Origin of the sequence: Pseudomonas sp. TWI923 (assembly GCF_039673365.1) — a bacterium.
In the GTDB taxonomy this organism is placed as follows: domain Bacteria; phylum Pseudomonadota; class Gammaproteobacteria; order Pseudomonadales; family Pseudomonadaceae; genus Aquipseudomonas; species Aquipseudomonas sichuanensis.
On record NZ_JBDJLM010000024.1, the window covers coordinates 1 to 57,671 of the forward strand.

At 67.6% G+C, this 57,671-nt stretch carries 27 protein-coding genes (1 of these 27 running past the window's edge); 20 read left to right on the forward strand and 7 right to left on the reverse strand.

The genetic code is table 11. The features are described from left to right. The 5 genes from ABE459_RS12025 to ABE459_RS12045 form a co-directional block, all read right to left on the reverse strand. A partial coding sequence (locus ABE459_RS12025) for an amino acid adenylation domain-containing protein (protein WP_346648035.1) occupies positions 1-10,797 on the reverse strand: 10,797 nt, incomplete at its 3' end. A 13-nt stretch (positions 10,798-10,810) separates the two neighbouring features. Continuing rightward, a complete protein-coding gene (locus ABE459_RS12030; protein ID WP_323831141.1) occupies positions 10,811-18,646 on the reverse strand; it encodes a non-ribosomal peptide synthetase in 7,836 nt (2,611 codons plus the stop codon). Further along, complete coding sequence (locus ABE459_RS12035; protein WP_323831142.1) at positions 18,643-21,687, reverse strand: amino acid adenylation domain-containing protein; 3,045 nt, start codon at positions 21,685-21,687, stop codon at positions 18,643-18,645. The genes ABE459_RS12030 and ABE459_RS12035 overlap by 4 nt, the downstream gene beginning before the upstream one ends. Further along, positions 21,684-22,760, reverse strand: coding sequence for a TauD/TfdA family dioxygenase (locus ABE459_RS12040; RefSeq protein ID WP_323831143.1), 1,077 nt, complete (start codon positions 22,758-22,760; stop codon positions 21,684-21,686). Before ABE459_RS12040 ends, ABE459_RS12035 begins: the two co-directional genes overlap by 4 nt. 55 nt (positions 22,761-22,815) lie before the next feature. Then, positions 22,816-32,088, reverse strand: a complete 9,273-nt coding sequence (locus ABE459_RS12045; RefSeq protein ID WP_346648036.1) for an amino acid adenylation domain-containing protein — start codon at positions 32,086-32,088, stop codon at positions 22,816-22,818. A gap of 226 nt (positions 32,089-32,314) precedes the next feature. On the opposite strand from ABE459_RS12045, the gene ABE459_RS12050 reads away from it, so the two are divergent. From ABE459_RS12050 to ABE459_RS12135, 18 genes are all read left to right on the forward strand, one after another. Beyond that, a complete protein-coding gene (locus ABE459_RS12050) occupies positions 32,315-33,520 on the forward strand; it encodes a PepSY domain-containing protein (RefSeq protein ID WP_258706283.1) in 1,206 nt (401 codons plus the stop codon). After that, entirely contained in the window at positions 33,517-34,056 is a 540-nt protein-coding gene (locus ABE459_RS12055; protein WP_323831145.1) for a thiamine pyrophosphate-binding protein, read from the forward strand. Before ABE459_RS12050 ends, ABE459_RS12055 begins: the two co-directional genes overlap by 4 nt. Then, entirely contained in the window at positions 34,053-34,373 is a 321-nt protein-coding gene (locus ABE459_RS12060) for a hypothetical protein (protein WP_125858309.1), read from the forward strand. The genes ABE459_RS12055 and ABE459_RS12060 overlap by 4 nt, the downstream gene beginning before the upstream one ends. Beyond that, positions 34,370-34,939 carry a DUF6162 family protein gene (locus tag ABE459_RS12065; protein ID WP_323831146.1) on the forward strand — a complete coding sequence of 190 codons (570 nt, stop codon included), beginning with the start codon at positions 34,370-34,372 and terminating at the stop codon, positions 34,937-34,939. Before ABE459_RS12060 ends, ABE459_RS12065 begins: the two co-directional genes overlap by 4 nt. A gap of 10 nt (positions 34,940-34,949) precedes the next feature. Beyond that, entirely contained in the window at positions 34,950-35,861 is a 912-nt protein-coding gene (locus tag ABE459_RS12070; protein WP_258706280.1) for a metal ABC transporter substrate-binding protein, read from the forward strand. Next, on the forward strand, positions 35,858-36,604 hold the full coding sequence (locus ABE459_RS12075; RefSeq protein WP_323831147.1) for a metal ABC transporter ATP-binding protein: 747 nt from the start codon (positions 35,858-35,860) through the stop codon (positions 36,602-36,604). The genes ABE459_RS12070 and ABE459_RS12075 overlap by 4 nt, the downstream gene beginning before the upstream one ends. Continuing rightward, on the forward strand, positions 36,601-37,500 hold the full coding sequence (locus tag ABE459_RS12080; protein WP_110995159.1) for a metal ABC transporter permease: 900 nt from the start codon (positions 36,601-36,603) through the stop codon (positions 37,498-37,500). Before ABE459_RS12075 ends, ABE459_RS12080 begins: the two co-directional genes overlap by 4 nt. Beyond that, on the forward strand, positions 37,497-38,366 hold the full coding sequence (locus ABE459_RS12085) for a zinc ABC transporter substrate-binding protein (RefSeq protein ID WP_323831148.1): 870 nt from the start codon (positions 37,497-37,499) through the stop codon (positions 38,364-38,366). Before ABE459_RS12080 ends, ABE459_RS12085 begins: the two co-directional genes overlap by 4 nt. Positions 38,367-38,591: 225 nt before the next feature. After that, entirely contained in the window at positions 38,592-38,999 is a 408-nt protein-coding gene (locus tag ABE459_RS12090) for a DUF2946 domain-containing protein (RefSeq protein ID WP_110995161.1), read from the forward strand. Positions 39,000-39,071: 72 nt separating this feature from the next. Then, positions 39,072-41,225, forward strand: coding sequence for a TonB-dependent receptor (locus ABE459_RS12095; protein ID WP_323831149.1), 2,154 nt, complete (start codon positions 39,072-39,074; stop codon positions 41,223-41,225). Between the two features lie 496 nt (positions 41,226-41,721). Then, entirely contained in the window at positions 41,722-42,504 is a 783-nt protein-coding gene (locus tag ABE459_RS12100; protein ID WP_346648037.1) for a hypothetical protein, read from the forward strand. Positions 42,505-42,664: 160 nt separating this feature from the next. After that, positions 42,665-44,005 (forward strand): MFS transporter, encoded by a 1,341-nt coding sequence (locus tag ABE459_RS12105; RefSeq protein ID WP_346648038.1) that lies wholly within the window; start codon positions 42,665-42,667, stop codon positions 44,003-44,005. 434 nt (positions 44,006-44,439) lie between these two features. Then, on the forward strand, positions 44,440-44,970 hold the full coding sequence (locus ABE459_RS12110) for a tail fiber protein (RefSeq protein WP_323831152.1): 531 nt from the start codon (positions 44,440-44,442) through the stop codon (positions 44,968-44,970). A 36-nt stretch (positions 44,971-45,006) separates the two neighbouring features. Continuing rightward, positions 45,007-45,573: a tail fiber protein gene (locus tag ABE459_RS12115; protein ID WP_323831153.1), complete on the forward strand. Its 567-nt coding sequence runs from the start codon at positions 45,007-45,009 to the stop codon at positions 45,571-45,573. Between the two features lie 34 nt (positions 45,574-45,607). Next, entirely contained in the window at positions 45,608-46,138 is a 531-nt protein-coding gene (locus ABE459_RS12120) for a tail fiber protein (RefSeq protein WP_323831154.1), read from the forward strand. Continuing rightward, the gene (locus ABE459_RS12125) at positions 46,138-46,686 is read left to right on the forward strand and encodes a GNAT family N-acetyltransferase (protein ID WP_323831155.1); all 549 of its coding nucleotides are present in this window, start codon (positions 46,138-46,140) and stop codon (positions 46,684-46,686) included. The genes ABE459_RS12120 and ABE459_RS12125 overlap by 1 nt, the downstream gene beginning before the upstream one ends. Positions 46,687-46,790: 104 nt before the next feature. Further along, a complete protein-coding gene (locus ABE459_RS12130) occupies positions 46,791-51,227 on the forward strand; it encodes a putative Ig domain-containing protein (RefSeq protein WP_323831156.1) in 4,437 nt (1,478 codons plus the stop codon). A gap of 128 nt (positions 51,228-51,355) precedes the next feature. Beyond that, on the forward strand, positions 51,356-53,020 hold the full coding sequence (locus ABE459_RS12135) for a hypothetical protein (protein ID WP_323831157.1): 1,665 nt from the start codon (positions 51,356-51,358) through the stop codon (positions 53,018-53,020). 170 nt (positions 53,021-53,190) lie between these two features. On the opposite strand, the gene katG is transcribed toward ABE459_RS12135, so the two are convergent. After that, complete coding sequence (katG, locus tag ABE459_RS12140) at positions 53,191-55,419, reverse strand: catalase/peroxidase HPI (RefSeq protein ID WP_323831158.1); 2,229 nt, start codon at positions 55,417-55,419, stop codon at positions 53,191-53,193. A 375-nt stretch (positions 55,420-55,794) separates the two neighbouring features. Here katG and ABE459_RS12145 point away from each other — a divergent pair, with 375 nt between their 5' ends. Continuing rightward, positions 55,795-56,703, forward strand: coding sequence for a LysR family transcriptional regulator (locus tag ABE459_RS12145; protein ID WP_322359135.1), 909 nt, complete (start codon positions 55,795-55,797; stop codon positions 56,701-56,703). A gap of 101 nt (positions 56,704-56,804) precedes the next feature. After that, a complete protein-coding gene (locus tag ABE459_RS12150; RefSeq protein WP_323831159.1) occupies positions 56,805-57,413 on the forward strand; it encodes an ATPase in 609 nt (202 codons plus the stop codon). A 46-nt stretch (positions 57,414-57,459) separates the two neighbouring features. Here ABE459_RS12150 and ABE459_RS12155 read toward each other — a convergent pair whose 3' ends face one another. Continuing rightward, positions 57,460-57,671, reverse strand: partial view of a hypothetical protein gene (locus tag ABE459_RS12155; protein WP_258706274.1) — the 3' portion only. The gene runs 169 nt beyond the window's last position; only the last 212 of its 381 coding nucleotides appear in the window; the start codon falls outside the window, past its right edge — the gene reads right to left on this strand; it ends in the stop codon at positions 57,460-57,462.

The window sequence follows — 57,671 nt, forward strand, 5'->3', positions numbered from 1 at the left end:
GTGAATCCCCGCCTGGCGTGCCCGGCTCACCACCTGCAACGAGATGATCGAGTCGCCGCCCAGCTCGAAGAAGTTGTCCCGCGCACCGATGCGCTCCAGCTTGAGCACGTCCTGCCAGATCGCCGCGATACGTTGTTCAAGGTCAGTGGCCGGGGCTTGGTAGTCGGCCTGCGCCTGCTCCAGGTCCGGCAACGGCAGGGCCTTGCGGTCCAGCTTGCCGTTGGGGGTCAGCGGCAGCGCCGGCAGTTGCAGCAGGTGCGCAGGCACCATGTATTCAGGCAGCTGTTCGCGCAGCGCGGCTTTCACCTGCTCGCTGTCCAGCGTGGCGTTGGCCACCAGGTAGCCGACCAGCTGATGGCCGCTGGCACCTTCCACCGCCAGCACCACCGCCTCGCGCACGCCGGCCTGCTGTTGCAGGCGGGTCTCGATCTCGCCCAGCTCGATACGGAAACCACGCACTTTCACCTGGTGGTCAACCCGGCCGATGTATTCCAGCTGGCCGTCCTCGCGGTAGCGGGTCAGGTCGCCGGTGCGGTACATGCGCTCGCCAGGCTCACCTGTCGGGTTGGGCACGAATTTCTCGGCAGTCAGCCCCGGGCGCAGCAGGTAGCCACGGGCCAGGCCGTCACCGGCCAGGTACAGCTCGGCGGCAACGCCCACGGGGGCGGCCTGCAGTTGGTCGTCCAGCAGCAGCGCGCTGCTGTTGCACATCGGCTGGCCGATGCTCGGCACCCCGCCCTGCAGGCGGCGGCTGAAGGTGGAGTAGACGGTGTCTTCCGACGGGCCGTACAGGTCGTACACGTGGTCCAGGGTGCCCAGCGCGTACAGGCTGTCGACCAGCCCTTGCTTGAGCGGCTCGCCACACAGGTTGACGATGTCCACCTCGGCCGGCACGTCGCCGGCACGCAGCAGCGCGGCGATGGCCGATGGCACGGTGTTGATCAGGCGCACCTCGGCGCGCGCCGGCAGGTTGCCCAGCTCCAGGGCGTTGCGCGCCAGGATCAGGTAACCGCCGTTGGCCAGGGTGACGAACAGCTCCCACACCGACAGGTCGAAGCACACCGAAGTCGAGGCCAGCACGCCCTGGATCTCATCATGGCTGTACATGCTGGCGGACCAGTGCGCCAGGGCCACGATGTTGCGGTGGGTGATGGCCACGCCCTTGGGCCTGCCGGTGGAGCCGGAGGTGTAGATCACGTAGGCAAGGTTCTGCGCAGTCACCCGGGTGACCGGCGCGCTCGCCGGGTAGTGCGCCAACGCCGCGTCGTCCTCGGCCACCAGCACCGTGGTCAGGCCGTCCAGGGAAATGCCTTCGAGCACACCCGGCTGGGTCAGCAGCACCCGCGCCTGGCTGTCTTCGAGCATGTAGGCCAGGCGGTCGAGCGGGTAGTCCGGGTCCAGCGGCACATAGGTGCCACCGGCCTTGAGCACCGCCAGCAGGGCCACCAGCAGTTCGGCGTTGCGCGGCATGGCCACGCCCACCCGCACCTCGGGGCCGACCCCCAGCGCCACCAGGTGGTGGGCCAGGCGGTTGGCGCGGGCCTGCAGCCAGGCGTGGTCCAGGCGCCGCTCGCCATCGATCAGGGCCAGTGCCTGAGGCGTCTGGGCCGCCTGGCGCTCGATCAGCTGATGGATGCACTGCTCGCTTGCATAGGTTTCACGGGCCGGGTTGAAGCCGGCCAGGCGCGCCTGCTCGGCCGCTTCCAAGCTCGGCAGTTCGGCCAGGGGCAGGTGGAACTGTGCCGGCAACCGGGCCAGCAGGCCGCTGAGCTGTTCACCGAGCCGGCGCATGCCTTGCTCGGGGAAGCTGCGGCTGTCGAAGCTCAGGTGCAGTACCAGCTCTTCGGCATGCACCACCATCAGGGTCAACGGGAAGTTGGTCTGCTCGTGGTTGTGCACCTCGCCAAAGCGCAGGCTGTCCGGCGCGGCCTGCTGCAGGGCTTCGGAGATCGGGAAGTTCTCGAACACCAGCAAGGTGTCGAACAGGTTGTCGCCCAACTGCGCCCAGCGCTGCACATCGAACAACGCGGTGTGTTCGTGCTCACGCAAGGCCAGGTTGCGCAGTTGCAACTGCGCCAGCCACTCGCCCAGCGGCTGCTGCGACTCGACGTCGACCACCACCGGCAGGGTGTTGATGAACAGGCCCAGTTGCTGCTCGATGCCGACCAGCTCGGCCGGTCGGCCAGCCACGGTGGCACCGAAGGCCACGTGCTGCTGGCCGGTGTAACGCGACAGCAGCAAGGCCCAGGCACCCTGCACCAGGGTGTTCATGGTCAGCTTGTGCTGGCGGGCAAATTCGCTCAGGGCTTGGGTTTGCTGGGCATCCAGGCCGGTGTACAGCTCGACCTGGCCACCCTCGCCTTGCGGCAGGTCGCCAAATACCCGTGCCAGCCGGGTCGGCACTTGCAACCCCGCCACTTGCCCGCGCCAGAAGTGCTCGGTGGCCGCCGGGTCCTGGGCACCCAGCCAGGCGATGTAGTCGCGGTAACGCCCCGCCTGGGCCGGCACGGCCTGGCCACGGTAGCGTTGCAGCACCTCGCCCATCAGGCGCGAGTTGCTCCAGCCGTCCATGAGGATGTGGTGGCTGGTGTAGATCAGGTGGTGGCGCTGCTCGCCCAGGCGCACCAGCAACAGGCGCAGCAAGGGCGGTTCGGCCGGGTCGAAGCCCTGGGCACGCTCGTCGGCGGCCAGTTGGTCGAGCGCGGCCGTGTCGGCGTCGCGGTCGCGCCAGTCGAGCTCGCGCAGGTTCAGGCGCACGGACTTGCGGATGACCTGCAGCGGGCGCTCCAGGCCCTGCCAGAGGAAGCTGCTGCGCAGTACGTCATGGTCATCGACGCAGGCCTGCCAGGCTGCCGCGAAGCGCGCAGGCTCCAGGCCTTCGACCTCCAGACGCATCTGGTTGATGTAGTCGCCGCTTTGCTCGTAGACGGTGTGGAACAGCATGCCTTGCTGCATCGGCGACAGCGGGTAGATGTCTTCGATCTGCGCCAGTGGCACCGGCAGGCTGTCGAGCCCGGCCATGTCCAGGCCGGCCAGCGGGAAGTCCGACGGCGTCGCCGAGCGCTCCTGCAAGGTGCAGCAGTGCTCCACCAGGGCTTCCAGCTCGCGACCGTAGTCATCCGCCAGGCGTTGCACGGTGGCTTCGTCGAACATCTGCGTGCTGAAACGCCAGCCCATGCTGAACTCGCCGCCATATACCTGGCCATTGAGCGTCAGCCAGTTACCCAGTGCCGCCAACGGGCTCTGGTCCGGGCCCACGGCCTCGCCGGCCGGCACGAACAGCGCGCCGTCCTCGGCCGCAAAACTGCCGTCGAACTGGCCCAGGTAGTTGAAGGTGATGCGCGGCACCGGCAGCGCTGCCAGGTCGGCCTGCACGCTTTCGTCGCCCAGGTAGCGCAGCGCGCCCCAGCCCAGGCCTTTGTCCGGGATCGCTCGCAGTTGCTCCTTGACCAGGCGCAGGTTGCTGCCCAGCGCCTCGCAGCGGCCCAGGCGCACCGGGAACAGGCTGGTGAACCAACCCACCGTGCGGGTCAGGTCGAGCGCATCGAACAACGCCTCGCGGCCATGCCCTTCCAGTTGGATCAGCGTGTCGTCACGCCCGCTCCAACGCCCGATGACTCGGGCCAGAGCGCACAGCAGCAGGTCGTTGACCTGGGTGCGGTAGGCCGCCGGGGCCTCTTGCAGCAGCTTGCGGGTGGTTTCCCGCGACAGCTGGGTGGCCACCGAACGGCCGTGCTGGTTGGCCAGGCTGCCGTCGGGGCGTTCGCACGGCAGGTCGGTGTCGGCACCCTGCAGTTGCGCTTGCCAGTAATCCAGTTGGGACGCCGCTTCACCTCGGGCGTAGTCCTGCAGTTGCCCCGCCCAGTCGCGCACGCTGCTGGTGCGCGCTGGCAGTTGAGCTTGTGTGCCTTGCTCATAAGCCTGTTGCAGGTCTTCGAAGAGGATCCGCCACGACACACCGTCCACCGCCAGGTGATGGATCACCAGCAGCAGGCGTTGTTCGCCTTGGTACTCGGCCAGTACCGCCCGCAGCAGCGGGCCACGGGCCAGGTCCAGGCTGGCCTGGGCCTCACGGCCCAATGCCTCCAGCGCGGCGGCATTGGCCACCTCGCGGCGCCACAGCACGCTGCCTTCAGGCAGGCCGTGGTAGGTCGCCTGCCACTGGCCTTGCTCCTGCACGAAGCCCAAACGCAGCGCATCGTGGTGTTCCAGTACTACCGCCAGCGCCTGTTCCAGGCATGCGGCATCCAACGGCTGCTGCGGCTTGAGCAGAACCGACTGGTTCCAGTGATGGCGCTCGACCTGCACCTCGTCGAAGAACACCCGGTGGATCGGCAGCAGCGCCGTCGGTCCTTCGACCCGGCCCTGTGCAACCTGCACCACGCCCTCGCCTTCACTGGCCACCGCAGCCAAGCCCTGCACCGTCTGGTGCTGGAACAGTTGCTTGGGCGTGAAGTGAATCCCCGCCTGGCGTGCCCGGCTCACCACCTGCAACGAGATGATCGAGTCGCCGCCCAGCTCGAAGAAGTTGTCCCGCGCACCGATGCGCTCCAGCTTGAGCACGTCTTGCCAGATCGCCGCAATGCGTTGTTCAAGGTCAGTGGCCGGGGCCTGGTAGTCGGCCTGCGCCTGCTCCAGGTCCGGCAGCGGCAGGGCCTTGCGGTCCAGCTTGCCGTTGGGGGTCAGCGGCAGCGCCGGCAGTTGCAGCAGGTGCGCCGGCACCATGTACTCCGGCAGTTGTTCGCGCAGCGCGGCTTTCACCTGCTCGCTGTCCAGCGTGGCATTGGCCACCAGGTAGCCGACCAGCTGATGACCGCTGGCACCTTCCACCGCCAGCACCACCGCCTCGCGCACGCCGGCCTGCTGTTGCAGGCGGGTCTCGATCTCGCCCAGCTCGATACGGAAACCACGCACTTTCACCTGGTGGTCAACCCGGCCGATGTATTCCAGCTGGCCGTCCTCGCGGTAGCGGGTCAGGTCGCCGGTGCGGTACATGCGCTCACCAGCAGCGCCCGATGGGTTGGGCACGAACTTCTCGGCGGTCAGCCCCGGGCGCAGCAGGTAGCCACGGGTCACCCCGTCACCGGCCAGATACAGCTCGGCAGCGACACCGACCGGCACCGGGTGCAGTTGATCATCCAGCAGGTAGCCCTGGCTGTTGCACAGCGGCCGGCCGATGCTGGCCTGCCCACCGGCCTCGCGGCGGCAGTAAGTCGAATAGGTGGTGTCTTCCGATGGCCCGTACAGGTCGTACACATGGTCCAGGCTGCCCAGCGCGTACAGGCTGTCAACCAGCTCCTGCTTGAGCGGCTCGCCCGCCAGGTTGACGATCTTGACCCCGGCCGGAATGTCACCGGCACGCAGCAGCGCGGCAATGGCCGATGGCACGGTGTTGACCAGGCGCACCTCGGCCCGTGCCGGCAGGCTGCCCAGCTCCAGGGCGTTGCGCGCCAGGATCAGGTGGCCACCGTTGGCCAGGGTGACGAACAGCTCCCACACCGACAGGTCGAAGCACACCGAGGTCGAGGCCAGCACGCCATGGATCGCCTCGCGCGGGTAGACCCCGGCCGACCAGTGCACCAGCGCGGCCACGTTGCGGTGGGCAATCGCCACGCCCTTGGGCTTGCCGGTGGAACCGGAGGTGTAGATCACATAGGCCAGGTTGTCCGGCCGTACCGCCACCGCTGGCGCGGTGTGCGGGTAAGCGGCCAGGGCCGCGTCATCTTCGTCGACCAGCACCGTGGCCAGCCCTTCCAGCGGCACGCCATCCAGCGCCCCGGCCTGGGTCAGCAGCACGCGGGCCTGGCTGTCTTCAAGCATGTAGGCCAGGCGGTCACGGGGGTAGTCCGGGTCCAGCGGCACATAGGTGCCACCGGCCTTGAGCACCGCCAGCAGGGCCACCAGCAGCTCGGCGTTGCGCGGCATGGCCACGCCCACCCGCACTTCCGGGCCGACTCCCAACGCCACCAGGTGGTGGGCCAGGCGGTTGGCGCGGGCCTGCAGCCAGGCGTGGTCCAGGCGCCGCTCGCCATCGATCAGGGCCAGCGCCTGGGGCTCCTCGGCCGCCTGGCGGTCGATCAGTTGATGGATGCACAGTTCGCTTGCATAGGCCTCACGGGCCGGGTTGAAGCTGGCCAGGCGCGCCTGTTCGGCGGCGTCCAGCAGGCGCAGCTCGCCCAGGGCGGCCTCGGGCCGCTCGACGATCTGCGCCAGCAGGCCCAGCCAGTGGCCGGCCAGGCGCTGCACGCTCGCCGCCTCGAACAGGTCGGTGGCGTAGGTGAACGAGGCCGCCAGTTGCCCGGGGCTTTCGTGGGTGCTCAAGGTCAGGTCGAACTGGGCGTCGTCACCCGACCAGCCCAGGCTGCGCACCTCAAGGCCGGCCAGGGCACGTGGCGCCTGAGCGGCGCCGGCATGTTCGGCCTGGTGGTTGAACATCACCTGGAACAGCGGGCTGTAGCTCAGGCTGCGCTCGGGCTGCAAGGCATCGACCAGTTGCTCGAACGGCAGGTCCTGGTGGTCCTGGGCCGCCAGCGTGGCCTGGCGCACCTGCGCCAGCAGGTCGAGGAAACTGTCCTCGCCGCGCAGGTCGGCCTGCAGCACCTGTGTGTTGACGAAGAAGCCGATCAGGCGCTCGGTTTCCAGGCGGTTGCGGTTGGCGATCGGCACGCCGACGCGGATGCGCGGCTGGCCGCTGCTGCGGAACAGCAGGGTCTGGTAGGCCGCCAGCAGCAACATGAACAGGGTGCTGCCCTGCTGCTCGGCCAGCGCCTTGAGGCGCTGGTGCAGCGCCGCATCCACCGGCACTTCCAGGCGCGCACCGCGCAGGCTCTGCTGCACCGGGCGCACATGGTCGGTAGGCAGTTCGAGCACCACCGGCGCTGTGCCCAGGTGGGTTTTCCAGTAGTCCAGCTGGCGCTCACGCTCGCCAGCGTCCATCCACTGGCGCTGCCAGGCGGCGTAGTCGGCGTACTGGATCGCCAGCGCCGGCAACTGCACCGGCTGCCCGGCGCGGGCGGCACCGTAGCAGTGCAGCAACTCGTCGATCATCACCTGCATCGACCAGCCATCGGAGACGATGTGGTGCTGGGTGACCACCAGCACATGGCGCTGCGGCGCCAGTTGCAGCAGCGCGGCGCGCATCAGCAGGTCGCCGCGCAGGTCGAACGGCCGGCCGACCTGTTCGCCGACGAAGGCCGCGATGGCCGCCTGCTCCTCGGCACCGGCAGGCAAGTGCTGCACCGGCAGCGGGAACCGCACGCCGTCATGGAACACCTGGACGCACTGGCCGTCCTGCTCCTGGAAGCAGGTGCGCAAGCTTTCATGGCGCTCGAACAGCGCCTGGAACGCCTGACCCAGTGCGGCCACGTCCAGTTCGCCCTGCAGTTGCAGGACCATCGGGATCACATAAGCGGTGCTGTGCGGCTCCAACTGCCAGAGGAACCACTGGCGCTCCTGGGCATAGGACAGCGCCAGCCCGGTATCCCGCGGCAATGCCGGGATGGCATCCACCTCGCGGCGCTCGCCTTGCGCCAATGCGCCGACAAAGGCCTGCAACTGGCTGTGTTCGAACAGCACCCGCAGCGGTACATCGATAGCCAGCGCCTGACGCACGCGGGAGACCAACTGGGTCGCCAGCAGCGAATGCCCGCCCAGGGTAAAGAAGTCGTCATCCAGGCCCACCTGCTCGCAGCCCAGCAGCTGCTGCCAGATGGCCGCCACGCTGCGCTCGCGCTCGGTTTCCGGCGCGCGGTACAGCGCTTGCACCTGACGCTGGTCGAAAGCCGGCAGCGCCTTGCGGTCGAGCTTGCCGTTGGGCGACAGCGGCATGCTTGGCAGCAGGATCATGTGCGCCGGCACCATGTAGTCGGGCATGCTCTGCCCCAGCGCCGCCTTGAGCTGGTCGACCAGTGCGCGCTGCACCGCCGCCTCGGCGCCGGCCATGGCCGGGTCGCTGGGCACCACGTAGGCCAACAACTGCACGCCGGCAGCGCCCTGCCCGGCAATCGCCACGCATTCGGACACCTGCGCCTGCTCTTGCAGGCGCGCCTCGATTTCACCCAGCTCGATGCGCAGGCCGCGGATCTTGACCTGATGGTCGATGCGCCCGGCGTACTCGATCACCCCGTCGGCGCGATAACGCGCCAGGTCACCGGTGCGATACAGGCGCTGGCCGGCACGGAACGGGCTGGCGACGAAACGCTCGGCGGTCAGGCCTGGGCGCTGGTGGTAACCCCGCGCCAAGCCTTCCCCGCCCAGATACAGCTCGCCGACCACACCGGCCGCCACCGGGTTGAGGCCGGCGTCAAGGATGTGGGTGGACAGGTTGGCGATCGGCTCACCGATCGGCACGCTGTGCTGGTGCTGCTCGCGGCAGGTCCAGTGGGTAACGTCGATGGCGGCCTCGGTCGGGCCGTACAGGTTGTACAGGCCGGCCTGGCCAAGCTGGGCCAGCACCTGCTGCTGGGTGTCCAGCGCCAGCGCCTCGCCGCTGCAGATGATGCGCTTGAGCCCCTGGCAGCTGCCGGCCTGGGGGTCGAGCATGAACGCCTGGAGCATCGACGGCACGAAGTGCAGCGTGGTGATGCCATGGTCGTTGATCAGGCGCACCAGGCGCGCCGGGTCGCGGTGCTCGCCCGGGCGGGCCAGCACCAGCCGTGCGCCCGTCATCAGCGGCCAGAAGAACTCCCACACCGAAACGTCGAAGCTGAACGGGGTTTTCTGCAGCACCGCGTCGCTGGCATCCAGGCCATAGGCCTGCTGCATCCAGCACAGGCGGTTGGTCAGGGCCCGGTGGCGGTTGGCCGCGCCCTTGGGGCGGCCGGTGGAGCCGGAGGTGTAGATCATGTAGGCGAGGTTTTCGCCTTGCACCGCCACGCCCAGGTCGCCCTCGGCCAGGTGGCCGAGGGCCAGGGCATCCAGGCTCAGGCAGTTCACCCCCGCCGGCACCGGCAGGCGCTCCAGCAGCGCGGCACTGGTCAGCAGCAGTTGCACGCCGCTGTCCTCGATCATGTAGGCCAGGCGGTCGGTGGGGTACTCCGGGTCCAGCGGCACGTAGGCGCCACCGGCCTTGAGCACTGCCAGCAGGCCGACGACCATCTCCACGCTGCGCTCCAGGGCGATGCCCACCAGGCAGTCCGGACCGACGCCCAGGTGCACCAGGTGGCGCGCCAGCTGGTTGGCCCGGGCGTTGAGCTGGGCGTAGCTGAGCACCTCTTCGCCCAGTTGCAGGGCCGGGGCATCCGGGGTACGCGACACTTGGGCTTCGATCAGGCGCTGCACGGGCTGATCGAGCGGGAAGCTGGCATCGGCGGTGGCGTTCCACTGCCCGACGATACGCTCACGCTCGTCGGCGCCGAGCATCGCCAGCTCACCCAGCTTGCCCTGCGGCGCCGCAACCACGGCGCGCAGCAGGTTGACCCAGTGCTGGGCCATGCGCTCGGCGCTGGCGGCATCGAACAGGTCGGTGGCGTAGGTAAGGCTGGCGGCCAGGCCCTGGGCATGCTCTTCGGTGGCCAGGGTGAGGTCGACCTGGGCGGTGCAGCCCTCGCGCTCGATCACCTCGGCCGTGAGGCCCAGGCCGCCGCCGGCGGGGGCCTGCGCGGCACTGCTGCCCTGGTGGTTGAACATGGCCTGGAACAGCGGGTTGTGGCTCAGGGTGCGCTCAGGCGCCAAGGCTTCGACCAACTGCTCGAACGGCAGGTCCTGGTGCGATTGCGCGCCCAGCACCCGGGCCTTGACCTGGCCCAGCAGGTCGGCAAAGCCGTCGCAGGCATCGAACCTGGCGGCCAGCACCTGGGTGTTGGCGAAGAAGCCCACCAGCCCTTCCACTTCCACCCGGGTACGGTTGGCCACCGGCACACCGACACGGATATCGGTTTGCCCGCTGTAGCGGTGCAGCAGGGTCTGGAAGCTGGCCAGCAGCAGCATGAACAGGGTCACGTTGCTGCGCTGGGCCAGTTGCTTGAGGCCTTCGGCCAGCCCGGCATCGATCTGGATGTCCAGGCGCGCGCCGCGGAACGACTGGCGCAGCGGCCGTGGGCGGTCGGTGGGCAATTCCAGCACCTGCGCCTCGCGGCCCAGTTGCTCGACCCAGTAGGCCAGCTGGCGCTCGCGCTCGCCGGCCTCCATCCACTCGCGCTGCCACGCGGCATAGTCGGCGTAGTCGATGGCCAACGGCGCCAATACCGGCTGCTCGCCGCGGCTGAACGCTGCGTAGCACTGCATCAGCTCGCGCACGATCAACTGCATCGACCAGCCGTCGGAGACGATGTGGTGCATGGCCAGGGCCAGCACGTGCTCGCGCTCGCCGGTGCGCAGCAACGCGGCGCGCAGCAGCGGCTCGCGGCGCAGGTCGAACGGCTGGTTCAGGCACTGGCCGAGCAGCTGCTCGATACGCGCCTGGGGCGCCTCAAAGGGTTGCAGGGTTTGCAGCGGCAAGGCGAACGGCTGCGGCTCGCGGATGAACTGCAGCACCTGGTCCTGGTCCTCGACGAAACCAGTGCGCAAGGCGCCATGGCGCGCCAGCAAGGCATCGAATGCCGCTTGCAGGGCGCCATGATCGAGCTCGCCCTGCAAGCGCAGGGCGGTGGGAATGTTGTAGGCAGCGCTATGCGGGTCCAGTTGCCAGAGGAACCACTGGCGCTGCTGCGCGTAAGACAAACGTAAAGGCGCCTGCGGGTCGCGCTTGAACACCGGTGCGACAGCAAAGAGGTCGATCCCCTTTTCCTTGAGCATCCTGGCCAGGGCCTTCCGTTCCTTGGCCGACAACGCTCCAACCGCACCGATCAACTCTTGCACGTCCCGCACTCCTTTAAGAAATCAGCTTTTCAAGCTCTGCGCTTGATAAACGTTTGAGTGCCTCCAAAGATTTAGCCAATTCGTCTTCGACGGGCTGCGCCACGTCGCGCAGGCCGCGCACGTGGGCGCAGAACGCCTCCAGGTTGCTCGCCATGAACAGGTTTTCCAGGCTGACTTCCACCCCCATTTGCCCGCGCAGGCGGACGATGACCTGGGTGGCCAGCAGCGAGTGCCCGCCCAGTTCGAAGAAGTTGTCGTCCAGCCCTACACGCTCCACCTCCAGCACCTGCTGCCAGATCGCCGCCACCTGCTGCGCAAGCTCGTCGCTCGGTGCACGGTGCGGGCCGCTCACGGCCGCTTCCGGCGCCGGCAGCGCGCGGCGGTCGATCTTGCCGGCGGGGCTCAGCGGCATGTGCTCCAGGCGCACCACGCGGGCCGGCACCATGTACCCCGGCAGCGTGGCGGCGACCCAGGCCTTGAGCGCGGCATCGTCGACCGCTGCCGCCAGCACCAGGTAGGCGACCAGCTGCGCGCCAGCGGTGCCCTGGTGCACCTGCACCAGCGCTTCACGCACCAGCCCGTGCTCGCGCAGGCGGGCCTCGATCTCCGCCGGCTCCACCCGGAAGCCGCGGATCTTCACCTGCTCGTCGCCACGGCCCAGGTACCACAGCACCTGCTCGGCATCGCGCCAGGCCAGGTCGCCGGTGCGGTAGCGGCGACTGCCCGGCGTACCGTCCGGGTCGGGCACGAAGCGTTCGGCGGTAAGCCCCGGCCGCCCGTGGTAGCCACGGGCGAGCAGCTCGCCACCGATGCACACCTCACCGGCGCCCTGCTGGGCAGCGGCGCCACCCTGGCCGTCGTCCAGGTACAGCGCACGGCCCGCCAGCGCCTGGCCGATCGGCAGCACCGCCGGCACTGCCTGCGGGTTGGCCAGCCACGGCGTGCAGTCCTGCAGCGTGGCGGTCACGGTGGCCTCGGTCGGGCCATAGGCATTGAGCAAGGTCACCGTGCGGCCCAGCGCACGCGCCCAGTCCTGCACGGCGCTACCCGGCATCGCCTCGCCGCCGCACAGCACCAGGCGCAGGCTCGCCAGGGCATGGGGCCCGCTGTCGGCGAGGTCGCGGGCGATGGTCGCCCAGTACGCGGTGCTCAGGTCGGCCACCGTGATGCCCTGGGTATCGACCACGTCGCGGAACTGGCTGCTGCTCCACACCGCCTGGCCGCGCATGACCAGCGTGGCCCCCACCGCCAGGGTGGCGAACAGCTGCTCGACGAAGGGATCGAAGTTGAAGGTGGCGAACTGCAGCACCTTGTCGCTCGCCATCAGCCCCAGGGCCTGGATCGCCGCCTCGGTGTGCCGGGCCAGCGCCCGGTGGGTCAGGGCCACGCCCTTGGGGCGGCCGGTGGAGCCGGAGGTGAAGATCACATAGGCCAGGCTGTCCACCAGGCCCGACCAGGCCGGGTCGTCATCCTGCCCGGCAAGCTGGGCCAAGGGCTGGTCCAGCGCCAGGGTGGCCACCCCGGCGTCGGCGTGACCGCGCAGCAGCGCGGCTTCACCGAGCAACAGGCTGATACCGCTGTCCTCGACCATGGCCTGCAGGCGCTCCTGGGGGTAGTCCGGGTCCAGCGGCACGTAGCCGGCGCCGGCCTTTAGCACGGCCAGCACCGCCACCGGCAGCTCGACACTGCGGCCCATGCAGATCCCCACCAGGTGCTCGGGGCCTACGCCGCGCCCGCGCAAGGCATGGGCCAGGCGGTTGGCGCGCCGGTTCAGCTCGGCATAACTGAGCTGTTGCCCGTCGCACACCACCGCGCAGGCCTGGGGTTGCGCCAACGCCTGGGCCTGCAGGCGCAGGTGCACCGGCACCAAGGCGGCGCAGTCGTCGACCCGGGCGCGCTCATGGCGCAGCCGTGCTTCGTTCTGCACCAGGCCCAGCACGGGCAGTTCGGCGACCGCGCAGTCGGCAGCCGCCGGCATGGCCAACAGCAGGTTGCACAGCTGTTCGGCCAGGCCCTCGACCACGGCCGCAGGCAGCACCGCCAGGTCGTGGCTCATTTGCAGTTGCAGGGTCTGGCCAACGCCGGCGGCGATGGTCAGCGGGTAGCTGGTGCGCTCGTGCTGGTGAACCTCACCGAAACTCAAGGCGCCACCGGCCTCTTGCAGGGCCTCGGCCATGGGGAAGTTCTCGAACACCAGGATGTGGTCGAACAACGCCTCGCCGCCCTGCCCCACCCAGCGCTGGATGTCATACAGCGGGGTGTGCTCGTACTCGCGCATGGCCAGGTTGCCGGCCTGCAAGGTCCGCAGCCATTCGCCCAGGGCCTGCCCGGGCGCCGGGTTTGCGAGCATCGGCAGGGTGTTGATGAACAGCCCGATCTGCTGCTCGATGCCCGGCAACTGCGCCGGCCGCCCAGACACGGTGACGCCGAAGCACACCGCCTGCTGCCCGGCCAGGCGTTGCAGCAACAATGCCCAGGCGCCCTGCACCAGGGTGTTGAGCGTCACCCGCTGGGCGCGGGCAAAGGCTTCCAGGCGTTGCGTCTGGGCAACGTCCAGGGTGCGGTCGACGTTGGCCATGCCGCCTTGCCCGGCCTGCGCGCCCGGCAGGCAGTCCAGCAGGCGGGTCGGCGCCGGCAGCCCGGCCAACTGCTCGCGCCAGAAGGCTTCGGCACTGGCCGGATCCTGGGCTTGCAACCAGCGAATGTAGTCACGTAGCGGCTGTGGCGCCTGGGCCGGCAGCGCACCGTGGTAGCGCTGCATCACCTCGCCCATTACCTGGGCGCTGCTCCAGCCGTCCATGAGGATGTGGTGGTGGGTGTACACCATCACATGGCGCTCCGCTGCCACCTGTACCAGACACACCCGCAGCAGCGGCGCACGCCCGAGGTCGAACGGCGTGCTGCGCTGCTCGGCGTACAGCGCCTGGAGGGCGGCCGGCAGGTCGGATTTCGCCCGCCAGTCGATTTCCTGCAGCGGCGACGGCACCTGGCGCTGCACCACCTGCAACGGCTCGGTCTGCTCATCGCCCCAGAGGAAAGCACTGCGCAGGATGTCGTGGGCCTGCACGGTCTGCTCCCAGGCCATGCGCAGGCGCGCGACATCCAGCCCGCCGATCTCGACGTGCAGCTGGTTGATATAGGCGCCGGCCTCGGCCTGGTACAGCGAATGGAACAGCATGCCTTGCTGCATCGGCGACAACGGATACAGGTCCGCCACCTCCCGTGCAGTCAACGCCAGGCCGTCGAGGGCGGCCTGGTCGAGCCCGGCCAACGGCACATCCGACGGCGTCAGCGCACCGGCCGAAGGCGCCAGGCAATGCTCCACCAGCTCGCCCAGCTCGACGGCATAGGCATCGGCCAGGCGCTGGATGGTCTCGGGCTGGAACATTTGCCCGCTGAAACTCCACTCCAGGGCCAGCACGCCCTGGTACACCTGGCCACTGAGGGTCAGCCAGTTGCCCAGCAGCGCCTCGGGGCTGCGCTCGTCGCCCTTGCCCTCGGGGGCCGGGCGCAGCAGCGCCTGTTCGTTGAAGGTGGCGTCCACCTGCCCCAGGTAGTTGAAGGTGATGCGCGGCAGCGGCAGGCCCTGCAGGCGCGCGCGGTCTTCGGCGGCCCCCAGGTACTTGAGGGCGGCGAAGCCCAGGCCACGGTCGGGCACCGCACGCAGTTGCTCCTTGACCTGCTTGATGGTCGCCGCCGGGTCGGCGGCGGGTTGCAGGCGCACCGGGAACAGGCTGGTGAACCAGCCCAGGGTGCGCGACAGGTCCAGGTCAGCGCCAAGGTCCTCGCGGCCATGGCCTTCGAGCTGCACGCTGACCGACGCTTCGCCGGTCCAGCGGCACAGTACCCGGGCCAGGGCGGCCAGCAGCAGGTCATTGACCTGGGTGCGGTAGGCCGCCGAAGCGCCCTGCAACAGCCCACTGGTCAGGCGCGCATCCAGGCGCGTGACGGCGACCTGGCGGTCGGCGCTGCGCGCAGGTTCGCGGCTGAGCATCTGCGGCAGGTCCTGGTCGTGCTGCGGCAACTGCGCCGCCCAGTAATCCAAGGTGGCGCGCTGCGGCTCGGCTTGCGCCCAGTCGGCCAGTGCCTGGCCCCAGCGCTGCACCGAACTGCTGCGTGCCGGCAGGCGTGGCTGCGCACCGGCCTGCAGGGCGTCATGGCAGGCCTGCAGGTCTTCCAGCAGGATGCGCCAGGACACCCCGTCCACCACCAGGTGGTGGGCGCTCAGCAGCAGCCGCTGGCTGCCGTCGGGCAGGGTTGCCAGCACACCGCGCAGCACATCGCCACGGGCCAGGTCGAAGCTGCGCTGGGCCTGGTTCAGCAGCGGGTCCAGCTCCTCGAGCGTGGCGCAGTGGCGCTGCCACAGCAGCGCGGCCGGCGGTTCATCGGCGGCCGGGATATGCGCCTGCCAGCCCTGCGCGCCCTGGGTGAAGCAGCTGCGCAGCACGTCATGGTGGCGCCACAGCTGCAGCAGCGCCTGCTCCAGCACGGCAGCGTCCAGTGGCTGGCGCGGCTGCAACAGCAACGACTGGTTCCAGTGATGGCGCTCGACCGGGTCGGCGGCAAAGAACGCCTGCTGGATCGGCAACAACAGGCACGGCCCCTCGGCGGCGGGCTGCTCGACCAGCGTTTGCAGCTGGTCGAACCCGGCACGGGCCGCCAGGCTGCGCACGGTCTGGTGTTCGAACACATCCCTGGCGCTGAAGGCAATGCCGGCAGCGCGCGCGCGGCTGACCAGCTGGATGGCGACGATGGAGTCGCCGCCCAGCTCGAAGAAGTTGTCGTCCAGGCCGATCTGCGGGCTGCGCAGCACCTCGCGCCACAGCGCGGCGATGCGTTGCTGGCGCTCGTCGCCCTGGGTTGCGGGCGTGCTGCCCGCCTGCGCCTGCGGTTGCGGCAGGGCCCGGCGGTCAAGCTTGCCGTTGGCGGTCAACGGCAATGCCGCCAGCGCCAGCACATGGGCCGGCACCTGGTGGGCCGAGAGCCGTTCGCGCAGATAAGCCTTGAGGCTGTCGGCCTGCAGCGTTGCGTCGGCCGCCAGTACCACGTACGCCACCAGCTGGGTGCCATTGGCACCGGGTTGGCCGCTGACCACGCACTCGTTCACGTCGCCATGGGCCAACAGTTGCTGTTCGATTTCGCCGGGCTCGACCCGGTAACCGCGAATCTTCAACTGCTGGTCGCCACGGCCCAGGTACTGCAACTGATCATCGGCGCGCTGGCGCACGCGGTCGCCGGTGCGGTACAGGCGCTGGCCGTCGCCGAACGGGTCGGGGACAAAGCGCTCGGCTGTCAGCCCGGGCTGGCCCAGATAGCCACGGGCCAGGCCCGCGCCGCCCAGGTACAACTCGCCCTGGCTGCCCAGCGGCGCCTGCTGCAAGGCGCCATCGAGCACCTGCGCGCGCAGGTTGGGCAGCGGCGCGCCGAGCGGCGCGACGCTGCCCAGGTCATCGAGCAGGCAGGTGAACACGCCCACCGTGGTTTCGGTCGGCCCATAGTGGTTGACCAGGGCGCAGCCCGGCGCCAGAGCGCGGATACGTTGCAGCAAGGCCGGCGGGCTGGCTTCGCCGCCCAGCACCAGACAACGGCGCGGCAGCACGCCATGGTTGTCGCTGCCCAGCAGCGCGCCCAGGTGCGACGGCACGATCTTCAGCGCATCGACGCCATGCTGCTGCATGTAGGCGGCGAAGGCCTGGCCATCGACCGCGGTGTCGGGATCGATCAGGTGCAGGGTGCGGCCGCCGGCCAAGGCGCCGAACAGCACGGTATGGCCAAGGTCGGCAGCCAGGGTGGAGACCAGCGCCATGCTCTGCACCTGGCCCAGGGGCAGGCGCTGTTCGATGCCGTCCAGGTAGTTGGCCAGTGCCGCCTGGCTGACGCCGACGGCCTTGGGCTTGCCGGTGGAGCCGGAGGTGAAGATCACATAGGCCAGGTCGCCGCCCAACATGTTCAAGGTCGGCGCGGCGCACGGGGCGTCGAGCGGGCCGCTGGCATCGTCCAGCAGGTGCAGCGTCACGTCGGTGAAGCCGCTGAAGCGTTCGGCCTGGTCGCTGGGCGCCAGGAGGTGAGCGGCGCCACTGTCGGCGAGCATCTGCTCCAGCCGTTGGCGCGGGTACTGCGGGTCGAGGGCGACGTAGCAGGCGCCGGCCTTGAGCACGGCCAGCAGGCCCACCAGGGTTTCCAGGCGACGCTCGGCGCACAGCGCCACCTGCGTGCGCGGGGCCACACCGCTGTCGATCAGGCGGCGGGCCAACTGGTTGGCTTTGGCCTCGAGGGCGGCGTAAGTCAGCGAGCGCGCACCTTCAACCAGGGCAATACGCTGCGGATGCGCGGCGGCCTGGGCCGCGAAGCGCTGGTGCAGCCACGGGCCGCGTACTGTCGCATCTGCCTCGCTGGTTTGGGCAAGCGGCCCCAGCGGCAGGGTTTCGATGGCCCGCGCAGGCTCCGCCAGTGCGGCGCCCAGCAGCTGCGCCCAGTGCTGGCCGAGGCGCTCGATGGTGCGGGCCTCGAACAGGTCGGTGGCATACAGCAGCGAGGCGCTGAGGCGCTCGCCCTGCTCTTCGGTGTTCAGCGCCAGGTCGAAGCGCGCGGATTCGCGGGTGATTTCCAGCGGCGCCAGCTCGACGCCCGGCAATTGCCAGCGGTTGCCCTGGCGGGTCGCGACCTGGTGATTGAACAGCACCTGGAACAGCGGGGTGCGGTCCAGGCTGCGCTGGGGTTGCAGGGCATCGACCAGGTGCTCGAACGGCAGGTCCTGGTTGGCCTGGGCTTCGAGCACGCGCTGGCGCACCTGGGCCAGCACCTCGACGAAGCTGTGGCGGCCATCGAGCTCCACCTGCAACACCTGGGTGTTGACGAAGAAGCCGATCAGCCCCTCGACCTCGGCGCGGGTACGGTTGGCGATCGGCGTGCCGACGCGGATCACCTCGCTGGCGCTGTAACGCATCAGCAGCACCTGCAAGGTCGCCAGCAGCACCATGAACGGCGTGCAGCCGTTGGCCGCGGCCAGTTGCCGGACCGCCTCGCCCTGCCCCGCCGGCAGCTCGATGGCCAGCCGCGCGCCACGGCCGCTGCGCCGCGCCGGGCGCGGATGGTCGGCGGGCAGTTCGAGGCTGTCTTCGGCCACGCCCAGGCGCTCGCGCCAGTAGCCGAGCTGGCGCTCGGCCTCGCCGGCCTCCAGCCACAGGCGCTGCCAGCGGGCGTGGTCGGCGTACTGGATCGGCAAGGCAGGCGCCGGCGCCTGCGCCTGGTAATGGCGCAGCACCTCTTCGATCAGGATCGGCATCGACCAGGCGTCGGTGACGATGTGGTGGGTGCAGAACACCAGCACCCACTGCTGCTCGCCGGTGTGCAGCAAGGTGGCGCGCAGTAGCAGGTCGTGTTCGAGGTCGAACGGCTGCGCGGTCAGCGCCTCAGCCACCTGCTCCAGCTGCGCCGGGCTGCTGCCGCGCAGGTCCTGGTGCTGCAGGCTGAAGGCGCGGTGGCTGTGCAGCACTTGCAGGACCTGTTGCTCGTCCTGGCGGAAGTTGGTGCGCAGCGCCTCATGGCGCTGCACCAGGGCCTGCAGGCTGCGCTCCAGGCGCTGGGCGTCGAACGCCCCGCGCACGCTGAGCAGCGCCGGCTGGTTGTAGGCCGTGGACTGCGGGTCGAGCTGCCACAGCAACCACAGGCGCTGCTGGGAGAACGAGGCCTGCACCAATTCGTCGAGGTTGTCTCGGGGTGGGATGGGCAGCAGATCGAAGGCCAGGCCCTGCTCGCGCATGCGCCCTTGCAACACCTGGCGCTCTTCGGCTGGCAACGCGGCGAAGCGCTTGGCCAGCCCCTGCATGCGATCGGACAGCGCGGTCATACGTCCTCCACCGCATCGAACAGGGCTTCGAGGGCGTCGGCCTTGTCCTCGCTGACGCCCGAGCCGCGATGTCGCTCGACCTGCTCGGCCAGCAAGGCCACGGTTTCACCTTCGAAGAACACCCGCAGCGGCAGGTCCAGGTTCAGGCGCTCCTGCACCTGGGAGCGGATGCGCGTGGCCAGCAGCGAGTGGCCGCCCAGGGCGAAGAAGTTGTCGTGCACGCCCACCTGTTCCAGCTGCAACGCCTCCTGCCAGATCTGCGCCAGGGTCTGCTCCAGTTCGTTGCGCGGCGCCTGGTAGGCGCTGCCCTGGGCTTGCAGGGCGGCGAGCGCGGTGCGGTCGAGCTTGCCATTGGGGGTCAGCGGCAAGCGGTCGAGCACGCGCAGGAAGGCCGGCACCATGTACTCGGGCATCTGCTCGCGCAGGCGCTCCAGCAGGCGGTTTTCCAGGCCGCTGGCGCTGGCCGGGTCACGCAGGGTGGCGAAGGCCGCCAGCTGCGCGCCGGCGCCCGTCTCGCGCACCACCACGGCGGCTTCGCGCACCTCGGGCTGCTGGGCGAGGCGCGCTTCGATTTCGCCCAGTTCCACGCGGAAGCCGCGCAGCTTGAGCTGGAAGTCCAGGCGCCCGAGGTAGTCCAGGGTACCTTCGACGCCGGGGCTGACCCGGTCGCCGGTGCGGTACAGGCGCTGGCCGGGTACCGTGGCAAACGGGTCGGGCACGAAGCGGCTGGCGGTCAGCCCAGGGCGCTGCAGGTAACCACGGGCCAGGCCCGGCCCACCCACGTAAAGCTCGCCCTCACGGCCGAAGCCGACCAGTTCGCCTTGTTCATCGAGCACCCGCAGGCGGGTGCCGGCAATGGCGCCACCGATCGACACCCGCTCATACGCCGGCAGGGCTTGCATGGCATGCGCCGAGCACCACACCGAGCTCTCCGACGGGCCGTACTCGTTGACCAGCAAGGTTTGCGGCAGGCGTTCGGCATGCCGCGCCGGCAGCTCCAGCGGGCAAGCTTCGCCGGCGACAATCACACAGGCCAGCGCGGGCTGCTGCAGGTGTTCGAGGATCTGCGCGTAGAACGACGGCAGGGCCAGGAAATGGCTGATGCCCTGCTCGCCGATCAGCTGCGCCAGGCGCGCCGGGTCCTTGTGCATCTGCTCTTCGGGCAGGTACAGGGTGCCGCTCTGGCCGAGGGTCCAGAAGATCCCCGCCACCGAGCTGTCGAACGAGAACGACGACAGCATCAGGAAGCGCCGCAGCGGGGCCCGGTAGAACTCGCCACGGGCGCGGGTCGAGGCACAGGCGTTGGCATGGCTGATCATCACGCCCTTGGGCTTGCCGGTGGAGCCGGAGGTATAGATCACGTAGGCCAGGTTGCCGGGGGCGAGCGCCACGGCCGGGGCCTGTGCCTGGGCGGCCGGCAAGCCCTGTTCGAGGGCCAGGCGGGTAACGCCGTCGGGCACCTCGATGCCGTCGGCCAGGGGGCGCAGGGTGATCAGGCACTGGGCGCGGGCGTCGTGCAGCATGAACGCCAGGCGCTCGGCCGGGTAGCTGGGGTCCAGCGGCAGGTAGGCGCCACCCGCCTTGAGAATGGCCAGCAGGGTCACGACGATTTCCACCGAACGCTCGCCGTACACCGCCACCACGCTGTCGGGGCCGACACCGCGCTCGCGCAGCGCCTGGGCCAGGCCGTTGGCGCGCTGGTCGAGGCTGGCGTAGTCCAGCGCCTGTGCGCCGACTTGCAGGGCGGTATGCCCTGGGGTGGCCTTGGCGGCCTGCTCGAACAGCCCGTGCAGGGTTTCACCAGGCAGCTCTACCCGCTCGGCGCTGCGGTCGAAGCGTTGCAGCAACTGCTCGGTCTGGGCGCTATCGACACCGTTCAACTGGCTCAGCGGCTGGTCGAGGTTGGCGGCCACCTGCACGGCAAACTGGGCGAACTGCGCCAGCCACGCCTGCAACTGGGCGGCATCGAATACCCGTGCCGGGCTGACCAGGCGCAGGGCCAGGCCCTGCCCGCGCTGTTCGGCGCGCAACAGCAGCTTCTGCCCCAGCGGCCAGTCCTGCTCCAGCTGCGCGGCCTCGGCGCGATAGCCACAGGCGAAGGCCGGCAGCAGGGCTTCGCCCAGGTCGGTTTCGTCCAGGCAGTCGAGCCAGGACAGGCCCTGGCGCAACTGCCCGAGCAAACCCGGCAGTTGCTCGCCCAGGCCTCGGCTGCTGTCGAGCGCCAGCACCAGCGGCAGCTGGCGGGCGAAGTGGCCGACGGTCTGTTCGAGCTGTTCGTTGCGCCCGCTGACCTCCAGCCCCAGCACCACGCTGGCGGGCTGCCCCAGCTCAACCAGGAACGCGGCCCACACTACCGCCAGGGCTTCGTCGGTGCTGATCCGCCCCGCCTCGGCCAGCTTGGCCAAGGCGTCAGCCACGGGGTTGGCCAGTTGCTCGACGCACGGCGCCTCGGCCAGCGCCACCCGGCGCTCGAACGGCAAGGCAACGGGGCGCGCCTGCTCGGCCAGCAGGCCACGCCAGAACGCACGCCCTTGCTGGCCGATGCTTTCCTGGGCCAGGTCGCCCTGCCAGGCGGCGTAGTCGGCGTATTGCAGGGCATCGAACTCGGCCAGCGCTTCACCGCGCAGCAAGGCTTGCAGCTCATCACCCAGCAGGCGCAAGGCGGCCGGGTCGGCACTGGCCAGTGCCACGCCCAGCAGCAGGTTGCGGCCCTCGAGGCTTGCGGCCAGCGGGGCCTGGCCGAGGTCTTCGGCCACCTGCAGGCGGGCCTGCTCGGCCGAGGCGGCGTGACGCACGCGCAGGTTCACCTGAGCGTGAATTTCCTGCGCCGGGTGTTTCAGGCCCGGCACTTGCACGTAGCGGGTGCGCAGGATTTCGTGACGCTCGCACAGCTCGGCCAGGGCCTGCCGCAGCGCCTCGAGGGAGGGCTCGGCGTGCAGTTGCAGCCACAGCCGCGCAGCCAGCGCCTGGCCGCCGCTGGCCTGGAGCAGATGCGCCTGTTGCGCCGAGGTCTGGAAAATTTCTGCGTTGCTTGCGGTCATGCTTGAACTCCTTGGCCCAGTGCCACTTCGCTGCTTTTCAGGGGAATGGCCATGGCCGTGAGGATCTTTCGCGGGCCGGTGTAACCGTTGCGCGCGTGGATGGTGAGGATGTTGTCGAGGATCACCACGTCGCCCTTCTGCCAGGGGAACTCGACCATGACGTCGCGGTAGATCTGCTGCAGGTGGCGGATGTGATCCTCGGGGATCGGGCTGCCGTCGCCGTAGAAGGTGTTCTGCGGCAGTTCGTCGTCGGCGAACTCGGCGCGCAGGCTGTCGCGGATGCTCTCAGGCAGGGTCAGGGCGTTGAAAAAGGTGGCGTGGTTGAACCACACGGATTCACCGGTGCGCGGGTGGCGGACCATTGCCGGGCCTTTCTGGCGGGTGCGCAGGCGGTTGCCGGATTTCCACTCGGGCTCCACGCCGATCTTCGCGCAGTAGGCCTCGACCTCGGCGCGGTTTTCGGTCTGGAACACGGTCTGCCAGGGCAGGCCCATGCCGTCGCCGTAGTTGCGCACGTACAGCACGCCGCCCTTGCGCACGAAGGCATCGCGCACCTCGGCGTCAATGCGCGGCAGGATCAGCCGGGTATCGCCGAACGGGGTTTCACCGCCGGTGGGCGACGGCAGGTCGCAGTAGAAATACAGGTGCAGCGGGAACACCGGCGAATAGGAGTGCTCGTTGTGCGGGAAGATCTTCTCCACCGCCGGGTAGTCGGTCGAGCTGTAGACATTGTGCTTGCGGGTGATCTGGGTGCGCGGCGAGGCGCGGAACAGGTACTCCAGGGCACCGCCGGAAATCGCATCGACGCACTGGTTGAACTCGCCGATGTCCTGCACGGCGAAGCCGCGGAACAGGATGGTGGCGTGCTGGTCCAGCTTGCTTTCGATCAGCGCACGGTTCTGCCCGGCCCATTCGGCCAGGTTGATGCCCGCCACCTTGGGCGTGCACAGCAACGGCAGGCTGTGGCCTTCGAACATTGGCGAAAAGGCCACGAGGCTGTCGTGGTCCATGCTCAAACTCTTGCGCCGCCCCTTGGCCAATACCGGAATGGCTTGCGCCTCGCTGTTGGACATTTCCATCTCCCGTTCGGTAAAGCCGGCGGCCCAGCGGCCACCGGCATGACAATCACTACTGCAGCTCGACCCCACGGGCGCGCCGACGGATCGGGTGCTGCGCCTTGAGCTGCGCCTGGCGCGCATCGGCCGCCGCCTGTTCGGCACTGGCCTGCAGCTGCGCGGCATGGGCCAGCAACTGCGCCAGGGGCGCTTCGGGCGCTTCGAGCAAGCGCTCGAACACCCCTTGCAACTGCACGAACAGCCCTTGCATGTCGGCCGCCGTGTACAGGCTGGCGTCGCATTTGAAGGCGGCGGTCAGGCGCTCGGCGTTGACGAACTCGGCGATCAGGTCCAGCTCGGTGGCGCCCTGCCCCGCCTCCTGCGGGGTCACCTGCAGGCCGTGCGGCGCCTGCATTGGCAGGCTGCCTTCCTGGTAGATGAACTTGATCGCGAACAGCGGTGAGCGGCCGGCCTGACGCGGTAGGCGCAGGGCCTCGACCAAGCGGTCGAACGGCAGGTCCTGGTGATCGGAAGCACCGACCACCACATCGCGGCAGCGCTCCAGCCACTGTTCGCCACTGAGGCTGTCGTCCAGCGTCAGCTGCAGTACCAACTGGTTAACGAAGAAGCCGACCATTTCTTCAACCCCCGCATGGTTGCGGTTGGCAACGTCGGTACCCAGGCGCACCCGCGGGCTGTCGCAACGCTGCGCCACCACCAGCGAGAAGCCGGCCAGCAACAGCATGTACAGGGTCAGGCCACGGGCCTTGGCGGTGGCGCGCAGGGCCTCGGCCAGCTCTGGCGGGAAATCGAAGGCGTGTACCTGGCAGGTGCCGGCGCTCACGCCGGCCTGCGGGCTGCCCGGCAGGCGGCTGAGGCGATGGTCGTCGCCCAGGGTGCGCTGCCAGTAATCGAGCTGGCGCTGCATCTGCCCGGCCGCCAGCCATTGGCGCTGCCACACGGCGAAGTCCAGGTAGGCCAGGCCCGGCGCCGGCAGCGATGCCGGGGCGCGCCGCACGGCGGCGTCGTAGAGGGCGACGAATTCGCGCAGCAGGATGCCGAACGACCAGTGGTCGGCGACGATGTGGTGCAAGGTCACCAGCAGCAGGTGCTGCTGTTCGGCCAGGCGCAGCACCGCCACCCGCAGCACCGGGCCGTTGACCAGGTCGAACGGCGCCTGCGCCTGCTCGGCCAGGGCTTGCGCGATCGCCACCTCGCGGGTGGCGGCCGGGGCCTGGCACAGATCGACGACGGCCAACGGCAAGGCCATGTGCGCATGCACCTGCTGCCAGCTGTCGCCGCCTTCCTGGGCGTAGGTGGTACGCAACACCGAATGGCGTTGCAGCAAGCCCTCGAAGGCCGTGCGCACGGCGTCGATGTCCAGCTCGCCGTCGAGCTGCAGGGCGCGCGGGATGTTGTACATCGAGCTGTGTGGCTCCAGTTGCCAGAGGAACCACAGGCGTTGCTGGGCGAACGACAGCGGCTGGCGCTGCGCGGGGTCCAGCGCTTGCAACTGCGGCACCGCCAGCACAGCCGGGGCCGCCACGCAGGCATCGACCGTGGCGGCGAACGCCTCCAGGTCACGGGCTTCGAACAGGCTGCGCAAGGGCAGCTCGACGCCCCGGGCATGGCGCACCCGGCTGATCACCTGGGTGGCCAGCAGCGAATGGCCGCCGAGGTCGAAGAAGTTGTCGCGCAGGCCTACCCGCTCGACGCCCAGCAGTTCGCCCCACAGCGCGGCGAGCTCGCCTTGCAGGGAGCTGCGTGGCGCTTCGAAGGCCTGTGCCAGCAGGCTGGCGTCCGGCGCTGGCAAGGCCTTGCGGTCGAGCTTGCCGTTGGGGGTCAGTGGCAATTGCGCCATGACCTGCCAGTGGGCCGGCTGCATGTAGTCCGGCAGCGCTACGCCGAGCGCTGCGCGCAACCCTTCGCAGAGTGCGGCCTGGGCCTCGCGGTCAGCCTCGGCCAGCGCCTGTCGCGGCACCACGTAGGCCACCAGTTGCTGGCCGACCGGGCCCGGCACGGCCACCACGGCCGCCTCGGCGACAGCCGCCTGGGCCAGCAGGCAGGCCTCGATTTCACCGGTCTCGACGCGGAAGCCGCGGATCTTCACCTGATGGTCGACCCGGCCGATGTATTCCATCTGCCCGTCCGGCAGGCGCCGGACCAGGTCGCCGCTGCGGTACAGCCGCGCGCCGGGGGTGCTGGCGAACGGATCGGGGACGAAGCGTTCGGCGGTCAGCGATGGCTGCGCATGGTAGCCGCGTGCCAGGGCCTCGCCACCGATATGCAGCTCACCGACCACGCCATCGGCCTGCAAGGCCAGGCCTTCGGCCAGCAGGTAGGCGCTGCGCCCGGCCACCGGTCGGCCGATGGGTGCATAGGCGCTGGTGAAACGGGTGGTGGCATCGGCTTCCCAGAGGAAGGGGGTGATGACCGTTTCGGTCGGGCCGTAGCCGTTGACGATGTGCTGCGGGCGCAGTTGCCCCTGGATTTGCTCGAAACCTTCGCGCGGGAAGGCCTCGCCCGCCACATTGAACGAGCGCACCGACGCCGCACGGCCGTGGGCCGCGGCCCAGGCCGCCAGCTGGCAGGCGTACTGGGTGGGGAAATAGACCAGGCTGGCCTGCTCGCGCTCGATCACCTCCAGCGCTTCTTCAGCGCTCCACAGGCCTTCGCCGCGCAGCACGCAGCGGGCGCCGCTGATCAGCGGCAGCAGCCACTGCTCAGTGCCCCAGTCGAAGTTCAGCGAGGCGAAATGCAGGAAGCGGTCGCTGCTGTCGATGCGGTAGAAGCGCTGCATGGTCAGCAGGTGGCGCAACAAGGCGCCCTGCTCCAGGGCCACGCCCTTGGGCCGCCCGGTGGAACCGGAGGTGTACAGCAGGCACAGCAGGTTGTTGCCGGCGAGGGTTGGCGACGGGGACTCGACGCCCTGGGTGGCCAGCACCAGCTCATCGACCCGCAGCAGGCGTGCGGCGCTACCGGCCAGCAACACCGCACTGCGGGCATCCCCCAACACCAACTGCACACCGCTGTCTTCAAGCATGTAGCCCAGGCGCTCGGCGGGGTATTCCGGGTCCAGCGGCACATAGGCGCCGCCGGCCTTGAGGATGGCCAGCAGGCCAATGATCAGGCGCTCGCCACGGGGCAGCGAGATGCCCACCAGCACCTCCGGGCCGACGCCCTCGGCGACCAGCCGCTGGGCCAGATCGCTGGCCTGGCTGTCGAGGCTGGCGTAGCTCAGCGCCCGACCCTCGGCGACCAGGGCGATGGCTTCTGGCGTGCGCCGGGCCTGGGCCTCGATCAACTGGTGCAGCCACACCGGCGCGGCCTGCGCCGGCAAGGCGGCGGGCATCGCCAGCAGCGCCTGGCGGGCAGCCGGGGGCACGCTGTCGAGGGTCGCCAGCACTTGGCCTGCGCCGTCGACGAACTGCCCCAGCAGGCATTCCAGCTGCGCCGCGAGGGCCTGCACCGTACCGGCGTCGAGCGCCGCGCACAGGTAGCTGTAGTGCACCTGCAGGCGCTCGCCGAGGGTCACGGCCAGGGTCAGCGGGTAGTTGGTGCGTTCCAGGTTGGCGACTTCGCCAAAGCGCACGCCGGCCTGGCCGGACTCAGCCAGCGCCGCCGACAGCGGGTAGTTCTCGAACACCAGCAAGGTGTCGAACAGCGCATCGCTGCCCTGCCCCGACCAGCGCTGGATCTCGAACAGTGGCGTGTGTTCGTGTTCGCGCAGCGCCAGGTTGAGCGCCTGCACCTGTTGCAGCCAGTCGCCCAGGGTTTGCTGCAGGGCCGGCCGGGCGATCACCGGCAAGGTGTTGATGAACAGGCCGATCTGCGCCTCGATACCCGGCAGTTGCGCCGGGCGCCCGGCCACGGTGGCGCCGAAGGCCACGCAGTCCTGACCGGTGCAGCGTTGCAGCAGCAACAGCCAGGCCGCCTGGACCAGGGTATTGACGGTGACTTTCTGCTGCCGGGCAAAGGCGCCCAGGCGCTCGCCCAAGGCCGCATCGATGGTTTGGTAGAAGTCGCCGTGGCTGGCCTGTGCCACCGCTTGCGGCGGCGTGGGCAGCGCGTGGGCCAGGCGCGTCGGGGTTTCCAGCGAGGCGAGCTGGTCGCGCCAGAACGCCTCGCTGGCCGCCATGTCCTGCTGACCGAGCCATTGGATGTAATCGCGGTACAGCCCGACCGGGGGCGCCACTTGCTGCCCGGCATAGCGTTGCAGGACTTCGCCGAGCAGGCGCGAGTTGCTCCAGCCGTCCAGCAGCAGGTGGTGGCAGGTCTGGATCAGGTGGTGGCGGGCCTCGCCGGTGCGCACCAGGGTCAGGCGCAGCAAGGGGGCCTGGGCCAGGTCGAAGCCGTGCTCGCGGTCCTCCTGGGCCAGGGCGGCGAGCGCCTGCGGCAGGTCGGCGTGGTCGCGCCAGTCCAGTTCGCGCCAGGGCAGTTCGACCTGGCGCATGACCATTTGCAGCGGCTTGCCCTGCTCGCCTTGCCAGGCAAAGCCGGTGCGCAGGATGGCATGGGCGTCCAGCGCCTGCTGCCAGGCGTCGCGCAGGCGTGCGGGGTGCACGCCCTCGACATCCACGCTCATCTGGTTGACGTAGTCACTGCCGGCTTGTTCATAGAGGCTGTGGAACAGCATGCCCTGCTGCATCGGCGACAGCGGGTAGAGGTCTTCGAGCTGCCGCGCGGCCACCGGCAGCTGCGCCAGCGCCGCGCCATCGAGCCCGGCCAGCGGGAAGTCCGAGGCGGTCACCTGCCCGGGGGCCTGGACGCAGTGGGCGACCAATGCGCGCAGTTCCTCGGCGAAAGCATCGACCAGGGCCTGGATGCGTTCGGCCGCGAACATCTGCTGGCTGAAGCCCCACTGCAAGGCCAGCTCGCCGCCGTACACCTGGCCTTCGACGGTAAGCCAGTTGGCCAGCGGCGCGTCCGGGTCCTGGCCATGGCCGGCGCCATGGCTGGCGGGCACTAGCAACGCCTGCTCATCGAACTGGCGGTCGAACTGGCCAAGGTAGTTGAAGGTCACTCGCGGGCGCGGCAGGGCCGCCAGTTCCGCACGGGTGGCGGCATCACCGAGGTAACGCAGCAGGCCGTGGCCGATGCCCTTGTCGGGCACGCCGCGCAACTGCTCCTTGACCGCCACCAGCGAAGCGCCCAGCTCAGCTTCGGGCACCAGCAGCACCGGCTGCAGGCTGGTGAACCAGCCGACGCTGCGCGACAGGTCGAGGTCGCTGAACAGGTCTTCGCGGCCATGCCCTTCCAGCTCGATCAGCGCGCCCGGTGCCGCCGTCCAGCGGCACAGCACCCGCGCCAGGGCGGTGAGCAGCAGGTCGTTGACCTGAGTGCGGTAGGCCGCTGGCGCAACCTGCAGCAGCTGGCGGGTGAGTTCGGCGTCGAAGCGGCATTCGATCTTGTGTTCATGGCGGTTGTGCAGCGCGCCGTCGCGGTTGTCGCACGGCAGTTCGGCGACTGCCGCGCGCCCCAGGTGTTCGCGCCACCAGGGCAACTGCGCCTGGTAGCCGGGCAAGGCCTGCTGCAGGCGCAGTGCCCAATCCTGATATGCGCTGGTGCGCGCCGGCAGGCGTGGCGGCTGGCCGGCCAGCACCTGGCGGTAAGCCTGCTCGAGGTCTTCGAGCAGGACCCGCCAGGACACCCCGTCCACCACCAGGTGGTGCAGCACCAGCAGCAGCTGCTGGCGGCCCTCGGGCAGCTCGATCAGCAGTACCCGCAGCAACGGCCCGTCGGCCAGGTCCAGGCTGCGCTGGGCAGCCTCGCACAGGGCCAGCGCGGCTTCGGCATCGGCCGCCGTGCAGCGCTGGAACACTTCGCCGGCGCTTTCGCCATAGCGCTGTTGCCAGGTTCCGCCGTGCTGCTCGAAGCGCAGGCGCAAGCTGTCGTGGTGCTCGACCAGTTGCTGCACGGCCTGGGCCAGCGCCTCGCCCTGCAGCGGTGCGCGGGCATCGAGCAGCAGGGCCTGGTTCCAGTGCTGGCGGTTAGGGATGGCCTGCTCGAAGAACCAGTGCTGGATGGGCGTCAGCGGCACTTCGCCGCTGGCCGGCCCACGCACAACAGCCTGGCTCGCCTGCCCGGCCACCTGGGCCAGGCCGCGAATGGTCTGGTGCTGGAAGATGTCCTTGGGGGTCAGCGCCAGCCCGGCCTCGCGGGCACGGCTGACCACCTGCATGGAGACGATCGAGTCACCGCCGAGCTCGAAGAAATTGTCCAGCACGCCGACCTGCTCGAGGCCCAGCAAGGCTTGCCAGATCTGCGCCAGGGCCTGTTCGCGGGCATCGCCGGGCGCCACATGCTCGCGCTGCGCCTGCAACGCGTCGGGCGCCGGCAGCGCCTTGCGGTCGAGCTTGCCGTTGGGGGTCAGCGGCAGCGCGGCCAGCATCGGCATGGCGGCGGGCACCATGTAGTCGGGCAGGTGCTCGCCCAGCGCTGCGCGCAGTTGCTCGCGCAGTTTGCCCTGGGCCGCCGGATCGTCGAGCAAGGCGGCATCGGCCGGCACCACATAGGCCACCAGCTGGCGGCCGCTCGGGCCTTCCGGCGCCAGCACCGCCACTTCGCTGACCTGCGCCTGCGCTTGCAGCCGCGCCTCGATCTCGCCCAGCTCGATGCGGAAACCGCGCACCTTGACCTGATGGTCGATGCGGCCGATGTACTCGAGCTCACCCTGGTCGCGGTAGCGCAGCAGGTCGCCGGTGCGGTACAGGCGCCCGCCGTCGGCGGCGAATGGGTCTGGCACGAAGCGTTCGGCGGTCAGCCCCGGGCGCCCGAGGTAGCCACGGGTAATGCCGGCGCCGGCCAGGTACAGCTCGGCGGCGCAACCTTGCGGCACCGGCTGCAGGGCGGCGTCGAGCAGGTAGGCGGCGGTGTGCGGCAGCGGCCGGCCGATGCTGGCTCGGCCACCGGCCTGGCGGCGGGTCCAGGTCGAGTAGGTGGTGTCTTCCGAGGGGCCGTACAGGTCGTATACGTGCGCCAGCCCCGGCTGGCGATAGAGCTCGTCCACCACTCGCTGCTTGAGCGGCTCGCCGGCGAGGTTGACGATGCGCACGCCGGCGGGCAACTGGCCGTCGCGCAACAGCGCGGTGATGGCCGAGGGCACGGTGTTGACCAGGCGCACCTGGTCGCGCGCCAGCAGCTGCGGCAGCTCCAGGGCATTGCGCGCCAGCACGATGGAACCGCCCGCGGCCAGGGTCACGAACAGCTCCCACACCGACAGGTCGAAGCAGATCGAGGTCGATGCCAGCACACCCTGGATGTCTTCACGGCCATACACCTGGCGCGACCAGTGCAGCAGCGCCATGACGTTGCGATGGGTAATGGCCACGCCTTTCGGGCGGCCGGTGGAGCCTGAGGTGTAGATCACGTAGGCGAGGTTCTGCGCCACGGCGTGATTGGCCGGCGGCACGCCCGGCCAGGCGGCCAGGCTCTGCTCGTCGGCGTCCACCAGCAGCACCTCGGCGCAGTCGGCCAGGGCCAGGCGCTGGGCCACTTCAGGGTCGCTGAGTACCAGGTGCGCGGCGCTGTCTTCGAGCATGTAGGCCACGCGCTCCGCCGGGTAGTCCGGGTCCAGCGGCACGTAGGCGCCGCCGGCCTTGAACACCGCCAGCAGCGACACCAGCAGTTGCGGGGTACGCGGCAGGGCCACGCCGACCCGGGTCTCGGGGCCGACACCGGCCGCCACCAGGCGCTGGGCCAGGCGGTTGGCCCAGCGGTCGAGCTGGCCATAGCTGTACTGCTCAAGGCCGAAGGTAAGGGCCAGCGCCTCGGGCTGTTCGGCGGCCTGGCGGGCGATGCTCTGGTCGATGCGCGACACCTGGTCAAAGCCGTCACCCGGCGGGTTCCAGGCATGCAACAGCTGTTGCTGTTCGTCGGCGCCCAGCATCGGCAGGCGCGCCACCGCTTGATTGGTGTCGGCGACCATGGCGCGCAGCAGGTTGAGCCAGTGGCCGGCCATGCGCGCGATGGTCGGCGCGTCGAACAGCTCGTCGGCGTAGGTCAGTGCGGCGTACAGCTGCCCGCCCTTCTCCCAGGTGTCCAGGCTCAGATCGAACTGGGTGGTGCGGCCCTTCCACTCGATCAGGTCGAAACGAATGCCCGAGGCGGTCTGCAGCGCGCTGAGGTCGGTGACCAGCGGCTGGTGGTTGTACATCACCTGGAACAGCGGGTTGAGCGCCAGGCTGCGTTCGAGCTTGAGCGCTTCGACCAGGCGCTCGAACGGCAGCTCCTGGTGCGCCTGGGCGCCGAGGGCGGTGTCGCGCACCTGGGCAATCAGCCCGGCCACCGTGAGGTGCTCGTCGATGCGGCAGTTGAGCACCTGGGTGTTGACGAAAAAGCCGATCAGCCCTTCGACTTCGGCGCGGTTGCGGTTGGCGATGGGCACCCCCACGCGCAACTCGGCCTGGCCGCTGTAGCGGTAGAGCAAGGCATCGAAGGCCGCCAGCAGCACCATGAACAGGCTGGCCTGTTGTTGCTGGGCCAGGGCGCGCAACTGCAGGGCCAGCTCGGCATCGACCGCGAAGTTGAAGCGGGTGCCGCGATGGCTGGGGGTGGCTGGGCGCGGGTGGTCGGTGGGCAGTTCCAGCACCGGGTGCTCGTCACCCAGCACCTGTTGCCAGTAGGCCAGCTGGCGCTCCTGCTCGCCGGCTTCCAGCCAGGCGCGCTGCCACAGGGCGTAGTCGGCGTACTGGATCGGCAGCGCCGCCAGCGGCATGGGCTGGCCCTGGCTGAAGGCGTCGTAGCAGCGGATGAACTCGTCGATCAGCACGTTCATCGACCAGCCATCGGAGACGATGTGGTGCAAGGTCAGCAGCAGCACATGGCGCTCGGCGCCCAGCTTGAGCAGGCGCACCCGCCACAGTGGGCCCTGCTCCAGGTCGAACGGGCGCTGGGCCTGGGCTTGCGCGCGCTCCTGCACCGCCTGTTCGCGGGCGGCGGCATCCAGTGCGCTGAGGTCTTCGAAGTCGACGGTCACCGCCTGGGCCGCGGCGACCTGGCGCAGCCCGTGTTCACCCTCCTGGCGCAAGGCGCTGCGCAGGGTCTCATGACGCTCGGCCAGCGCCTCCAGGGCCTGGGCCAGTGCATCACGGTCCAGCGGCCCGTCCAGGCCAACGGCGCCCGGGAGGTTGTAGGCCGCGCCCTGGGGATCGAGCTGCCAGAGGAACCACATGCGCTGCTGGGCATATGAGGGCATGCCGCGCTCGGCGGCCTGCACCCCGGCAGGGATGGCGAACTGGGCGAAGTCGACCTGCTCCCGGGCCAGCGCCTGCAAGAAGATCCTGCGTTTTTGCGCCGGCAACTCGAGGAATCGGCGGGCAAGGTTGCGGGCATCTTGAGCATTCATTGGCGTTCATCCGTAAAGAGGGGCAACGAGCGGGGCAGCTCGGTCGTGCATGGAAAACGGATGAACGGAGGGGAAAATTAACGGACGGCGCGGGCAGCCGCCGGTCGCCTTGAAACATTTACTTTCATTTACCTTGGCAGGTTTCTCATTCTCATTCGTCCTATTAAGTGCAGCCTTCACGGTTGAGCCGAGCCTCGACCGCACTTTTTATGCAGAAGACCGACCGATGGCCCGACAACCGAAGAAGAAATCCGCCTCCAAGCTGTGGTTCCTGGTGCACAGCTGGCTCGCCCTGCCGATCTGGTTCTTTGTCCTGATCGTGTGTTTCACCGGCATGCTCGCCGTGGTCAGCCAGGAGATCGTCTGGCTGGCCAACCCGGACGTGCGCGCCAGCAAACCGCTCGATGCGCCCGACGCCGAGCGCCTGAGCTTCCAGCAGGTGCTTACCGCCATGCACGCAGCCGAACCGGAGCTGGCGGTGCGCTTTCTCAGCCAGCCGGACGGCTCGCACTTCGCCCTCAACGCCTCGGTGACCCGCCCTGACGGCACCACCGCGCTGCTCTACGTCAACCCGTACTCCGGGGCGATCCAGGGCCAGCGGCCGAACTTCGACTTCGAGGCCTTCACCCGTGCCCTGCACGGCTGGTGGCTGGTGCCGTTCACCAACGGCTACAGCTGGGGCTGGTACCTGGTGTCGCTGCTGGGCCTGCCGATGCTGGCTTCGCTGGTCACGGGGCTTGTGGTGTACAAGAAGTTCTGGCGCGGCTTCTTCAAGCCGGTGCGTACCGGCCACGGCTCGCGGATCTTCTGGGGCGATGTGCACCGCCTGGCCGGGGTGTGGTCGATCTGGTTCATCGCGGTGATTTCCATCACCGGCACCTGGTTCCTGATCCAGGCGATCCTCGGCGACAACCACGTGACCATTTCCACCGAACCGGTGGTGCCAGTGATCGCCCGCGAGCAGGTGCCGCAGACGCCCGACGGCACGCCGGCACCGCGCATCGACCTGGACGAGGCCGCGCGCATCGCCACCGAGCGCATCCCGGGCCTGGACGTGAGCTTCATCTCCCTGCCGCTGACCGCCTACAGCCACTACAGCATGGGCGGGCGCGGCTGGTACCCGCTGATGTTCCAGACCGCCGAAGTGAACCCCTACACGCGCAACGTCGACGCCCAGTTCCTGCTCGGCGACCGCTCGACCCTGGAGTTCGTCACCGAGTCGATGCGCCCGTTGCACACCGGCGACTTCGGTGGCCTGGCGATCAAGCTGATCTGGTTCTTCTTCGGCCTGGTGCTGACCCTGATGGTGCTCAGCGGCCTGTTGATCTGGACCAAGCGCACCGCCCAGGCCACCGCCGCCGCGCTCAAGCGCAGCGAGCGCCCGGCACGGGCCAGGCAACCGCTTGAAACCCCTGTGGAGGCCCAGCCATGAGCCAGGCGAACAGCGTGCCGCAGGGCGGCTTCAAGCAGTGGTGGCTGAAATGGCGCTTCCACCTGAACATCCTGCTGATCCTCATCCCGCTGGGCTTCATGCCCAAGTACTTCGCCGACGCCAGCCTGCTGCGCGGCGACAGTGGCCTGGGCGCCAACGTGATCCGCGACATCCAGATCGACCGCTGGAGCCTCGACCTGGCCGAGCTGCGTGACGAAGCTCCGCGCGCCGACGGCCCCGCCGGTGACTTCAAGGCGTTCAACGCCGCCCTGTGCAAGACCTGCACCGAGGGCGTCAAGGCGATCTACCTGCGCGTCGGCAAGCCGCGCAGCCTGCGCGCCGCCGGCACCATCTTCTTCGGCTCGCAGCACCGCATGAGCACCAACCTGCCGATCCCGCCCCGCACCCGCGCCGATGCCGACCTGTGGATCACCATCGAAGGCTGGGACGGCAAGATGTACCAGGCTTCGGTGCCGCTGGCCAAGGCATCGCCGGCCACCGTGGCCTGGCTCGAGAAACAAGGAGGCAAGAAATGACACCACCGTTGCTGCGCAGGCTCGCCCTGCCCTTTTTGCTGCTGGCCGCCACCCCGGCGCTGGCGCACAACCCGATGTGCGATTGCACCGAAAACGCCGGGCAGATCACCTGCAAGGGCGGTTTCAGCGACGGCAGCGGCGCGCCGGGGGTAACCCTGGACGTGATCGGCTACGACGAACAGGTGCTGGTGGCCAGCAAGCTGGGGGATGACTCCACCCTCACCTTCAAGCGCCCCGACGGCGAGTTCTACGTGCTGTTCGATGCCGGCCCCGGCCATGTGGTGGAAGTGGACCACGCCGATATCGGTGCGCCATGAGCCGCGCCCAGGTGGTACGCCCGGCGGGTGCCGGGCACGAAACCCTCTATGTGTTGCTGGCCGCCGCGCTGATCCTGCTGCTGGCCGCCAGCGTGGTGGCCCTGCGCGGCGAGCGCGAGGACGAGCAGGCCGTGGCCGCCCACCAGCTCGACGCCCGGCGTGACCTGAACGCCGCCGAACAGGGCCTGCACACCGACTTGTGGGTGGCGGTCGAGGAGATCCGTGCGCTGCGCGAGGAAACTGGCAGCGCGCCGCAGGTTACCGAGCTTGCCGAAGCGGGCCTGCCGCCCTTCGTGGCCGATGCCAGCAGCCAGAGCCGCGGCAGCCTGCAGTGGGCGCTGCTGGACAACGGCGCCTACCTGGGCCGCAGCCAGGCCCCTGAAGTGGCTGGCAGCCTGCTGCTGATCCTGCCGCAGACGGCCGACGTCCAGCCCGATGTGTGGCTGCGCCGCGACAGCAGCGCGATGGCCCCGGACGCCCTGGACAGCGCCACGCTGATCGCCGCCGGTTGGCGGCAGATCGTCATCCACTACGACGCCGGGGTTACCCGCCAACACCGTCATTAAGGATTTGCCCATGTTCCGCTCCGCCCGCCGCACCCTGGCGCTGCTTCTGGCCTGCGCCCTGCCTGCCCTGGCCGCCGCCGACACTGGCAAGCCGCTGCGCATCGGCATCACCCTGCACCCCTACTACAGCTATGTGAGCAATATCGTCGGCGACAAGGCCGAGGTGGTGCCGCTGATCCCGGCCGGCTTCAACCCCCATGCCTACGAGCCGCGCGCCGAAGACATCAAGCGCATCGGCAGCCTGGATGTGGTGGTGCTCAATGGCGTGGGCCATGACGACTTCGCCGACCGCATGATCGCCGCCAGCGAAAAGCCCGCTATCAAGACCATCGAGGCCAACGCCAACGTGCCGCTGCTGGCGGCCACCGGTATCGCCGCCCGTGGCGCTGGCAAGGTGGTCAACCCGCACACCTTCCTGTCGATCAGCGCGACCATCGCCCAGGTCAACAACATCGCCCGCGAACTGGGCAAGCTCGACCCGGACAACGCCAAGTTCTATACCCAGAACGCCCGTGCCTATGCCAAGCGCCTGCGGGCCCTGCGCGCCGAAGCGCTGGCCCAGGTGACCCAGGCGCCGGATGCGACCTTCCGCGTGGCGACCATCCACGCCGCCTACGACTACCTGGTACGTGACTTCGGCCTGGAAGTGACCGCCGTGGTGGAACCTGCCCACGGTATCGAGCCGAGCCCGGCGCAACTGAAGAAGACCATCGACCAGCTCAAGGCGCTGGACGTGAAGGTGATCTTCTCGGAAATGGACTTCCCTTCCGCTTACGTCGAGACCATCCAGCGTGAATCGGGCGTGCGTCTGTATCCGCTCACGCATATCTCCTATGGCGAATACACCAAGGAAAAGTACGAAGTGGAGATGAAGCGCAACCTCGACACCGTGGTCCGCGCCATCCAGGAGAACCGCGCGTGACCGCCGCCGCCCACCTCAGCGCCGTTGGCGGGCCGCGCATCGACTTCGATGGCATCGACCTGACCCTGGGCCGTACCCGCATCCTTGAAGGCGTGCGCTTCAATGTCGCCCCTGGCAGCGTGCACGCCATCGTCGGGCCCAATGGCGGCGGCAAGAGCTCGCTGATCAAGACCCTGCTCGGGCAGATGCCGCACCAGGGCCAGCTGACCCTGCACTGGCCGGGCGAGCAGGAAGTGATCGGCTATGTGCCCCAGGCGCTGGAGTTCGACCGCGGCCTGCCGATGACCGTCGACGACTTCATGGCCGCCATGTGCCAGCGCCGCCCGGCGTTCCTTGGTTTGTCGCGGCGAGTGCACCCGGCCATCGACGCGGCGCTGGCCAGGGTCGGCATGCTCGACAAGCGCAAGCGGCGCATGGGCGCGCTGTCCGGTGGCGAACGCCAGCGGGTGCTGCTGGCCCAGGGGCTGATCCCCGAGCCGCAACTGCTGGTGCTCGACGAGCCGATGTCGGCGCTCGATGAAGCCGGCATCCAGGTGTTCGAGCAACTGCTGCACGGCTGGCGCCAGGCCGGCACCACCGTGCTGTGGATCGAGCACGACCTGCAAGCGGTGCTGCGCCTGGCCGACCGGGTGACCGGGCTGAACCGCCAGGTGCTGTTCGATGCCCCGCCGGCTGAAGCGCTCACCCCCGAGCGCCTGCTCAGCCTGTTCTCCGTCCACCCTCGCAGCGAGAGCCGTTCATGAGTTTCGAAGCGTTCCGCCAACTGGTCCAGGAATGGGCCGGCGCGGGTTATCTGCCGGAGGCGCTGGCCTACGGTTTCGTGGTCAACGCGCTGCTGGCGGGCCTGATGATCGGCCCGGTGCTGGGCGGGCTGGGCACCCTGGTGGTGGTCAAGCGCTTTGCCTTCTTCTCCGAGGCGGTCGGCCACGCCGCGCTGACGGGCGTGGCCATCGGCATCTTGCTGGGCGAACCCTACACCGGCCCCTATGGCAGCCTGTTCGGCTACTGCCTGCTGTTCGGCATTTTGCTCAACTTCCTGCGCAACCGTACCGGGCTGTCGCCGGACACCTTGATCGGGGTGTTCCTCTCGGTGTCGCTGGCGCTGGGCGCGAGCCTGCTGCTGATGCTGGCCGGCAAGATCAACGTGCATATCCTGGAAAACGTGCTGTTCGGCTCGGTGCTCACCGTCAGCGCCCACGACCTGCTGGTGCTGGGTATCGTCGCGCTGCTGGTGCTGGCGTTGGCGCTGCCGCTGTACAACCGCATCATGCTGGCCAGCTTCAACCCGCAGCTGGCGGCGGTGCGCGGGGTGGCGGTGAAGACCCTGGACTACCTGTTCGTGGTGCTGGTGACGCTGGTGACCGTGGCCTCGGTGAAGGTGATCGGGGCGATCCTGGTGGGCGCCCTGCTGGTGATCCCGGCAGCGGCCGCGCGGCTGGTCAGCCAGTCGCTCAAGGGTTTCTTCTTCATCTCGGTACTGATCGCCACCGTCAGCACCCTGCTGGGCATCCTGCTGCCGATCACGCTCGACCTGCCGGTGCCGTCGGGCGCGGCGATCATCCTGGTGGCCGGCCTGTGCTTCGCCCTCTGTGCCCTGGCCCGCGCCCTCGTCCCCCGCCTGCAAGGAAACCCGGCATGACCCTGAAAAAACTCACCCTGGCCCTGGCCTTGAGCGGCCTGCCGCTGCTGGCCAACGCCACGCAAGTGCTGACCACCCTGCCGGTGACCCACAGCCTGGCGGCCGCCCTGCTCGATGGCACCTCGGTGCAGCTCAAGAGCGCCGTCCCGGCCAACCTGCCGGCCAGCCGCCAGCCGTCGTACTTCGAGGGCCGTGGCGGCGCCAGCCTGCAGAAGGCCGCGCAACAGGCCGACGCGGTGATCGGCGTGCGCTCGATCTGGCGTGACGACCCGCTCTACCCCATGGCCCGGCGCAGCAATATCCGCATCGTCGAAATCGACGCCGCACGCCCGGTGGACGGTGCCCTGCCGGGCATCGCGGTGAATGGCGAGCAGGCTTTCGCCGCCTACCCGTGGCTCAACCCGACCAACCTGGGGCGCATGGCCGATGTAGTGGCCAACGATCTGGAGCGCCTGTCGCCGGCGGACAAGGCGAAGATCCAGGGCAACCTGGCCGGGCTCAAGCGGCAAATGCTGGAACTCACCGCCAACAGCCAGGCGCAATTGGCCAAGGTCGATAACCTCAGCGTGGTCAGCCTGTCCGAGCGGCTTGGGTACCTGGCCAGTGGGCTCAACCTGGATGTGGTCGAACAGCCGCTGCACGCCGACGAGCAGTGGGACGAGGCCGCGCTCAAGGCCCTGAGCGACAACCTCAGGCAACAAGACGTGGCGCTGGTGCTGCACCATCGCCAACCGGATGCCAAGGTGGTGGCGGCGATCGAAGCCGGTGGCGCGAAGTTGCTGGTGGTCGACAGCGACCCGCAGGATGCGGTGGCCGGGCTCAAGGCCAGTGTCGAGCAGGTGGTGAAGGCGTTGGGCAGCAGTTGAAGGTTGACGGCCGCTCTGTGTAGGAGCGGCCTTGTGTCGCGAAAGGGGCGCGAAGCGGCCCCAGGATCTGTGCATGTCACACAATTGCCGGGGCTGCTATGCAGCCCTTTCGCGACACAAGGCCGCTCCTACAAAAAGCAGACCGTGCAGGGCTTGGCCAGCTGCGACAATCCACCACACCAACCCGAAACCCGGTGAAACCCTCCAAATGGTAGATTCGCCGCCATGAAAACCACTCGTCGGACACGCTCGCTGACCGCATGGACGCTCTACGCCAGCGTCCTGTTCAGCCTGTTGCTGTGTGGTTTGCACCATGGCCAGATGACCGGCCTGCGCCTGTCCGGCCTGGAAGGTGGCTACTGCAGCATGGACAGCGGCCATGGCCCGGCCATCGACCTGGACGGCGGCGGTGGCGACCAGCACATGGCCCAGCTCGACTGCCCGGTTTGCTCCTCGTTCGCCATGGCCGTGCCACTCTGCAGCGCCGGCTGGACCTTCTCCGCCACCCATGGCCAGGCCCCGGCGCCGATCGTCACCCGCAGCTGGGGGCAACCGCCGCCACGCTACCTGCGCCACGCCATCAACCCCCGCGCCTCCCCTGCCCCGTTCCCCGCAGCAGAACACTTCGCCTGACCCTGGCAGGCGCGCCCGTGCGCGCGCCTGTGGGCCGGGCCTGCCAAGACCTTTGCGTGGAACCCTTACAACATGATCCGCAACACCTCTTTGGTGCTCGTGCTGAGCGCCACCTGCCACTGTGCCTGGGCGCAAGGCGCGCCTGTCGAACTGTCCGCCACCACTGTCGATGGCGAGCGTGAAGCGCCCAGCGGCGTGCAACTGGACACCCCGATCGCCACGGGCTCGCGCCTGGGCCTGACGGCGCGGGAAACCCCAGCCTCGGTGAGCGTCGCGGACCGCCGGGTGATCGAGCAGCGCGACGCCCGCGACACCCAGGAAGTGATCAACGCCATGACCGGCGTGAACGCCTCGGCCAACCCCGGCTACGGCGGCTTCGTCACCTACCGCGGCTTCACCCAGAACCAGGTGACCCAGCTCTACAACGGCATCAACCTGGGCTACAGCAGCGCCACCCGGCCGGTGGACGCCTGGGTGATCGACCGTGTCGAACTGCTCGGCGGGCCGTCGTCGTTCCTGCATGGCGCCGGCGCCGTGGGCGGCTCGATCAACTACATCAGCAAGCTGGCCAGCCGCGACCAGCAAATCGTCGACGGGCGTATCCGCTACGGCAGCTACGACGCCGCCGAATACGCCTTCGGCATCAACCAGGCGCTGGCCGACAACCCGGCCGACGCCCGCCACTTCGCCCGACTGGATTTCAGCCGCAGCCAGGGCAATGGCTATATCGATCGCAATGAGCGGCAGACCGACAGCCTGGCCTTTTCGCTACTCAGCGACCTGACCCCCGACCTGACTCACACCCTGGCGCTGGAGTACCAGGAGGACAAGGAAGACAGCCCCTACTGGGGCTCGCCGATCCTGCCTGGGCGCAGCACCATGAAGATCGACAAGAGCCGGCGCTTCGAGAACTACAACGTCGCCGACGGCCGTTACGAGCAGCGGGTGCGCTGGCTGCGTTCGATGCTCGACTACCAGGTCAGCGACAGCACCAGCCTGCACAACACCCTGTACCAGTACGAGGCCCAGCGCGACTACCGCAACCTGGAGCGCTACCGCTACAACAACGCGGGCAATGTGACGCGCTCCAGCCCCTACCTGCAGCGCCACCAGCAGAGCGTGCTGGGCAACCGCCTCGAGCTGCGCCACGACAACAGCCTGTTCGGCCTGGCCAGCCAGTGGTCGGCGGGGCTGGACTGGTCGCAGATGCGCCAGAGCCTGTACCCGAAATCGGGCAGCTGGAGCGACACGGTCAACCCGGACCACTTCGACCCCGGCAGCTTCTACGCCATCCCCGGCGTGAATACCGGGCTGAGCAAGCAACGCCGGCATGTGACCACCAACCGCGCGCTGTTCGCCGAGAACCGCCTGCAACTGACCGACCGCCTGGCGCTGCTGACCGCCCTGCGGTATGACTACCTGGACATGGAAGTGACCAATTACGGCGCCGTCACGCCCACCGCGCCGGCCTACTTCGAACGCCGTTGGGAGCCGCTGTCCGGGCGGGTCGGCCTGACCTATGCGCTGACCCCTGCGGCCAGCGTCTATGTGCAGTACAGCACCGCCGCCGATTTGCCGGCAGGCTCCCTGGCGGCGGCGACCTACTCCAACGTCGGCCTGTTCGATTTGTCCAAGGGCGAGCAATGGGAGGCCGGCAGCAAGTTCGACTTCCTCGATGGCCGGGGTGCGGCGACGGTGGCGGTGTATCAGATCGTGCGCAAGGACTTTGCCGTGACCGATTCGAGCAACCCCAACCAGTCGGTGCAGGCCGGCCAGCAGACTTCGCGGGGGATCGAGTTGTCCGGGCGGTTGCAGGTCACGCCGAAACTGGTGGCCGAGGCCAACTATGCCTACGTGCATGCGCGGTATGACGAGTTCAACGAGGCGGTGGCGGGCAAGTCGGTGTCACGTGAGGGCAATGCGCCGGTGAACGTGCCGGCCAACGTTGGCAACCTGTGGCTGACCTACAGCTTCACCCCCGACTGGTCGGCGGGGGTGGATGCGCGTTATGTCGATTCGGTGTATGCCGACAATGCCAATTCGCTGAAGGCGCCTGCCTATACCCTGTACGGGGCCTTTGCCCGGTACAGGGTGGACGCGCACACCACGCTTACTGCACGGGTGCGCAACCTGACTGACGAGGTGTATGCCAAGCAGGCGTACAACACCCAGTACTACATGGGGGACCCGAGGACGTTTGAGGTGGCGATGGATGTACGGTTCTAAGCGGCTCTTCGGGCATGCCGGGGGATTGGGTGAAGGCCACTAGGTGTATGCCGGAGGAGTTGCAGCGCCTGTGAGATCGAGCGCCGCCCGCGCGGCGCTTCGCGGGTAAACCCGCTCCCACGTTTGTTTCGGGCCAATGAGTCCTGTGAAAGTACCGCTGCCCGCCTTGGTGCATGTCTCAAGTCAAGCGGGGTGCCAGTGGTGCCCACCTCACTACCGCGTCGTGCCAACAAGGCGGACCAGGTAATGGCACAGAAGAGACTGGCCCGAAACAAACTGTGGGAGCGGGTTTACCCGCGAAGCGCCGCGCGGGCGGCGCTCGATCTCATAGGCGCTGCAAATTTGTCGCCCTACACCTGGCTGCCCACACGCCACTCCATGACATCCACCTGCACCACCCAGCGAGCCTTCCTACCGCCCCTATCGCCAGTCGCGGCTGTTTCCCTGGCACCAGGCACCGGATGCTGCATGGCTTCTTTCCTGCGGATATGCCTCCATGCCAAACACACTCCAGCATTGCCTTCGTCATGGGCTGATCAGCCTGTGCGCCCTCTGCCTGGCCGGCTGCACAGCCGCCGGCCAGCACACCCCGCGCGAAACACCGGCACAGGCCGAAACGCGGTTCACCCGGCAGATGCTCGACATCCTTCAGAACGACATGCTGCTGGCCAATCAGCAAGACCTGGTGGGCGCGGTGTTGCTCGAAGTCACCCTTGAACGTGATGGCAGGCCAAGCGCCTGCCGGGCCAGGCTTGCGCCGCAAAAATATACAAGCCGCATGCCTGCCGATGCCGTGTGGGCGACTGAACAAGCGTTGACGGCATTGGTGATCGACCAGTGCCGCAAAAGCCTGTTCCCTATTCCCCCCAGGACAATGCGCGATCACACAGGCCAACTTCAGGTCGTGGCGCCGATCATCTTCATGCCGGCCGAAGGCTCATTCGCCGTTCGTGAGTACCTGCGCCAGAGCGCGCCTCGGCAGGCTTATGCCTGGCAGCACTTGATGGCGGGCGAGACGGTCACCGGCACCGGCAACGCGTTTTTCTGGTTCGAGGGCGATGCCAGCGGCAAGGTCACTCGTTGCCTGGTCGAACTGACGCCCGATCGTTTCGCGCCGTCCAGGTTCAAGCCGGACAACCCGCTGCGCCGGCGCCTCCACGCCCGCTGCATGGCCTTGGACCTGCGCCGCATGCCGGGCTTCGCGCTCGACAGCCAGGGCGTCAATCGTGGCCATGTTGAGCTCGAATATGCCCCGTGGAAGCTCAAGGCAAGCCAATGAGCCTGGCGCCGGCGGGTACGACGGTTGAAACGGATATCCCAATGTCGCCCTCAAAGCAGCACCCCGTGCACACCCCTTGTCTACTGGCCTGACAACAACGACGGCGCACCCGATTGCGCCGCATTAGCCCAGGCTGCCTAGACCACCGGAGAGCACAGTGATGTCCATCCCCCATGAGGTCCCGCCCGCCACCCTGCGCCGGGTGATCGCCGCCTCGGCCATCGGCAACTTCGTCGAATGGTTCGACTTCGCCGTGTACGGGTTTCTCGCCACACTGATCGCCACCCAGTTCTTCGCCAGCCAAGACCCCAGCGTCGCCCTGCTCAAGACCTTCGCCGTGTTCGCCGTGGCCTTCGCCCTGCGCCCGCTGGGCGGCATCGTGTTCGGTGCGCTCGGTGACAGGCTGGGGCGCAAGCGCATCCTGTCGCTGACCATCCTGCTGATGGCCGGCTCCACCACCCTGATCGGGTTGTTGCCGACCTACGCCAGCATCGGTGTGTTGGCTCCGGCCCTGCTCACGCTTGCCCGCTGCCTGCAGGGTTTCTCCGCCGGGGGCGAATACGCAGGCGCCTGCGCCTACCTGATGGAACACGCGCCGCAGAACAAGCGGGCGTTCTACGGCAGTTTCGTGCCGGTCTCGACCTTCTCCGCCTTTGCCTGCGCGGCGCTGATCGCCTATGGCCTGGAGGCCAGCCTGTCGGCCGAGGCGATGAACAGCTGGGGCTGGCGAGTGCCCTTCCTGATTGCCGCGCCGCTGGGGCTGGTGGGCTTGTACCTGCGCTGGCGCATGGAGGAAACCCCGGCATTCCGCCAGGCCATGGCCGAGGGCAAGCAACACAGTCATTCGCCGCTGGGCGACACCCTGCGCCACCATGGCCGCACCATCCGCAACCTGGGTGCGTTCATCTCGCTGACGGCGCTGTCGTTCTACATGTTCACCACCTACTTCGCCACTTACCTGCAGACCGTCGGCCAGCTCAGCCGTGCCCAGGCGCTGCTGGTGACTACCGTCGCCTTGCTGTTCGCCGCCGTCGGTTGCCCGCTGGCCGGGGCATTGTCCGACCGCATCGGCCGGCGGCGGACCATCGGCGTGACCTGCCTGTGGGTCATGCTGGCGGTGTTCCCAGCCTATTGGCTGGCCAGCTCCGGCTCGATGTCGGGTGCTTTGCTGGGGGTGATCCTGCTGGCAATTGGCGCGCTGATGAGCGGCGTGGTCACCGCGGCGCTGCTGTCCGAATGCTTCCCCACCCGCAGCCGCTATACCGCCTCGGCAATCACCTACAACGTCGCCTACACCCTGTTTGGCGGAACGGCGCCGCTGGTGGCGACCTGGCTGATCGAGCAAAGTGGCAGCCGGCTGGCTCCGGCGTTCTACCTGGTGGCGATTGCCTTGCTGGCGTTGCTCGGCGGGCTGGGGTTGCCTGAGACCTCGCGCCTATCACTGCACGACCCCATCGATACCGACCCAGCCAGCGATAACCGCCTCGGGCGTTCAGCATAAGGACGCAGATATAAAGCCGACTTAAAGGGTCGGCTTTATATCTTTTGCTCGCCTGGAATACGCATCCGCCGCATGTTCAATTTGAATTTCAAACAACTAACGCAACAAACTTATAATTGACGCCAATATTCCAGCGCGCCGTGAACAGCTACTCGAAAATTTTTTTATTTACCGTTCACCGGATGATGGCAAAGTGGCACTCATTCAAGCTAGGATCCATTTCATTCCGTGGGCGCGGTGGTTTCCCTGCCCCGCCCCAGGCTCGACCCTCCCCTCACGCGCCAAGGAAGGTACATGCTGCACAGATGGATGCTGTGATCGGTCACTGACCGCGTAACCCTTGCTTATTCGCTGTTCGTTTTGAAACTGCGCCCCTACACGGAGCGCAACGCTTACCCGTGCCTGATACTTCCCTGATGGAGTCGACAATAACTATGGATAACTTCCTGGGTGAAATTCGCCTGTTCCCGTTTGGCGTGATTCCCAAAGGCTGGGCCCCGTGCAACGGGCAGTTACTGCCGATCACGACGTACAGCGCGCTGTTCACGTTGCTCGGCACCCAGTACGGCGGTGATGGCAGTAGCACGTTCGCCCTGCCCGACATGCGTGGCCGAGTCGGGCTGGGTGCCACGGCGGATGGGACGCACCCCAATGGTCAAAGCCAGGGTAGCCAAAGCGTCACCCTGACTGCGGACAATCTGCCGCCTCATACCCACACGGTCAACGTCAGCACCCTCGACACCGGTAACAGCGCGGCAGAAGACGCCTTCTTCGGCGTGAGCCTGCTCAACAACGGTTCGCCCGGAGGAACCACCTACGTCGAGGCCAAGAGTGGCAATCCGGTGTCGCTCAACAGCGCCACCGTCGGAACGAGCGGCGCCTCCTCACCGCTGGAGAACCACCAGCCGTCGCTGGGATTGAGCTATTGCATCGCCTTGCAGGGCGTCTACCCACCTCGTTCCTAACGCTCGATCCAAGCCATTCTGACCAGGGGCTACATCATGTCTGATCCATTTATCGGTGAAATCCGCATTTTCGCAGGCACATACGCGCCAGTGGGCTGGAGCTTCTGCGACGGCAGCGTCCTTCCCATCAGCACCAACCAGGTGCTGTACAGCCTGATCGGGGACATCTACGGCGGTAACGGACAAACCACGTTCGCCCTGCCGGATCTGCGCGGGCGCCTGCCGGTCGGTCAGGGGCAAGGCCTGGCCATGTACGACGTGGGGCTCGGAGAATCCTTCGGCGTCGAGTCGATCACGCTGACCCAGGCGAAACTGCCGGCCCATAGCCATCCGTTCGTCGTCAGCAGCGCCCTCGCCAACACGACAATCCCTGCCGATGCCAGCAACAACGCAACCCGCACCTTTGGCACCTTCACCAAGGTCAAGGCGATGACCGGGTTGTACAACAACTCCATCGACCAGCTAGGTCGAGTGCAACTGAACGCGGCCACGCTGAACCCTTCCGCTGGCAGCAGCAGCGTGACCGCCCATTCCAACCTGATGCCGGCAATGGCGCTCAACTACATCATCGCGACCACTGGGCTGTATCCGTCCCAGGGGTAAAGGCCCTCCCATCGACTCACCGAGTGGAAAAACCATGGATGCTTTCTTTGGCGAAATCCGGCTGTTCCCCTTCAAATATGTTCCGCAGAACTGGATCCCGTGCGATGGCAGATTGCTGCAGACCAGGTCGTACCCGGCACTGTTTGCGCTCCTCGGCAAGACCTTCGGCGGCGACGGTTCGACGACCTTCGCCCTGCCCGACCTCAGGGGCCGCACGGTCATGGGCGCGGGCGCCGGCAAAAACCTGACGCCGCGCGCGGTCGGTGACAAGACCGGCACCGAGACCGTGTCTCTGAACAGCAGCAACTTCCCTGCGCACACCCATAGCGTGACCGTGAAGAACGGCACCGAGGGCTCGCCGATGGACGCGCCGGACAACAGCTTCTTCCTTCAGGCACCGCGCACCACGAAACTGTTCAACCCTGCACTGACCACCGGGATGACCCTCGCGCCCACGGTGGTCGGCCAGGTGGGCAGTGCCAAGCCACGGGCGAATATGCAGCCTTATCTGGTGATGGCCTACTGCATATGCGTGGAGAATGGTATTTGGCCGGAACGCCCTTAATGCCCAGCCAACTGGCCGACCGCTTGCGGTTGGCCTGTGCCTGCCCGATCGTCGTCGAACTGCGCCAACAAGACGAGGGCGACCAGGCGTTCCTGCGCCAGTTGTTCGTCAGCCGGCGCTGGGTCGAAACCTGTGCGATGCCTGGCTGGGACGACCAGCAGCGGCTGGCCTTCCTGCACCAGCAGGCCGACCTGCAACAACGCCATTACGCCCAGTATCACCCCGACGCCGCGTTCCTGATCGTCGAGCATCAAGGGCAGGCCATCGGCCGTTTCTGCGTGAGCGCCAACGGCAGCGCCCTGCGCCTGGTGGATGTCGCGCTGTTGCCCGAGTGGCAGGGGCTTGGCATTGGCTCGAGCCTGCTGCGGGCGGTGATCACGGTGGCCGAACACAGTGCCAGCCCCGTCGAACTGACAGTGGACGCCCTGAGCCCTGCACGCCGGCTGTACCACCGACACGGCTTCCTGGCCCTGGCTGACCAGAGCCTGTCCCTGCAGATGCGCCGGCCCGCCGGCCAACATGGGGAGCCTGCGCCCATGACCGGTTGAGCGCGCCGCAGAGCATGCTCCGTGAAACCCTCGCCGGCCTTGCCGACGTCACCTTCGTCTCTCAGAGCCGTAACCCGCGCTTACCGAAACAGGCAGGAAGCCCTATGAACCATCCAGCTCGCCGCCACTGGCCATGCCAGTCCTTCATCGTCTTCTGCCTGCTCTGGCTCGTCCAGGCGCTGGCCCTCGCCCAGGCAACGCCCTCGATCAGCCCCGGCAACGGCAGCCTGGGCAACGGGACGGTCGGTCAGTTTTTCAGCGTGACGCTCACGGCCAGCGGCGGCAACGGTGGCTACATGGGCTGGTACGAGTGCAACGTCAACGACAGCAACTACGACCCTATGGCCCAATGCATGCCGCCGGGCCTGCAGATCCATGAGAACTTCGGCAGCAATGCCACGACCATCAGCGGTACACCGACCGCGGCGGGGCACTATGATTTCTACGTTTCGGTGTACGACGCCAACTCCCTGCTAGCTGGGGTGGCGCACTACACCCTGGACGTGGCCGGCGGCGGTCCGACGCTGACCGGCGTCAGCCCCAGCAGCGGCTCTACCGCGGGCGGCACCAGCGTGACCCTGAGCGGTAGCGGTTTCACCGGCGTTACCGGCGTGACCTTCGGCGGCACAGCGGCCAGCAGCTTCACGGTCAACAGCGTCAACCAGATCACCGCGACTGCGCCCAGCCACCCTGCCGGCACCGTGGACGTGGTGGTGAACGCGACGGGTGGGGCGTCCCCGGTGAGCCCTGCCAGCAGGTACACCTACCTCGCGCCACCTAACAGCGGCGCGGTCAGCGCCACGTTGGCCGCCAACAGCAACAACAACCCGATCACGCTCAACATCAGCGGCGGCGCCGCCACCAGCGTGGCCGTCGCCAGCGCTGCCAGCCATGGCACGGCGGCCGCCAGTGGCACCTCCATCAGCTATACGCCAACAAGCGGCTACTCGGGCCCGGACACCTTTACCTACACGGCCACCAACGCCGCTGGCACCTCGGCCCCAGCCACCGTGACCATCACAGTGTCGCCGCCCACCGTGGACATCAGCCCGGCGACCCTGCCGGGCGCCACCGCCGGCACCCCCTATAACCAGACCCTGAGCAGCAGCAATGGCACTGCGCCATACACTTACGCGCCAGTGTCGGGCAGCTTGCCTGCGGGGGTAACTTTCTCCAGCGCGGGGGTGTTCAGCGGTACGCCGAGCAGCAGCGGCAACTTCCCCCTGAGCATCCGCAGCACCGACCAATACGGCGCCACGGGCACCGTCAGCTACACCATCAGCGTGGCCGCGCCCACCATCGCCGTGAGCCCTACGAGCTTGACCAACGGCGCCTATGGCACAGCCTACAGCCAGACCGTCACTGCCAGCGGTGGCAACGGCAGCTACAGCTTCGCCGTGCTTTCAGGCAGCCTGCCGTCCGGCATGGCCCTGGCATCCGACGGCACCCTGAGCGGTACGCCGACCTCTGCCGGCACCTACTCATTCACCCTCACTGCCACCGACGGCAACGGCTTCACCGGTTCGCGAGCCTACACCCTGACAATCGCCAGTCCGACCTTGAGCCTGTCGCCAGTCTCGGTGCCGGGCGGCAGCATCGGCAGCCCCTACAGCCAGACACTCAGCACCAGCGGGGGGATTGCGTCCTACAGCTACAGCCTGATCGGTGGCGCGTTGCCCACTGGAGTAACCCTGTCCAGTGGCGGAGTGCTCAGTGGCACGCCAATCGTCTCCGGCACATTCAACTTCACGGTGCGCAGCACCGACGCTCATGGCCAGATCGTCGATGGCGCCTACAGCCTGGTGATCGGCGCCGCAACCATCAACCTTGCGCCGAGCACCCTCGGCCCAATGGCGCAGGGCGTGGCCTACAGCCAGACCCTGAGTGCCAGTGGCGGCACCGCTCCCTACAGCTACACGGTCACCAGCGGCGCATTGCCCAGTGGCATGACCCTGAGCCCGGGAGGCCTGCTCTCCGGCGTGCCGACCAGCGCGGGGCCGAGCAACTTCACCATCACCGCCACCGACAGCCTCGCTTCCACCGGCTCGCGCGCCTATGGCCTCACCGTCGCCGCGCCCACGCCGGTGGCCGGCAACGTCAGCTTGACCGTCTCGGCCAACAGCAGCGCCAACCCTGTGACCCTGAACCTGAGCGGCGGCCCGGTGGCGTCGGTGGCCGTGGCAAGCAATGCCAGCAACGGCACGGCGACAGCCAGCGGCACCAGCATCAGCTTCACCCCCGCCCCCGGCTACGCAGGCAGTGACAGTTTCACCTACACCGCCACCGGCGCCGGGGGGACATCGAACGTGGCGACGGTGAACGTGACCGTCGTGGCGCCGACCGTGACGCTGACGCCGACCAGCCTGGCCAATGGCACGATCGCTACGGCCTATTCGGCGAACATCACCGCCAGCGGCGGCAGCGCACCCTACAGCTACAGCCTGGTCAGCGGCAGCCTGCCCGGCGGCCTGACGTTGTCGAACGGCGGTAGCCTCAGTGGCACCGCGAACGCGGCCGGCAGCTTCAGCTTCACCGTCCAGGCCACTGACAATACCGGCTTCACCGGCACCCGTGCCTACAACCTGAGCGTCGCCAGCCAGGCGCCGGTCACCGGCGCGGTCAGCGCCACAGTGGCAGCGAACAGCTCGGCCAACCCAATCACCCTCAACCTCAGCGGCGGTGCCGCCAGCAGCGTGGCCGTGAGCAGCGCGCCAAGCCACGGCACCGCATCGGCCAGTGGCCTCACCATCAACTACACCCCAACCGCTGGTTACTCGGGCAGCGACAGCTTCAGCTACACCGCCACAGGTGCTGGCAGCACCTCATCGCCAAGCACGGTGAGCATTACCGTGACCGCCCCGACCCTGGCCATCACACCCGCCACCCCAGGCCTCGCCGACGCCACCCAAGGCAGCGCCTACAGCGCCAGCCTGGCCGTCAGCGGTGGTACCGCGCCGTACAGCTACAGCGTTAGCGCCGGCAGCCTGCCGGCCGGGCTGACCCTCGATACCGGTACCGGGGTCATCAGCGGTACCCCGACCGCGCTCGCCACCAGCAACTTCACCATCACCGTCAGCGACGCCCTCGGCGCCAGCGGCAGCCGCAGCTACAACCTGCAGGTGCTGGCCCAGGCCATCGTGGTGCCACCCTCCAGCGAAACCCTGGCGGCCGGGCAAAGCGCCAGCGTCGACCTGACCCGCGGCGCCAGCGGCGGTCCGTTCCTGCGCGCACGCCTGTTGAGCGTGACCCCGGCGTCGGCGGGCAGGGCCAGCATGACTGGCCCGTTCACCCTGAGCTTCACCCCGGCGGCGGCCTTCGCCGGCACTGCGGTGGTGAGCTTCAGCCTGCAGAACACCGGCGGCAGCCTAGCCAGCAGCAGCGTCACGTTCTCCGTACAGGCGCGTCCCGACCCTACCCGCGACCCCGAAGTGATCGGCCTGCTCAACGCCCAGTCGCGCGCCGCCGAGCGTTTCGCCACCACGCAGATGGACAACTTCAACCGCCGCTTGGAGCAGTTGCACCGCCCCACCTGCGACCGTGATTCGTTCAACGCCAGCGTGCGCCATGGCCGTGATGACGTCAGCCTGGGCAGCCTGGGCAAGGCCTTGCGTGATGAGCTCGAAGGCAATGGCCAGGGCAATGATGACGAACAGCGGCGCCAGGAGAAGGACAGCGCCCGCGCCAGTTCCGGCGAATGCCGCGAAGAGGCGCTGGCGTTCTGGACCGACGGTTTCGTCAACACCGGCTCCAACCGCGCCCGCGGCGCCGACGACAATAGCTTCACCACCTATGGCCTGAGCGCGGGCATGGACTATCGCCTGTCGCCACGCGCAGTGGTCGGTTTCGGTATCGGCTACGGCAACGACCGCACGGATGTAGGCGAGCATGACAGCCGCAGCGAGGGCGACGCCCTGGGCCTGGCGGCCTACCTTAGCGTCAATCCGCTGTCCGAGGTGTATATCGACGCGTTGCTGGGTTACAACCGCATCCGCTTCGACGCACGGCGCTACGTCACCGCCGACCCGTCCAATGGCTACGCCCACGGCTCGCGTGACGCCGACCAGCTGTTCGCCTCGCTGACCGCCAGCTACGAGTACCGTCACGGGCCCCTGTCACTGGCACCCTATGCGCGGATCAACGGCAGCTATACCCGGCTCGACGCCTACAGCGAGCGCGGCGGCGGTATCTACGGCCTCTCCTATGAAGAGCAGGACCTGCGCTACGTGACGTCGTTCCTGGGCTTGCGTTCGGGTTACGACATCCAGACCAACGTCGGCGTGCTGACCCCAAGGGTCGGTTTGGCCTGGGGCCATAACTTCAGTCGCAACGAAGACTACCGCATGCGCTACACCGACCAGGGCAGCGACGGGCTGCTGTATCGCCTGTCGCCCGACCCGCAGGATAGCAACTTCATGGACCTGGACCTGGGCCTGGACCTCAGCCTTGGCCGTGCGTGGCGGGTGGGGCTGTCTTACAAGACCGCGCTGGGCAGCGATGAGCGCAGCGAGATGTTCAGGATCGGCCTGGACGGCAGGTTCTGAAAGACTGAGCAAAAAGTAATGCCGTGCCAGCAGCGACGCCCCCAGCACAGCTAACTACGGGACAACTGAGGCCTGCAGAGCTTATTCTGCGGGCCCAACTCACCTGACAGGCACTTAAGGGAACACCGATGTCTGGCACCACCTGCTCCATCCTGGGAATAGTTTTCGAGTGTTTCCAACTCGACAAGAACGCTCCAAGGCTATTTGGCTTCCCCGAACTGATCAGTGGCCTGGCATTGACGATGCTTGCGTGGACCGTAGCGGACATTCGCTACAAGTTCAGGATCGAAACAGCGGCCTTGGACGTAACCCGACTTTCAATAGGTGCCATGTTTGCGCTTGGTTTCATGACGCTGCTGACAGACTACTGGCGTGCCTCTGGTGGATGGGTGCCGGTTGGCGATGTACTGAGCCATGAAGGCTGGCAGTTTATGCTAGGGCTACTATTCCTTCTCTTGCTCTTCAACTGGCTGGCACTTGCCTTGGTTGCACCACCCGCTTTCAACCCACGTAATGCTGCAAGGCTGACACATCATGTTGAAGAGCTCCTGCTTCGCGGCTCCACCTCTGAGCTAGCCATCGTCGCAGACGAACTCGTCAGGTCAGCACCCAACATAGTTCGACACGCCTCCGAGAATCCCGACGCACAGACATTTGGCAATACCGAACGGTGTGCGAACACCCTGCTATTCGCTATCGCCAGCCCTAGATTTTGCAATGCCGTTATCGAGTTCGCGCCCCAGTTGATTCCCGCCATATTCGAGGCAATGAGCCAACAACGAAAATACCGAATTTTCATCGGGATCTTTGCACAGAACATACTCGCCAGTGCCATCAACCACCGGAATTCCTTTGCGTATACCGAGCAGGATTTTCATCGCCATGGTCTCCTGGCCCTGAGGCGAACGATCACCACAGCGATGTTTGGAGATTCACATATTGTCAGGGCCGTCGACACGCTGCTTGACGTCTCCCCGTCAAAAAGCGCCCCTTGGGAGGTGGAACAGTGGCGCGCCTATTGCCATTGCCTCATTGAGGCGTTCGAGAGTCACTTGTCCGGCGCTAAGTCCGATCGCCCAAATACCTTGCGTCATGCCTACCGCAACCTGGAAATGGCATATGCCGATCTGTCCAGAGATCTCCAGTTGGAACATCTGAGCTTCCGCGACGACCTCTATAAACGATTGGAAACGATCAACGAACTGATAAAGAACATGGCCACGCTTGTTGAGCGGAAAAAAAGGGCCGGCGACCTTCAGGTTCTTCATGTTATTGATGATGTGACCGGGCTCATAAAGCGTCTGTTCAAAGCGGCGGCATCAGTACAAAAGCCCTATCGCGTAGCGACAAAAATCCAACGCGAACTACTGTGGGAAAACCTGCTGCATGCCAGTGAGTTCAGGAATTACATCGCAGAGCAAAGCGTGTACCCCAACGAGACCGGTAAGTACATACAGGACAACGTCCACCAGTGGTTACGCAGCTCGATAACCTCTTGCAAAGACCTGGACAGCTACCGTTTGCTCGGACTCTGCCTCGCCACACTCGGCTTCTACCCACCCGAAGAAGGAGACGAGTACGGTGCAACGTGGGGTGAGTTTCACAGGTGGTTGATTTGCTGGACCAAACAGAACATCGGCAGGCAGCTCAAGCATCACTCACGCATGCGCAACTACTGCTTTGTCGAAGGCATGACGTACGAAGAGCAGAATAATCGTTTGGTCCTCCAGTTACCGCCAACCGAGTTCGGACCGAGTGCGCCTATCTACCTTGATGTGAACCCGCCTGGCTGACAGGCATGCGGGCTTTCGAGCAATGCGCTTGAGGTGAGAGCAGACCGTCTGCAGGACGCGGCGCTTTCGCCACTTTCAAATTTCGTGCCCAGCCTACGGTGTCAATTCCGCTCACAATTCCTGCACAAGCGCAACGCGACGGCCTGAGGCCGCCGCGTTATTGCTTGCCTTTACTTTAGATCGAAACGGTCCAGCTCCATTACCTTGGACCAGGCCGCGACGAAGTCCTTGACGAACTTGTCCTGGCCATCGCTGCTGCCATACACCTCGCTCAAGGCGCGCAGCTGGGCATGTGAGCCGAACACCAGGTCAACCCGGCTGGCAGTCCATTTCACGGCGCCGGTCTTGCGATCACGGCCTTCGAAACGCTCGTTGTCCGCCGAGGTCGGCTTCCACTCCACGCCCATGTCCAGCAGGTTGCGGAAGAAGTCGTTGCTCAGCACCCCGGGCTTGTCGGTGAACACCCCGTCCTTGCTGCCGCCATGGTTGGCGCCGAGCACGCGCAGGCCGCCAATCAGCACGGTCAGTTCGGGCGCGGTGAGGGTCAGCAACTGGGCCTTGTCCAGCAGCAGTTTCTCGGCCTTGACGCTGTAGCGGTCCTTGCTGAAGTTACGGAAGCCATCGGCAAGCGGTTCGAGTACGGCGAACGACTCGACGTCGGTCTGCTCCTGCGAGGCATCCACACGCCCCGGGCGGAACGGCACGCTGATGCCGGAGGCTTTCTCCACGGCCGCATTGCCGGCCAGCACGATCAGGTCGGCCAGGGAGATCTTGTTGCCGCCCTCGCTGCGGATTTTCTCCAGCGCCGCAAGCACCTTGTCCACGCCCTGGTTGGCTTTCCAGTCCTTCTGCGGTGCCAGGCGCAGGCGCGCACCGTTGGCGCCACCGCGCTTGTCCGAACCACGGAAGGTCGAAGCCGAGGCCCAGGCGGCGGACACCAGTTCGCCGACGCTCAGCCCGGAAGCCAGCACCTTGGCCTTGAGCGCGGCGATATCGGCTTCGCTGGGCTGTGGGCCGGCCTTGGGCAGCGGGTCTTGCCACAGCAGCTCTTCGTTGGGCATCTCCGGGCCGAGGTAACGCGCCAGGGGGCCCATGTCGCGGTGGATCAGCTTGTACCAGGCGCGGGCGAAGGCGTCGGCGAGCTGGTCGGGGTTGTCCTTGAAGCGCCGGGCGATGGGTTCGTAGATCGGGTCGAAGCGCAGCGCAAGGTCGGAGGTGAGCATCGAGGGCGCGCGCCGTTTGGCGGGGTCGTGGGCATCCGGCACCGTGTTGGCGCCCTTGCCATCCTTCGGTCGCCATTGGTGGGCGCCGGCCGGGCTCTTGGTCAGTTCCCAGTCGAAGTTGAACAGGTTGTTCAGGTATTCGTTGCTCCACTGGGTCGGGGTGGAGGTCCAGGTCACTTCCAGGCCACTGGTAATGGTGTCGCCACCCTTGCCGGTGCCGAACTTGTTGCTCCAGCCCAGGCCTTGCAGTTCCAGCCCGGCGGCTTCCGGTTCAGGCCCGACATTGTCGGCGGGGCCGGCGCCATGGGTCTTGCCGAAGGCGTGGCCGCCGGCGATCAGCGCCACGGTTTCTTCATCGTTCATGGCCATGCGGCCGAAGGTCTCGCGGATATCCTTGCCGGAAGCGACCGGGTCGGGGTTGCCTTCCGGGCCTTCCGGGTTGACGTAGATCAGGCCCATCTGCACAGCCGCCAGCGGATTTTCCAGGTTGCGCTCGGCCGACAGGTCGCGATTCTGCTCCTCGCCATGCTTGGCCGGCTCGGCCACCAGGTCGCCCTGCCCTGGCGGCTGGGCCTTGACCTGTTCCTTGCCATAGCGGGTATCGCCCCCCAGCCAGACCTTTTCCGAACCCCAGTACACGTCTTCATCCGGCTCCCACACATCGGCGCGCCCGCCGGAGAAACCGAAGGTTTTAAAGCCCATGGATTCCAGGGCGACATTGCCGGTGAGCACGATCAGGTCGGCCCAGGAGATCTTGTTGCCGTACTTCTGCTTGATCGGCCACAGCAGGCGCCGGGCCTTGTCCAGGCTGACGTTGTCCGGCCAGCTGTTGAGCGGGGCGAAGCGTTGCTGGCCGGAGCCGGCGCCACCACGGCCATCGCCGATGCGGTAGGTGCCGGCGCTGTGCCAGGCCATGCGGATGAACAGCGGGCCATAGTGGCCGAAGTCGGCGGGCCACCAGTCCTGGGAGTCGGTCATCAAGGCGGTCAGGTCCCTTTTCAGGGCCTGGAAGTCGAGGCTCTTGAACGCCTTGGCGTAGTCGAAGTCCGGGTCGGGGCTGGACTTGGACGAGTGTTGATGGAGGATCCTGAGGTTGAGCTGGTCAGGCCACCAGTCTCGGTTGCTGGTGCCACCACCAGCGGTTTGATGGAACGGGCATTTCGATTCGTTCGACATCTGCTTCTACCTTTGGGTCGGGTCGTTTCAGATTCCGGGCGCGTTTCCAGACGCAATGCCAGGTGTTCGATCAGCCGAGCCAAGGGCTCGTGCCTACCCCTCATCAGGTGTGGTCGGTCTTCGCCGACATGGGCTCGCTGGGTGGCGTGAAGGCGCTGGCAAGGGGGTTGCCGACGGCCACGCGGGCACCCGCCGCGACGGCTTTTCGCGGGGCCACGGGAAAGACTAGCCGAGCTTGGGCAGAGGTCTAATAGAAGCGCTATTGAGGGCTGATAGCGTGGCTCTGTCAGGGCCGGTGGCGGGGCAAATCGGCGCATGCCAAGCGGCACGAACTGTGCTTGAATCTGCCATTTCCCCGCGCCCAAGGCCCTCCGAATGAATCGCAACGACCTGCGCCGCGTCGACATGAACCTGTTGGTGGTGTTCGAGGCATTGATGATCGAACGCAACCTCACCCGCGTCGGCGAAAAGCTGTTCATCACCCAGCCCACCGTCAGCGCCGCCCTCGCCCGCCTGCGCGACCTGTTCGACGACCAATTGCTGATTCGCAATGGCCGAGCCATGGAGCCCACGCCACGGGCCATGCAGATCTTCAATGAACTGGGCCCGGCGATGGACGTGATCTCGGCGGCGATCAGCCGGGCCAAGGCGTTCGACCCGGCCAACAGCTGCAACGTGTTCCGCCTGGGGCTGTCGGACGACGCCGAGTTCGGCCTGTTCCCGGCCTTGCTCGAAGCGCTGCGCGAGGAGGCGCCGCAGATCAGCGTGGTGGTACGCCGGGCCAATTTCCTGCTGATGCCGGGCCTGCTGGCCTCGGGCGAGATTTCGGTGGGGGTCAGCTACACCACCGACCTGCCGGCCAACGCCAAGCGCCGCAAACTGCGCGATATCGGCGTGCGGGTGCTGCGTGCCGACGATCGCCCCGGCCCCCTGACCTTGGACGAATATTGCGCGCGCCCCCATGTGATGGTGTCGTTCTCCGGCGACATGAGTGGCAACATCGACCTGGACCTGGCGCGCATCGGCCGCTGCCGCAAGGTGGTGCTGGCGGTACCGCAGTTCGGCAGCCTGCGCGCGCTGCTGCGCAACACCGAGATGATCGCCACGGTGCCTGACTACGCGGCCTGCGCCCTGGCCGACGACGGCAGGCTGCGCGCCGACCCGGCGCCGTTCGAGATCAGCGAGGCCGAACTGTCGATGGCCTGGAGCAGCGCCCACGACAACGACCCGGCCGAGCGCTGGCTGCGTGAGCGGATCCTGCAGTTCATGGGCCGCCCAAGCTGAACCATCAACTTCGTCGATAGCCACCATGCCTGCCATCAAGTTCCGTTGATGGCAGGCCGCCGGGAGAATGGCCCAATTCGCACATCGACAAGGCCTCCCCCATGAAAACCGGCATGATCGCTGCCCTGCTAGCCCTGCTCGCCACCCTCACCGGTTGTGCCAGCCCAGCCAACCAGCCCGGCGCGCAACCCTATGGGCATTTTTATTCAGCCACCGAGCTGTCCAGCGTCACCCTGGGCCACGGCCAGCACGTGGCCGTCCTGCTCGGGCGCAACGCCGCAGCAACGCTCGACTACCTGCAACGCCACCGCGACCAGGCCGTGTCGGGCACAGCCAAGGGCACGCCGGTGGCGACCCTGAGCGGTAGCCAGGCTTATGGCTGGCTGGCGCAGTCCCTGGCCCAGGAATTTGCCGAAGTGACCTTCTATGAAGACCTCGATACCCTGCTGGCCGACCGCCCGGACGTGATCGTGCTGCTCGATGCCCGGAGCAAACTGGCCAGCGCTGGTAGTGAAGATATCCAGGCCAGCGTGGTGGCACGGTTCTTCGATGGCCAACTGACCTATATCGGCCGGGCCGAAGGGGTGGCCCGCAAGCAGGCCGAGGGTGTGGACCTGGTGCGCCAACTGGATGAAGAGCGGGCGGTGCAGGCCGATGCGCTGAAGCAGTTCGATGCATCGCTCAAGGTGTTGTTGCGCGGGGCGGTGTGATCAGGTCAGCCAATAACCCACGTCAAATTGTCATGATTGCTTTCGCTCACTCCATAAGCACGACCACCAACATGAACCACGAGAATCCAACGATAAGCAGGGTTGAAGCTATATTCAGACGCTTCTTGAGCCGCCGCGGAAACTTTTCATAGTCGGTGATATCCAGCGCTCCTTTTCTGATGCAGTGATCAGGGCAGAAAATCATGCCAGCTATGCCACACACTAACGACATACGAGAATAAAATCCGTTGCGCCCCC

What these genes read in the sequence shown, in the direction of transcription:
- ABE459_RS12085 (WP_323831148.1), top strand. Translation starts at nt 37,497, where the DNA reads ATGACCCTGAAAAAACTCACCCTGGCCCTGGCCTTGAGCGGCCTGCCG.
- ABE459_RS12090 (WP_110995161.1), top strand. Translation starts at nt 38,592, where the DNA reads ATGAAAACCACTCGTCGGACACGCTCGCTGACCGCATGGACGCTCTAC.
- ABE459_RS12130 (WP_323831156.1), top strand. Translation starts at nt 46,791, where the DNA reads ATGAACCATCCAGCTCGCCGCCACTGGCCATGCCAGTCCTTCATCGTC.
- ABE459_RS12100 (WP_346648037.1), top strand. Translation starts at nt 41,722, where the DNA reads ATGCCAAACACACTCCAGCATTGCCTTCGTCATGGGCTGATCAGCCTG.
- ABE459_RS12120 (WP_323831154.1), top strand. Translation starts at nt 45,608, where the DNA reads ATGGATGCTTTCTTTGGCGAAATCCGGCTGTTCCCCTTCAAATATGTT.
- katG (WP_323831158.1), bottom strand. Translation starts at nt 55,419, where the DNA reads ATGTCGAACGAATCGAAATGCCCGTTCCATCAAACCGCTGGTGGTGGC.
- ABE459_RS12060 (WP_125858309.1), top strand. Translation starts at nt 34,053, where the DNA reads ATGACACCACCGTTGCTGCGCAGGCTCGCCCTGCCCTTTTTGCTGCTG.
- ABE459_RS12045 (WP_346648036.1), bottom strand. Translation starts at nt 32,088, where the DNA reads ATGAATGCTCAAGATGCCCGCAACCTTGCCCGCCGATTCCTCGAGTTG.
- ABE459_RS12070 (WP_258706280.1), top strand. Translation starts at nt 34,950, where the DNA reads ATGTTCCGCTCCGCCCGCCGCACCCTGGCGCTGCTTCTGGCCTGCGCC.
- ABE459_RS12080 (WP_110995159.1), top strand. Translation starts at nt 36,601, where the DNA reads ATGAGTTTCGAAGCGTTCCGCCAACTGGTCCAGGAATGGGCCGGCGCG.
- ABE459_RS12105 (WP_346648038.1), top strand. Translation starts at nt 42,665, where the DNA reads ATGTCCATCCCCCATGAGGTCCCGCCCGCCACCCTGCGCCGGGTGATC.
- ABE459_RS12055 (WP_323831145.1), top strand. Translation starts at nt 33,517, where the DNA reads ATGAGCCAGGCGAACAGCGTGCCGCAGGGCGGCTTCAAGCAGTGGTGG.
- ABE459_RS12065 (WP_323831146.1), top strand. Translation starts at nt 34,370, where the DNA reads ATGAGCCGCGCCCAGGTGGTACGCCCGGCGGGTGCCGGGCACGAAACC.
- ABE459_RS12145 (WP_322359135.1), top strand. Translation starts at nt 55,795, where the DNA reads ATGAATCGCAACGACCTGCGCCGCGTCGACATGAACCTGTTGGTGGTG.
- ABE459_RS12030 (WP_323831141.1), bottom strand. Translation starts at nt 18,646, where the DNA reads ATGACCGCGCTGTCCGATCGCATGCAGGGGCTGGCCAAGCGCTTCGCC.
- ABE459_RS12110 (WP_323831152.1), top strand. Translation starts at nt 44,440, where the DNA reads ATGGATAACTTCCTGGGTGAAATTCGCCTGTTCCCGTTTGGCGTGATT.
- ABE459_RS12115 (WP_323831153.1), top strand. Translation starts at nt 45,007, where the DNA reads ATGTCTGATCCATTTATCGGTGAAATCCGCATTTTCGCAGGCACATAC.
- ABE459_RS12150 (WP_323831159.1), top strand. Translation starts at nt 56,805, where the DNA reads ATGAAAACCGGCATGATCGCTGCCCTGCTAGCCCTGCTCGCCACCCTC.
- ABE459_RS12040 (WP_323831143.1), bottom strand. Translation starts at nt 22,760, where the DNA reads ATGTCCAACAGCGAGGCGCAAGCCATTCCGGTATTGGCCAAGGGGCGG.
- ABE459_RS12050 (WP_258706283.1), top strand. Translation starts at nt 32,315, where the DNA reads ATGGCCCGACAACCGAAGAAGAAATCCGCCTCCAAGCTGTGGTTCCTG.
- ABE459_RS12035 (WP_323831142.1), bottom strand. Translation starts at nt 21,687, where the DNA reads ATGACCGCAAGCAACGCAGAAATTTTCCAGACCTCGGCGCAACAGGCG.
- ABE459_RS12135 (WP_323831157.1), top strand. Translation starts at nt 51,356, where the DNA reads ATGTCTGGCACCACCTGCTCCATCCTGGGAATAGTTTTCGAGTGTTTC.
- ABE459_RS12125 (WP_323831155.1), top strand. Translation starts at nt 46,138, where the DNA reads ATGCCCAGCCAACTGGCCGACCGCTTGCGGTTGGCCTGTGCCTGCCCG.
- ABE459_RS12095 (WP_323831149.1), top strand. Translation starts at nt 39,072, where the DNA reads ATGATCCGCAACACCTCTTTGGTGCTCGTGCTGAGCGCCACCTGCCAC.